This window comes from Streptomyces sp. 8N706 (assembly GCF_052245415.1).
Taxonomy (GTDB): Bacteria; Actinomycetota; Actinomycetes; order Streptomycetales; family Streptomycetaceae; genus Streptomyces.
Window position 1 is genome coordinate 1 of the sequence record NZ_JBQQBW010000008.1, and the last position, 57,671, is coordinate 57,671.

The following is a 57,671-nucleotide window of genomic DNA, read 5'->3' on the forward strand; positions in this document are numbered from 1 at the left end:
CGTCGCGGATCAGGACAGCCCCGGCGTCAGCGCGCTGAGCAGCGCCAGAGGAGTCGCCGCCGCCCACGCCTGGGGCGAGCACGAGTGCGGATACGGCACGGGCACCGGGTGCTCGTCCCGGCCGTATCCCGCCATGGCCTCCGGCAGCCTCCAGTCGTGCACCGCCGCGGCCTCCACCAGCCCTCGGACGACGGCCAGCGCCTGCTCGGTCAGCCCGTACCGGGCCAGCCCCAGCACGATCAGGGCATTGTCATGCGGCCAGACCGACCCCTTGTGCCAGGAGAGCGGGTGGTACGGGGCCTGGCCCGCGGCGAGCGTACGGATGCCCCAGCCGGAGAAGAAGTCGGCTCCCAGCAGCCGGCGTCCGACCGACTCGCCTCGCGCGGGGTCCAGAATCCCGGACCACAGCAGATGCCCGGCGTTCGAGGCGAGCACATCGGCCTGGCGGCCCTCACCGTCCAGGGCCAGTGCCGGAAATCCGTGTTCCGCCATCCAGAACTCCCGGTGGAAGCGGCTCCGCAGCGTGGCGGCGGCTCCCTCCAGCCGGTCCGCGAACGCCGTGTCGTCCCAGGTCTTGCGGGCCAGCCCGGCGGTGCGGACCAGGGCGTCGTACGCGTACCCCTGCGCCTCCGCGACAGCGATGGGCCCCTCGGCCGGAGTCCCGTCGCTGAAGCAGATCGCGCCCGGGGAGTCCTTCCAGGTCTGGTGGCACGGCCCGCCGCTCTCGGCGTTCCCGGGGAAGACCAGCCAGCCGTGCTCCGCCAGGCCGCCGTCCCGGAACATCCACTCGACCGCGGCGCGCGCCTGCGGTGCCAGACGGCGGGCGAGCACGTCGTCGGCGGTCCGCTCGGTGTACGCGTGCAGCAGCGTGAGGAAGAGCGGGGTGGAGTCGACGGCGCCGTAGTAGCGCCCGTACGGCACCTGCCGGAAGTGCGCCAACTCGCCGTACCTGATCTCGTGTGCGATCCGGCCCGGCTGCTCCTGCCGGGGCGCGCCTCCGCCGAACGCGGGGGGAGGGTCGTACGCCGTGCCCTGGGCCGCGGCGAGTGCCGCCAGCGTCGCGGCCGCCAGCTCCGGGCGGTACGGCAGCGTGAACAGCGAGGTCAGCAGGGAGTCGCGGCCGAAGAGCGCGAGAAACCAGGGGATTCCGGCCGCAGGCACGCGCAGCCGCTCCCCGTCCGGTCCGCTCGCCGGGACCCGCAGCCCCGCGAGGTCGGCCAGCCCCTGCTCACAGGCGCGGGCCAGCTCGGCCCAGCCGATCAGGTCGCGGGGGCGGGGGTGTGCGCCGGTGAACGTGGCGTTCTCCCGCGCGGGGCCGGCGACCGCCATGGCCGGAGGCTGGATCGGTGGTGCCTCCGGCTCGGCCTCGGCCCCGGCGCCGGAGGGCAGGGCCAGGGCCTGCAGCGTGATCTCCCCGGCGCCGTGCGGGGCCAGCTCCACGCGCCACTCCAGGGTGTGCGCGGTGCCCCCGGCCATACGGGACACCGCGTCGGGGGCCGGGACGGCGGTGACCACCGTGCGGGAGTGCCACGGGGACTGCCCGGAGGCGGCGGCGCGCTCGTAGGCGAACTCGACGCCGTCCGCCAGCGCGGAGGCTGAGCGTACGGCGTCGGCCTTGTCGTAGCTGTGCTGGTCGGAGCGCAGCTCGAACTGGTCGGCGAAGTCGGCGTCCACGGTCAGGGTGATACGGGCGGACGTCGGCTCCGGGCGGTTGCTCGTCAGCCGGACGCGCTCGGCCAGCGAGCGGCCGGCGACCGCCTGTTCGCGCCAGACCGTGTACGCGGGGGGCTCCTGGTCGCTGCCGGGAGGGGTCAGTACCGCGGCCAGTGGCCGGTCGGGCCCCGCCTGCCCTGCCGCGACGAGGAGTTCGGGCGGTGCGCCGTCCACGGTCAGCTGCCATCGGCTGAGGTGGCGGGCGTCCCGCGAGAACAGCCCGTCGGGAGAGGCGCCCCGCGCCTCGCTGATGTCGCCGGAGTCCGTCACCACGGCGAAGGTGCCGTCGTGGACCAGGAGGTGGTGTCCTGTCATTCGGCCAGGCCTTCCCTTCGTCGTGCCCCGCGGGCGGATCACAGTGCGCGGAGCGGTGATCACTCCGTGTGTCCGTATCACAGAAGACGGGACGAAGTGGACGCGCCACACGGGCGCTCATCTGAGCGAAAGAGGCTCCGAATGTGTCCACGAGGTGAGATCCAGTCGACAGAGCGGCGTGATTCTCGCCACCCCTGATAGGGGTGCCGCTCAGATGAGCGCTGGAAAGCAGGGTGCACCTTTCCAAGGTGTGGCACTGGGTGCCACCCGCAGGAGCTTCGGCTCATTGATCATTTGTTGCTCTCCGTGTGGGATCCTCGGTGGTCTTTTGTACGGAGCGTAGTTCTGGCTTCATTACTTGAATGTGTTGAGCAGCGTGCTCGTAGGGCTCCCCACTTTGGATCTGCTGGCGGACGAGTGGTTACAGCCGTATGACGGCCAAGTGGACGTACTCACGCGCCTTTGATCTGGGTACGCTCCCGGCCGTCAGGGCAGCCGTCCGCGAGGAGTCGAGTCCCGTGTCGGAAACAGAAGATCAGCAGAAGTTCGTCTACGACTTCACCGAGGGCAACAAGGACCTCAAGGACCTGCTCGGCGGGAAGGGAGCCAACCTCGCCGAGATGACCAACCTCGGTCTCCCGGTGCCCCCGGGCTTCACCATCACCACCGAGGCCTGCAAGGTCTACCTGGACAGCGGTAACGAGCCCCCCGCGCTGCGCGACGAGGTGAGCTCCCACCTCGAGGCCCTCGAGCGGAAGATGGGCAAGAAGCTCGGGCAGCCGGACAATCCGCTGCTGGTGTCCGTGCGTTCCGGTGCCAAGTTCTCCATGCCCGGCATGATGGACACCGTCCTCAACATCGGCCTCTCCGACGAGTCCGTCGGCGGTCTCGCCGCGCAGGCCGGGGACGAGCGCTTCGCCTGGGACTCCTACCGTCGCCTCATCCAGATGTTCGGCAAGACCGTGCTCGGCGTCGACGGCGACCTCTTCGAGGAGGCCCTCGAGGAGGCCAAGCGTGCCAAGGGCGTGACGGTCGACGTGGACCTCGACGCCGGTGATCTCCAGCGGCTCGTCGAGCAGTTCAAGGGCATCGTCCTCAAGGAGACCGGCCGCGAGTTCCCGCAGGAGCCGCGCGAGCAGATGGACCTCGCCGTACGGGCCGTCTTCGACTCGTGGAACGGCGACCGCGCCAAGCTCTACCGCCGCCAGGAGCGCATCCCCGGCGACCTGGGCACCGCGGTCAACATCTGTTCCATGGTCTTCGGCAACCTCGGGCCCGACTCCGGCACCGGTGTCGCCTTCACGCGCGACCCCGCCAGCGGCCACCAGGGCGTCTACGGCGACTACTTGCAGAACGCGCAGGGCGAGGACGTCGTCGCCGGTATCCGCAACACCGTGCCGCTGGCCGATCTCGAGCGGATCGACAAGGCGTCGTACGACCAGCTGATGCAGATCATGGAAACCCTCGAGACGCACTACAAGGACCTGTGCGACATCGAGTTCACCATTGAGCGCGGCCAGCTGTGGATGCTCCAGACCCGTGTCGGCAAGCGTACGGCGGGCGCCGCCTTCCGGATCGCCACCCAGCTCGTGGACCAGGGCCTGATCGACGAGGCCGAGGCGCTCCAGCGGGTCAACGGCGCCCAGCTCGCCCAGCTGATGTTCCCGCGCTTCGAAGATGATGGAGCCCGCGGCGGGAAGGGGCCGGAGAAGATCGGCCGGGGCATCGCCGCCTCCCCGGGCGCGGCCGTCGGCAAGGCGGTCTTCGACTCCTACACCGCGGTCAAGTGGTCCCGGTCCGGCGAGAAGGTCATCCTCATCCGCCGGGAGACCAACCCCGACGACCTCAACGGCATGATCGCGGCCGAGGGCATCCTCACCTCGCGCGGCGGCAAGACCTCGCACGCCGCGGTCGTGGCGCGTGGCATGGGCAAGACCTGTGTCTGCGGCGCCGAGGAGCTCGAAGTCGACACCAAGCGGCGGCGGATGACGGCACCGGGTGACATCGTCATCGAGGAGGGTGACGTCGTCTCCATCGACGGCTCCTCCGGCAAGGTCTACCTGGGCGAGGTACCCGTCGTACCGTCCCCGGTCGTCGAGTACTTCGAGGGCCGGATGCACGCCGGCGCCGAGGATGCCGACGAGCTGGTCAAGGCCGTGCACCGGATCATGGCGTACGCGGACCGGGTGCGCCGGCTGCGCGTACGGGCCAACGCCGACAACGCCGAGGACGCCGCCCGCGCCCGCCGGTTCGGCGCCCAGGGCATCGGGCTGTGCCGCACCGAGCACATGTTCCTCGGCGAGCGCCGCGAGCTGGTCGAGCGGCTGATCCTCGCCGACACCGACGACGAGCGCGAGGAGGCGCTCGGCGCCCTGCTGCCGCTGCAGAAGGCCGACTTCGTCGAGCTGTTCGAGTCGATGGACGGTCTGCCGGTCACCGTACGGCTGCTCGACCCGCCGTTGCACGAGTTCCTGCCGGACATCACCGAGCTGTCCGTACGCGTCGCCCTCGCCGAGTCCCGCAAGGACCCCAACGAGAACGACCTGCGGCTGCTGCAGGCCGTGCACAAGCTGCACGAGCAGAACCCGATGCTCGGGCTGCGCGGTGTGCGTCTCGGCCTGGTCATCCCGGGTCTGTTCGCCATGCAGGTACGGGCCATCGCCGAGGCCGCCGCCCAGCGCAGGAACGCCAAGGGCGACCCGCGGGCCGAGATCATGATTCCGCTGGTGGGCACCGTCCAGGAGCTGGAGATCGTCCGCGACGAGGCCGAGAAGGTCATCGCCGAGGTCGAGGCCGCGACGGGCACCGAGCTCAAGCTGACCCTCGGCACGATGATCGAGCTGCCGCGGGCTGCTCTGACGGCAGGTCAGATCGCGGAGGCGGCCGAGTTCTTCTCCTTCGGCACCAACGACCTCACCCAGACCGTGTGGGGCTTCTCCCGCGACGACGTCGAGGCGAGCTTCTTCACCGCGTACCTGGAGAAGGGCATCTTCGGGGTCAGCCCGTTCGAGACCATCGACCGGGACGGCGTCGGCTCCCTCGTACGGAACGCCGTCGAGGCCGGGCGGGCCACCCGCCCCGACCTCAAGCTCGGCGTCTGCGGTGAGCACGGCGGCGATCCGGAGTCCGTCCACTTCTTCCATGAGGTGGGCCTGGACTACGTCTCCTGCTCGCCGTTCCGGATCCCGGTGGCGCGCCTGGAGGCGGGCCGCGCCGCGGCGGAGAGCGAGGGCAGCGACCACCGCTGACCGACGCGTGAGCCCCCGCCCCGGGGGCATGTCCCCCGGGCGGAGCGAGCGTTGGAGCGGAAGAACCACCGGGGCAGTCGCCGGATTCCGACCCTCGACCGGCGGCGGCTCCGGCACCCTGAAAGGGGCGGCACCTGTGCGGAGGTGCCGCCCCTGCTTTTGTGAACCGCGTACCACCCATGGCTTTCGCAGGTGTCCAGGGAAGCGTGGAAGAGCCGGGACAAGCGGACAGGAATATGCGCGTCCGGTGAATCGCCGCCCGTTTACAGGCGGTCGGCCCGCGGTCCGAGCGGGCTCGTGTGCACCGGACCGCGGGCCGTAACCCCTGCCGGACGCGAGGCGGTACCCAAAGCCGCCCGGAAGTAAACCGCCGCACTGCCCCCACAACAGTCTTATCGGCGACTTCCGTGTGCCCGACGGGGTCCAGCATTTCGGTACACCCCGTATGCCCGCGACCCGTTTCAACTGTGGCCAAAAGGGCGTGGTGACCGACAGTGCCGGAGTGCATACTCGGTGACCGGGACAAAGGCGGGGGGCCACTTGTGGGGGTTTGGTGCTACGCATCCATTTCACCGGGCTTGACCTCGCCCGGGTCCGGATAGCCGCTCGTCCGGACGCTCTCTGGGAATCCATCCTGAGCTTTCACCGACTACGGGACAAACAGGGGCCATCGGTCTACGGGCCGTGGCGCTGCGAAGCACGAACACGGTTGAGCGGTGAAACACGCCTGCTCGCTTCGCTGGTGCCGGTCCGAGGTTACTTCCCCGACTTCCTGACACCGCCGGAAGGCGTCCTCGGCGTGGAGCCGGCGATCGAGGCGCTGCGCGAGACCCCGGCCCACCGTCTCCAGCATGATCTGTCGCTGCTCGGGACGGTGCGTTCACGGCCGGGCTGGGTCCATGACCTCGCGGAGGGCCACACCGGGTCGCTGCGCCGGCTGCTCGGCGCCCTGCGCAGCTACCACCGGGCCGCCATAGCCCCGTACTGGCCGCATATCCGGGCCCGGATCGAGGCCGACCGGGCGGCTCGCGGCCGGGCGCTGCTGGACGGTGGCGCGGACCGTCTGCTGGCCTCGCTGCCGGCGATGATGCGCTGGCGCTCGCCGGTGCTGGAGGCGGACTACCCGGTGGACCGGGACCTGTATCTGGGCGGGCGGGGGCTGTTGCTCCTGCCGTCGTTCTTCTGCCGCCGGACGCCGGTGACGTTCCACGACCGGGATCTGACCCCGGTGCTGGTCTATCCGGTGGAGCACACCGAGCCGTCGGCCCCTGCGGCCCCGGTGCGCTCGTACGCCGGGGACGTCGGCTCGGGGTCGCTCGGCAAGCTGGTCGGCCACACCCGCTCCGCAGTGCTGCGGACCATCGGCCACGGCTGTACGACCGGCGAACTCGCCCGCAGGGTCGGTGTGTCCGCGGCCTCGGCCAGCCAGCATGCGAGCGTGCTGCGCGAAGCCGGACTCGTCGTCACCCTGCGGCACGGGGGCGCCGTGCTGCACACGCTGACACCGCTGGGCGCCGCCCTGTTGCGTGGCGGCGCCGCAGCGGTACCGACCCTGCCCGAGACGTCGGAGATGCCGCAGGTGTCCCAGGTGCCGCAGGTCTCAGCGGCCGCGAGCGGGTCGGGACGGTGAGGGGTTGGGTGGTGCCATCCGGTGAACGGGTGGGGGCGCCGACGCAGGCCCGCCCGAGCGCACCGGTCGGGGAACGGGGGCTGTGCGGTGGGGTGTTACGAGCGGAACGGCCCGGTCACCTCGTAGGTGATGCCGCCCGACGAACTGCCGGTCGTGCCGCGCTGGCTGGAGAAGTAGAGCCGCCGGCCGTCGGGGGAGAACGCCGGCCCGGTGACCTCGGAAGAGGACTGGCCGTTGATGCGCAGGAACGGGGCGACGACGTCGTCGGGGGTGATGATGCAGATCTCCATGTTCCCCCCGTCCTCGGCGACGAACAGATCGCCGGAGGAGGAGCCGGTGACGTTGTCCACGCCGGTCAGCGGAGCGCCGCCGCCCACCACCAGCGAGTCGTCGTAGGCGAGTTCATAGGTGCTGCTCGCCAGGTTGAGCTGCCAGACCCGGTTGTCGCCCTTGGTGGTGAACCAGACGGTGTCGTTGGCGTAGTGACACCCCTCGCCGCCGTTGAATCTCTTCGCGCCCGAGACCTGGTCGCGGGTCAGGGTGGGGGAGCCGTCGGGGTCGGGCACGGTCGCCCAGGTGAACGAGCCGGACGTGGCGGTGCCCGCCTTGAGCACCTGCAGGGTGCCGGAGGACAGGTTGCCCCAGGTGGCCGGGACGAACCGGTAGAGGCAGCCGTTGCTCTCGTCCTCGGTCAGGTAGACCACCTTGCGCACCGGGTCGGCCGCGGCGGCCTCGTGCTTGAAGCGGCCCATGGCGTCGCGGCGCGTGGCGGGGTTCACACCCCACGGGTCGGTCTCGTAGACGTAGCCGAGGCTGACCTCCTCGCAGGAGAGCCAGGTGTTCCAGGGCGTCTTGCCGCCGGCGCAGTTCTGCCGGGTCCCGGACAGGATGCGCCGGGCGCCCGTGATGGTGCCCGTGGAGCTGAACGTGATGGAGCCGGCTCCTCCGCTGGGGTTGATCTCGGAGTTGGAGACGTAGATCCAGCCCGTGCCGTTGGCGAAGCAGGCGCCGCCGTCAGGGGCGTTGTGCCAGGTGTACGAGGTACCCGGGACGGTCTGCCCGGACCGGGCGATCACCCGGCTGGTGAATCCGCTGGGCAGCTGGATGCCGTTCGCGTCGGCCGCGCCCAGACTTCCGTAGGGGCCAGGGCCCGGCTGGGCGGGTGCCGCGTAGGCGGCTCCCCGCATCAGTGTGCCGCCGAAGGCCGCGGCTGAGGTTCCGATGACTGCTCCGCGCAGGAAATTGCGACGTTCCACTGTCACTCCACCGAAGTTGTGACTGCCCCGCGGCCGGTCGGCCCGCGGAGTCGCGCGCCAACGGACGATAGAAGTGGGTAGTTGACGGTGGAACAACGACTGGTGAAGCGGCAGTGGTGTTTGCCCAGCGCGCCCGTGCCCTGCCGTCGAGGCCGGTGTCGAGGTCGGCCCGACGTTCGACGACCGGACCTCCGTACGCCATCCCGCCGTGTCCCCTGGGAGGTGTGATGTGAAAGATGGTGCGAGGGGCAGGGCCCCGGCAGGATGCTGCTGTGACGACGACGCACCTTTGTGAGGCATGCGGCACCGAACTGCCCTCCCATGCCCGGCGTGCCCGGGAGGGTGCGGGCCAGGGCGGTCGGCCGGCCCGGTACTGCTCCAGTGCCTGCCGGCAACGCGCCTTCCGGCGGCGTACGGCCCAACACGATCCGGGGCACGCGGAGTCGCACCACGCGGCCCCTCCGCCCGGTCCGCTTCCACGGGGCCGCGGGCTGCCCCGGCCGCTCGACGCCTTCGTCGGTCGCGAGCGCGAACTCTCCCGGCTGCGCACCCTGCTGAGGTCCTCGCGTCTGCTCACCCTGGTCGGCCCGGGCGGGGTGGGCAAGACACGTCTGGCGCTGGAGCTCGCGGCCGGCGTGCGGGCCGGCCGCGAGAACCGCGCTCAGCTGGTGGAACTCGACTCGCTCGCGGACGGCGAACTGCTGCCGCAGACCGTCGCCGCCGCCCTCGGGGTGGGTGAGCGGGGCGGCCGGACGGGTGTCGAGGCACTCGTCCACGCGCTCGGCGACCGCACGGTGCTGATCGTCCTGGACAACTGCGAGCACTTGGTCGAAGCATGCGCGCGGCTGGCCGCCACCCTGCTGGGGCGCTGCCGCGGGCTGCGCATCCTCGCGACCAGCCGGGAGACCCTGCGCGTACCCGGCGAGATGGTCTTCCGCGTCGGCGAGCTGTCGCTCTCGCCGGCCGACGAGGACCACGATACGGTCGCGCTGCTGCGGTCGGACGCCGTTCGGCTCTTCGTGGAGCGGGCCCGGACGTGTGAACCGGACTTCGAACTCCGCCTCGGCAACGCCCGTACGGTGGCCGAGATCTGCCGACGGCTGGACGGACTGCCGCTGGCCATCGAGCTGGCCGCGCGCCGGACCGGCTCCCTCCCGCTGGGCGACATCCTGGCCGGGCTGGGCGACCAGCTCTCCCTTCTCACCGACGGCAGCAGGACGGGGCCGGGCCGCCACCGCGAGCTGGCAGCCGCGATCGACTGGAGCCATCGATTATTGGACCCCGTCGAGAAGGCGGTGTTCCGGCGTCTCTCCGTCCTCGGAGGCGGTTTCGATGCCGCCGGAGCGGCCAGGATCTGTGCCGATGCGGCAGACGGCCCCGGGGCGGCGGCCGTGGGTCCGCACGGGGCGACAGGTGCGTACGGGGCCGTTGTTCCGCCCCCGGGTGCGTACCGGCCCAGTCGCGATGGGGCGGCCGCAGCCGGGCCGGGGTCCGATACGGCGGACGGGCCCGGGCCGGGGCGGGCCGAAAGTACCGACCGGGCGGACAGGGACGGTGGCGCCGACAGGGGTGATGGCGCGGGCAGGGGCGGCGCCGGGAGGGACGGTGGCGCCGGGAGGGAAGGTGGCGCCGGCAGGGAGACCGGTGCCGTGGTCCCGCCGGAGCAGGTGCTGCGCGTGATCTGCGCCCTGGAGACCAAGTCCCTGCTCGTACGCGTACGGGGCGACGACCACGACACGGCCAGGTTCCGGCAGCTGAGCGCGATCCGCGCCTACGGGATGGAGCGGCTCGCCGAGTCCGGTGAACTGCACTCCACCTGGCACCGGGCCCTCGACTGGCTGGCCGGGCAGACGGAGAGCGCCTCCCCACCGGTGTTCGCCGATTCCGCCGCGCAACCGCTGAGCGAGGAGCGGGAGAACCTCACGGCGGCCGTCGCGTACACCGCCGCCCGGCCCGACAGCCGGCACGTTCCGCTCGCCATCGTGCTGGCGCGGCTGCGGTACCAGCAGGAGCAGGTGACGGCCGCCCGCGTCCTGTTGTCCGGGGTGCTGGACCGGGCGCGGGGCTCGCGGCACCGGGGTGCGGCGCTGGCCCTGGCCGCACGGTCGGCCTGTATGCAGGCGGATCACGCGGCCGCGCTGGACTACGCCGAGGAGGCCGTCGCCGTCGAGCGGGCCGGGAACCGCCCCGCGGGACTGGCCAATGCCCTGGACGCGCTGGCGGCCGCCCGGCTCTGCCGCAGCGAGTTCCCCGAAGCGGTCGCCGTCTTCGCGGAGGTCCTCGACCTGGTCCGTACGCTCGACCGCCCGCTGGACACCGCGCTGTGTCTGCACCACCTCGCCTGGGCCCTGCTGCAGACGGGCAGAGCCGACGAGGCCGATGACCTGATGCCGGAGTGCCTGCCCGCACTGCGGTCGGGTGCGCCGTCGGGCCAGTTGACGGCGGCGCTGCACACGGCCGGCGCGATCCGGCTGGCGCTGGGGGACGTCGATACCGCCGAGGAGTTGTTCGCGGAGGTGCTCCGCAACGCGCCCACGGAGAGCTTCCACTCGCTGTATCCCCTGGAAGGGCTCGCCATCGTGGCGGCCGAGCGGGGTGAGATGCCGCGGTCGCTGCGGCTGTACGCGGCCGCCGCCGAGACCCGCAGACGGATCGACAGCGAGCCCGAGGCCCAGTGGCAGCGGCAGGTGGAGGCGGCGGCGGCGCGGGCGAAGGAGCGGCTCAGCCCGTCCGGGGCCGACGCGGCACTGGGCGCCGGGCGCAGGCTGCGCGGTGACCGGCTGACGGCGTACGCGCTGCGCGGCGCATACCCCGCCGCCGGGACCTCCGGCGATTCCGGGCGCACCGGTGCCACCGTCGGCGGATCGCAGCTGACCGGGCGGGAGATGTCGGTCGCGACGCTGGTCGCCGAAGGGCTGACGAACCGACAGATCGCTTCGCATCTGAACCTGTCGAAGAGCACGGTGGCCACGCACCTCGACAGCATCCGTGACAAACTGGGCGTGCGCTCCCGTACGCAGATCGCCCTCTGGGCCGCCGGACGTCCCCGCTCCGGCCCGGGATCGCATCCCGAGCCCGAATCCTGAGCCCGAACGCAGCCGGGTGCCATGGGGTTTCGTAACGCCCGTAAGTCGTCGGTCATCTGGTCGATGCTGTGATCCCGGTGTACCGCCGAGGCTGTGCGGAACAGGGCATTCCAAGGGCCGCCGGCCGGCTGTCGCTCTCGCAATCCGGCTGCCGGCCGGTCCTTTCCCCCCACGGAATGCCCTGGCGAGCGAGTCGATTCCGGCAAGGAGACGCGATGCGGTACGACCACGATGCGGGCTCGGATGCAGTGACCGGCCCGGGCTCCCCGGCGCAGGCGGGCGACGCGGAGAAGAGCTCGAGAAGGGCCTTCATCCGGTCCGGTTCCGTGGGCGTGACCACGGTCGCTCTGGCGGCAACTGTCGCCGCCTCGACCGCTCCGGCCGCCTCCGCGCCCCGTCCGCCGGAGCTGCGTCGCGCCGGCCTTCCGCTGGCCATCACGCCGTCCTGCTCCGGTCAGGAGACCCCGGAGGCGACGGAGGGCCCGCTGTTCAAACCCACCTCCCCGGAGCGGGGCAACTTCATCACCCCCGCCATCAACGGTGTGCGGCTGGATCTCGGCGGAGTCGTCTATGACACGGCCTGCAAGCCGCTTGCGGAGACGCTCATCGAGTTCTGGCACTGCGACCAGAACGGCGACTACGACACCACGGGATACTCCCTCCGCGGGCATCAGTACACCAACAGCAGGGGTGCGTTCCGGCTCAGGACGATCATTCCCCGGGACTACTGGGGCCGTTGGGGACAGCGGGCACCGCACATCCACACGAGGGTGCAGGTGTCCGGCAGTCCCCTGCTCGTCACCCAGCTGTACTTCCCGGACGACACCCAGGCGTACGGCCGTGACTTCGCGGCGCTCAACGCCCAGGACCGGCTCTTCAACCGCGCCTGCACCATCGGGCTCACGGGCCCGTCGAACGGCTCCTACACCGGCACGTTCGACTTCGTCCTCAAGACCACGGTGTAGGCGATGCACCGGGCCCTCGGGACCACGACCTGGTCAAGACACCTGGTTCTCGAAACCACGCCATGGCCCGCAGGACCGCGGTCCAGCAGGAGCTGTCGCCGTATCCGCGTGGCAGGCCGCCGGCCGGCGTCGAGTGACCGATCCACCGGTCCTCCGTCCGGTGCCCTGTCCGGCATCAGCACGACCCCCCACACCTCCCCCCCACCACACAAGGAAACCGTGATGCCATCGAGCACGTCATCCCCGGCGCCGAAGGCTCGCCGGACGCCCCTCCTGGCGGCGGTCGCCATTGCCGTCGCGGCCGGGTCCCTGGCCGTCTTCGGCCTGAGCGGTGATCCGACCGCACCGGCCGCGTCCTCCGCGCCCACGTCCTCCGCGCCGCGGGCCGGGGCGTGGCAGGAGACCCCGGTACCGGTGAAGAAGGGCGACCTCACCGCCGTCGCCGCGCTGAACGACAAGCAGGCCTGGGCCGTGGGTTACCGGCTGAAGAGCGCGACTTCGCTCGAAGCCGTCGCACTCCGCTGGAACGGTACCTCCTGGGCCCAGGAGTCGACCCTCCCGGACAACAGCTTCCCGCAGGCCCTCGCGGTCCGGTCGGCCACCGACATCTGGGTCGTCGGCACCGCGACCGAGCACTGGGACGGAAAGACCTGGACCACGCACCGACCGGCCCGCGACCCGGACGGCCGGCTCGTCCCCGACGCCGTGGCGACGACATCCGACGGCAAGGCCTGGACGGTGGGCCGCGCGGTTCCCGGGTCCATCAAGGAGGGGGTGCCCGCCATCCAGGTCTGGGACGGCAAGAACTGGACCAAGCAGTCGCTTCCCGACGTCGGCAAGGGTGAACTCACCAGCGTGGCGGCCATCGCGCCGGACGACGTATGGGCCGCGGGCACCGCGTTCGCGGCCGACGACACCTCCCGGCAGTCGGCTCTTCTGCTGCACTGGGACGGCTCCGACTGGAAGCGGGTCGCCGCTCCCGGCGTCGAGGGGGCCCACAGCTGGGCCGGCGGTATCACCGCGCTTGCCGCCGACGACATCTGGGCGGTGGGCGGCAGCACCACGGGAAGCTCCGAGCGGCCCTATGCGGTGCACTGGGACGGCAAGAAGTGGACCGCCGCGAAGACCCCGGCGGTCGCCGACGGCCGGCTGCGCGCCGTGGGCCGGGCCGGGGACGGCCGGCTCTGGGCGGTCGGCGGCAAGGGTTCCGCCCCCGTCGCCCTGCGCTGGGACAGCCAGGGCGAGCGGTGGACGGAAACCGCGGACCCGGGCGTGGTCGTACGGGGCTTCGCCACGGTGCCGAAGAGCGCCGACCTCTGGGTCGCCGGAATCGCCGAGGAAGGAGACCTGGTGCCCGCGATCACCCGCCTCAAGGGTTGAGGCGTGGTGTCCGGGGCGCTGCGCTGGGTGGTGGCCGAACCGGGGGGGCTGGTCCCGGCCACTACCCGCCTCGAGGGTGAGCCGCGTTCTTGGGCGTTGTGTCGGGTGGTGGCCGGACCGAGGGACCCCGGGTCCGGCCGCCGCTCGTCCCGAGGGCTGACGCGCACCCGAGGCAGCCGGTGCGGGGCGGGAAAGGTGCGCTGACCGCCCCGCACCGGCCCCGGTACGCCCCGACCCGACCGGCGTAAGTCCCGACCCGACCGGCCGCTGAGCCCCGCCCCCGGGGCACCCCCCGCACCGGCCCGTACGTTCCGCACCGGGCAGACACGCCGCGCTCGGCAGGTATGCCCGCGGGCTCCGGACGACGAGGACGAGTGGTGACCGGCGGAACGGAGCGGAGTTGCCGGGCGGCTCAGCCGTCCCCGAACAAGTCGCGACCTGGCCCCCGTGCTGTCCCCGGGACGATGCCCGGGCAGAGGCCGGGTCGCCTGGTCAGCAAGTCCCCGGTGGGGCGTAGGGGCGAGTTGCCACGGCTGCCGTACGAGTCGGTGGTACCGGTGAGCTACCGGGGCTGCTGCTCCTGCCGCTCCAGCGCCTCGTACGTCACACCCGTCAGCCGTTCCGACGCTCCCCACAGCTGCTCGCCCGCCGTGTCATTGCGTGTCCACGGGGCCCGGCGGGCAGGGCCCGGCGCGCCGCGGAAGTGGAGGCGCGGGCCGGTGTAGGAGCCCTGGCGCACACCGGGCGCGGTGGCGGCGTACAGCGTCGGCAGCGCCCCCGCCTCGGCGGACTGCGCGAGGACACGGTTTCCCACTTCCATGACGCGCTCGGCCGCGCGGCGCTCCTCCATCCGTACGCCCGCCGTCTGGAGGTTGGTGGAGGCGTAGCCCGGGTGCGCGGCCGCGGCCACCACATCCGCCCCCGCCCGTACCAGCCGCCGTGACAGCTCGTGGACGAAGAGCAGATTCGCGCTCTTGGAACGGGCGTACACCAGCCAGCGCCGGTAGCCGCGCTCGCTGTTGAGATCCCGCAGATCGATGTTGGCCAGCACGTGCAGGCCGCTGGAGACGCCGACCACCCGCGCACCGGGCGCGAGGAGCAGCTTCGGCAGCAGCAGGCCGGCCAGCGCGAAGTGCCCCAGATGGTTCACCCCGAACTGCATCTCGAAGCCGTCCACGGTCCGCCGGTGCGGCAACGCCATCACGCCCGCGTTGTTGACCAGCAGATCCAGCCGTTCGCGGCCGAAGGACCGGGCGAAGTCCCGTACGGAGGAGAGGTCCGCCAGGTCGAGCCGGGCGAACTCCACGTCCGCCCGGGGGACTTCCCTCCTGATGAGGGCCTCGGCCTCCTTGCCGCGCGTCTCGTCCCGGCACGCGAGAACCACATGCGCACCGTGCCGGGCGAGCTCGCGCGCGGTCACCCGGCCGAGGCCGCTGTTGGCTCCGGTCACCACCGCCGTGCGCCCGCTCTGGTCGGGGATGTCGCTCGCGGTCCAGCCCGTCATGACTGCCGGTCTCCTCGCGTCGTCGCAGGAAGTGCGCACATCGTGTTACCCGCGAGTCAGCCTAGTACCGCACTGCGCTCCTACGCCCGCCGTCCCCGCCATCGTCACGGCCGGGGGGCCTGCCGCCGCTCCCTCACTGGACCCGGACGGCGAAGGCGGGCACCGACACCGACTCGTCGTCCAGGCACTGCCCGGTGGTGAGATCGAAGCGCTGCTTGAGCAGGGGCGAGGCCACGAACGGCCGTCCGTCGTCCGCCGTGCGTCCGACGAGCCCGCGCGACAGGACGTACGCGCCGGTGAAGGGGTCCTGGTTGCCGATGGCGTACGCGACGCCCGCGCGGTCCAGGAACACCGCCACCTGCCGTCCGTCCGGCAGCAGTGCTGCCACCCCGCGCCCGGGGGTGAGGGCGGAGAGATCGCAGACGGCGAACCATTGCTGGTCGACGAGCAGCTCGACTCGTACCGTGATCCGTTCGGGTGCGAGCGTCATCAGACAGTGCTCCCTTCAAGGGTGCGGATGGGAAGGACGGGGCCGGCCAGCACGGTCAGATCCGGCTTGACCTGGTCGCGCTCGGGCACGAACCGGACCGAGGGGTCCGGGGTGCCCGGCGCGTTGACGAAGGAGACGAAGCGCTGCAGCCGCTCGGGGTCGTCGAGGGTGGCGGCCCACTCGTCGCGGTAGCCGGCGACATGGTCGGCCATGAGCTGCTCCAGCTCGTCGCAGAGGCCCAGCGAGTCGTGCACCACCACGTCCCGGACATGCTCCAGACCGCCCTCGATCCGCTCAAGCCAGGCCGAGGTGCGCTCCAGCCGGTCGGCGGTGCGGATGTAGAACATCAGGAACCGGTCGATCAGCCGGATCAGTTCCGCGTCGGACAGGTCCTGGGCCAGCAGGTCGGCATGGCGCGGATCGGCGCCGCCGTTGCCGCCGACGTAGAGGTTCCAGCCGTTGGACGTCGCGATGACCCCGAAGTCCTTGCCGCGCGCCTCGGCGCACTCGCGTGCGCAGCCGGAGACCGCCGACTTGAGCTTGTGCGGGCTGCGGAGCCCCCGGTAGCGCAGCTCCAGGTCGATCGCCATCCGGACCGAGTCCTGCACGCCGTAGCGGCACCAGGTCTGCCCCACACACGACTTCACGGTGCGCAGCGCCTTGCCGTAGGCGTGACCGGACTCGAAGCCCGCGTCGACCAGCCGGGCCCAGATACGCGGCAGCTGGTCGACGCTCGCCCCGAACAGGTCGATCCGCTGGCCACCGGTGATCTTCGTGTAGAGCCCGAAGTCGCGGGCGACCTCACCGATCACGATCAGCTTCTCGGGTGTGATCTCACCGCCGGGGATGCGAGGCACGACCGAGTACGAGCCGTTGCGCTGCAGATTGGCGAGAAAGTGGTCGTTGGTGTCCTGCAGGGCGGCCTGTTCACCGTCCAGGACGTAGCCGTCCGCGCCGATGGACGGCGCGAGCGAGGCGATGATCGAACCGACGGTCGGCTTGCAGACCTCACAGCCGTCGCCGCCGCGGGCCGACTCCCGGCCGTGCTCGTCGAGCACCTGGGCGAACGTCGTGAGGCTGCGCACCCGCACGATCTCGTACAGCTCGGCCCGGGTCTGGGCGAAGCAGCCGCACAGCCCCTTGTCCACGGTCACACCGCTCGCCTCCAGCTCGTCGTTGACGAGCGTGGTGAGCACCTTCACACAACTGCCGCAGCCCGTGCCCGCCTTGGTGCACTTCTTCACGGCCGGGACGTCGGTGCAGCTGTGTTCGGTGACGGCGGAGCGGATGGCGCCCTTGGTGACGTTGTGGCAGTTGCAGATGACCGCCTCGTCGGGCAGGGCGGACGGGCCGAGCGCGGCGGGCGCGCCGACACCGGCGGGCATCACCAGCTGCTCGGGCGACAGCGGAGGTACGGACCCGGTGAGCGGCCGCAGCATTCCGTACGCCTCGGCGTCTCCCACCAGGACCCCGCCCAGGAGGGTGCCGTCCGCGCCGACGACCAGCTTCTTGTAGACACCGGCCCGGGAGTCGGCGTAGACGACGTCGAGGCAGCCGGGGGCCGAGCCGTGCGCGTCGCCGAAGGAGGCGACGTCCACGCCCAGGAGCTTGAGCTTGGTGGAGAGGTCGGCGCCGGTGAAGGCCGTCGACGTCTCGCCGGCGATGGCGTCCGCGGCGGTCTCGGCCATCTCGTAGCCGGGCGCCACGAGACCGTAGACACGGCCGTCGGCGGCCAGCGCGCACTCGCCGATCGCGTAGACGGCCGGGTCGGAGGTGGCGCACTGCTCGTCGACCTTGATGCCGCCGCGCTCGCCGACCTCCAGACCGCAGTCGCGGGCGAGCTGGTCGCGGGGGCGCACCCCCGCGGAGAAGACGACCAGGTCGGTGGCGAGCGTCGAGCCGTCGGACAGGGACATGCCCGCGACCGTCCCGCTGTCGTCCGTGGTGACCTCCTGCGTGCCGACGCCCGTGTGGACCGTCAGCCCCATGTCCTCGATGGTGCGCAGCAGCGCGGCGCCGCCGCCGTCGTCCACCTGCACGGGCATCAGCCGCGGTGCGAACTCCACGATGTGCGTGTCGAGCCCGAGCCCCTTCAGGGCGCCGGCCGCCTCCAGTCCGAGCAGTCCGCCACCGACGACGGCGCCGGTCGTGGCCCCCTTCGCGTACTCCTCGATCGCGAGCAGGTCCTCGATCGTCCGGTAGACGAAGCAACCGGTGGAGTCCTTGCCGGGCACCGGCGGCACGAAGGGGTACGAGCCGGTCGCCAGGACGAGCGTGTCGTAGGTGACGGTCAGCCCCGAGCGCGAGGTGACCGTGCGCGCCGTACGGTCGATCGTCTGCACCGGGTCGTCGAGGTGCAGCTCGATCCCGTGCCGCTCCATGAAGTCCGGTTCCACGAGGGAGAGTTCGTCGGGGGTTTTACCGGAGAAGTACGAGGTCAGCTGCACGCGGTCGTAGGCGGCGCGCGGCTCCTCGCACAGGACGACGACGCGCGCCCGCTCGGTGACCCCGCGGTCGGCGAGGGCCTCCAGGAACCGCTGGCCGACCATCCCGTGGCCGACGAGCACAATCGTGGGGTGAGACGCGATCGGCATGGTCAGGAGCCTCCATCGTTGGTGAGCAGGTGGAGCAGTGGAGCGGAGGGGAGCGGCTCGTCGCCCTCCCACGTCCTGGCGAGCACGCCGACGCTGCCGAGATCGCCGAGCAGAATTCCTCCAATGAGCCGGTCGCCGCGGACGACGACCTTGCGGTACGCGCCGCGGGTGGCATCGGAGAGGTGGATGACGTCGTCGCCGGGCGCGGGCTCGGTCTCACCGAAGGCGGCGAGATCGAACGGGCCGGGCGGAAGCATGTCCGGGAGGGAGCCGGTCGCCTGGTCGGCCGGGGAAGCTGCGGAGACGGCCGTGGGAGCCGCGGCGTCGGCCGGGGAGGCCGGCGTGGCCGCCGTCGGGGCCGGTACCGCCGGGCCGCCCGGCCGGGTGGGACCGGCGGGCAGCGTCAGCCGGGTGAGCGCCCGGGTGCCGGTGTAGCGCGGGGGCGCGGACGCCGTGGTGTCCGCCAGGAGCACGCGGGCCAGGACGTCGGCCTGCTCCTGCGCGGGCCCTGCCAGGCCGTAGAGGACGCCGCCGTGCTCGGAGCAGTCACCGATCGCGTGGATCCGGGGGTCGGAGGTGCGCAGCTCGTCGTCGACGACGATGCCGCGCCGCGTCCGCAGGCCGGCGGCCTGGGCGAGGCCGATACGGGGGCGGACCCCGCAGGCCAGGACGACGATCTCGGCGTCCAGCCGGAATCCGTCGGCCATCTCGACCGCGGTGACCGTCCGGGCCGGGCGCGCCTGTGTCTGCGCGCGACCCTGTGACGGTGCCTCTGCCGGCGCCGGTGTCTGCGCCGTGGCCGGGCCGGGCTCCCGTCCGGGCAGCACGTGCAGACCCCGCACCCGGCACTCCGTGTGGACCTCGACGCCCAGCTCCTCCACATGCGAGCGCAGCAGCCGTGACGCGCCCGCGTCGAGCTGTCGCTCCATGAGGTGTTCGCCCTGGTGGGCGAGGACGACCTGGGCGCCGCGACGGGCCAGCGCACGCGCCGCCGACACCCCCAGCAGCCCGCCGCCGATCACCACGGCCCGGACACCCGGGCGTACGGACTCGGCGAGCGAGAGGCAGTCGTCCATGGTGCGGAAGGACTGCACACCCTGGGGAAGGTCGTGGCCGTCCGGCTCGAACAGGCCGCGCAGCGGCGGGAGTACCGGGTTGGAGCCGGTGGCCAGCACCAGCGAGTCGTAGGGCACACGCTGTCCGTCGTCGCACAGCACCTCGCCCGCCTCGCGGTCCAGCCGTACCGCGCGGACACCGGGCAGCCAGCGCGCCGCGGACGGCGGCGCGGGCAGCTCGATCACCTCCGGTGCGTACCGCCCGGCCAGGACCTCGGCGAGCAGCACCCTGTTGTACGGCGTGTGGGGTTCCTCGCCGATGACGGTGACGGTGAGTTCCGGGCTGCCGTCCCGGCCGCCGTGCGCGGCGAGCTGCTGCACCAGCCGGGCAGCGGCCATGCCGCCGCCGACCACCGTGACACGGTGGCCGGCCGGGCGTGTGGGAGCGAGCTGTGCGGATGCCATGTTCGAAGACTGCGTGGCGCTCGTTTCCCGCCCGCATCACCACTGTTTCCCGTGCGCAACGCTGCCCTCAGCGATCGCTTGCCCCGGCTGTGAGCACCGACCGTCCTCACGTGCGAACAGCGCGTTTCTGCCGGTCCTTCCCACCGTTCGCGGCCCGTGCACTGCTGGATCCCGGCGGGAGTACGCCCTGGCCGAGGGGCGAAGATCGGCGGGGCATAAGGTGCGGCGGTGCCCGATATATCCCTGACGGCATGGGTTCTGCTGTGCCTCGCGGCAGCCGGGGCCGGCTGGATCGACGCGGTGGTGGGCGGTGGGGGGCAGCTCCGACTCCCGGCGGGCCTGGGAGCGGGCGCGGCGGCCCGCGGCGCGTACCGCCTTTTCCGTGGGCCGGGTGTTGAAGTGATCTTCGAAAAGGATTATGCATGAGTTATGCATGATGCCAGGATTGGAAATCTGCTGGGAGCCGCGGCGCTCACCGTCTCCGACCGGCTGGCCCGGGCAGCGGCGGAATCGGCGGGTACCAGCGTCAGCGGAGCGGCGGCGCTCGTCACGCTGCTGACCTCGCCCGGCATCGGCGTCACGGGGCTGGGTGCCCGCATCGGGCTGAGCCAGCCCGCCTGCGCCCGGATGCTCGATCAGCTGGCGGTCCGCGGGCTGGTGACACGCCGGCCCGCGGGCGGTCGTACGGTCGCCGTGGAGCCGACCGAGGAGGGCCGGGAGGCCGCCCGGCGGGCGCTGTCCGCACGGCAGCGGGAGTTGGACGCCCTGACCGGCCGACTCACCGCCGTACAGCGCGAGGCGCTGGAGACGGCTCTGGAACCGCTGCTGGACACGCTGTTCGACGAGGTCGGCTCGGAGTATGTGCTCTGCCGTCTGTGCGACCGCGCGGCGTGTGTGCGCGGCGGGCGGCGGTGCCCGGTCGGATCGGCGGCCCGCGCTCGCGGGGGCGGCGGTACGGGTGGGTGAACTGCTCGCTCTGGCCTCGGCGGTGTGCTTCGGCTCGACGCATTTCGTCAACGGGCTGGTGGCGCGTCGTATACATGGCATGACGGTCGCGCTGTACGCGCAGACGGGCGGGACCGCCCTGTCGGTGGTCGCGGCGGCCTTCGCGGGCGGCACCCCCACGGCGCAGTCGATGGGCTGGGGCGCGCTGTCCGGGCTCGGTACCGGAGTGGGCGTGGCGTTCCTCTACCGGGGGATGAGCCGCGGCGCGATGAGCGTGGTCGTCCCGGTCAGCGACGTCGGGGCGGTGGCGTTGCCGGTACTGGTGGGCTTGGCGGTGCTCGGCGAAAGGCCGTCGGCACTTGCGCTGGCGGGAATCGTCGTGGCGCTCCCCGCGATCTGGCTGGCCGCGGGCGGCGAGCGGCCGGGTGGTGAGGGGCCGGATGGTGATTGGCCGGGCGGTGATCGGCCGGGTGGTGAGCGCTCGGGTGCTGAGCGGCCGGGCGCTGATCGGCCGCGCGGCGCGCGCTCGGACGGGGAGCGGCCGGGGCTGTGGGCCTCCGGCAACGCCGACGCACTGCTGGCCGGCATCGGGTTCGCGGTGCAGTATCTGGCCATCGCCCGGGTTCCCGCGGGGACAGGACTCTGGCCGGTCGTCGCCGGCCGTGTGGCGTCCGTCGCGGTGGTCGCCGCGCTGCTGTGGCGCGTACGGGGTCCCTGGCGGCTCCCCGTACGGCTAGGGGCTCCGGCCGCGGCGGCCGGAGCGTGCGGCACGCTCGCCCTGGTCCTGTATCTGGAGGCCACACGGCAGCAGCTCCTGGCCGTGGCGACCGTGCTCTCCGCGCTCTACCCGGTCATCCCGGTGGTGCTGGCCCTGGCGCTGCTGCACGAACGAGTCCGGCGGGGACAGGCCGCGGGACTGATCGGCGCGGGCGCGGCCATCGGCCTGATCGCGCTGCGGTGAGCGGTACGTCCCCGGGCCCGGCGGTTCCGCGACGAAGCCCGCACGGTGAGCGGTACGTCCCCGGGCCCGGAGGTTCCGCGACGAAGCCCGCACGCGGTCAGCGGTCGTGCCGTCCAACGCACCGGGGGGGGGGGCGGGGGCCGGTGCTGTGTCGGTCGGTCGGGCGCCCTGAGCCCGGTCCGACACATCCCGCCCGGCCGGCGGGCGTTGTGCCTCGTGCCCGACGCCGTCGGACCGGAGCGGGCGCCGTCGGATCAGGGCGGGGACCCGTCCGGAGCCGGGCTCTCGGGCGTGGGCTGTTCGGGCGTCGGCGCCTGCGGCGACTCGGACGTCGGGGTGTCCGGCGGCTCGGACGGTGTCGAGGTGCCGGGGGAGCGGGTCGTGGGCGAGGAGTCGGGGGAGGGGGACGAGGGACTCTCCGAGGGAATGTTCTCCGGGCGCGTCGTCGTCCGGTCGTTCCTGGCCTCCTCGTCGCCCCGGCGCCGTTCGATCCACGTCCCCGTTTCCGGGTCGTAGAGGACGAAGACGTCGATCACCCGGGGTGCGGGATCGACGACGACAACCTCCGACGACCGGTAGCCGGGCCAGGCCCGGCCGACCTGCTGGGGATTCCCCGTGACGGGCACCGGCGGTTGCAGCGGGTTTCCGCAGGCGCAGCGTACCCGGGGCACCCCGTGCGGGCCGGCCAGGACGGCCGTACCGGCCTGGAGCACCGACTGGTAGCTGGTGGCCTTGCCGTCCTTGTAGCCGTGGTTGGTGACCCGGGTGTCCATGCGCAGCTGTACGGGGGTGAGCGAGCGCAGATACGAGGGGATCCGGCTCCGTTCGATGCCCACGACCCCGGCGAAGGCGCTGCCTTTGGCCCGGTCACGCGTGAGATAGGCGATCTGCTTCTCGACATCGCAGCTCGCGACGTTGCGGGTGCCGCCGTACAGGCCCGGCGACGAACCCCGGACGCTCGGCGTACCGTCGCCGGTGCCGGCCGGGGCACTGGGCGTCGCGGTGGGGGAGGCGGGAGCCGAGGAGTCCTCCGCCGTCGAGGTGGTGTACGGGTCGCGGCCCGGCTCGGCGGCGGCCTGGAGGAACACCTCACCCGAGGCCGACTCATCGGCCGAACGCGTGAGGAAGAGGATCACCGCCGTGGCCGCCACCAGGATGGCGGCCACGGCCGCCACTCGCGGTACGGACCGCCACCAGGGCCCGGGCGGGCCTTCGCCGGACGGCCCGCCTCGCCCCCCGGGGCCTCCCGGGCCACCCCCGCCGCCGGGACCCCACGGTCCGCCGGGCGTGCTCGGCGGCTCCGGCGGACCGGGCAGCAGCGGCTCCGGAGGGCCCTCGGCCGGACCCGTCGGGCGGTCCGGCGAGGGACCCGAAAGAGGGCCCGACGGCGGACCCGTCGGATGGCTGTCGGGAGGCGGTGAGGACGTCACAGGCTCTTCTCCGAGGCGTAGGGCTTCGGGGAAATGCGCGCTTCACCCTTTTTCCCCTGGTGATCCCGTCCTCGTTCATTGTGTGCTCCCCGTCCTCACCGTCCGCAAGCGGGGCCTCGCCCCCTTGCTTACGGTGGGACCGGAAACCGGGTCACCCGGCACCTCCCCCACGCCCCCCACGCCCGGCAGGAGACAGCGTGAGCCAGACGCGACGCAGCGCCCCAGGAGGCACCGAGGGCACCGGCAGCGCGGGAGGTCCGCTCACCCCGGTGCGTGCCTGGCTGGAGGCCCTCGCCGCCGTGGTCGCGGGGCTGGTGGTCATGCTGGTCGTCGCCTCGCTCGGCCTCCTGGCGGCAGGCGCCGGCGACCTGCCGGAAGGGGCGTTCCCTCCGGTGCTGGCGGCTGTTGTCGTCATGGCGGTGGGCGGTTCGGTGGAGATCTCGGGCGATGCCGGGTTCCTCGCCCGGACGGACGCCGCCATCGATGTCGTACCGCTCTCGGTGACGCTCGCCGGGGTTCTGGTGACCGCGGCCGTCTTCCGGATGCCGCTGCGGTTCCGGGCCGTGGCCACCGGCCGGGAGATGCTCGGCCGGATCGCCCGTACGGCGGCGCTGTGGTTGCTGATGCTCCTGCTGCTTGCGCTGCTCGCGCGCCACAGCTTCCGTGTCTCCGTGGGCGGCGGGCTCGCCGAGGACATCGGTGAGGCCCTGGACGCGACCCCCACGGTGGGATTCCGCGCCGATGTCCCCGCCACCCTGGGCTTCGGGCTTCTCTGGCTGCTCGCGGTACTGGCGCTCGTCTTCATCGTCTCCAGCAGGGCTCCGCTGCCGTCACGGATGCTGCACTTCCACGCGTCCGTACGACCACCCGCGTTCGCGATGCTGCTGGTGCTGCTGCTCTACGTGGCGATCGGCGTGGTCATCGGGGTGGTCGTCGCCTTCACCCGGGGACACCCCGCCGAGACCCTCGCCGCGATGCTCCTCGGTCTGCCGAACCTGGTGTGGCTGGCCTTCGGCGTCGGCATCGGCGGCTCCTGGGACGGCCATGTGGCCGAAGGCATCGGTCTGCCCATGCCGCCCGTGCTCGACAAGGTGCTCCGCACCAGCTCGGGCGGCGGGGACCGGACCCTCGATCTGGCCTCGGTCGCCGAGCAGGACGACCGGGCGTGGCTGCTGGTGGTCGTCGCCGTGGTCGCGCTGCTCGCGGCGGGGTTCGTCTCCGCGGTCCGCTCCCCGGCCCGTACGCGGCCGTGGCAGCACGCGTGGCACATGGGGCTGGCCCTGGCGCTCACCATGCTCGTGATCGGGCTGCTCACCCGTATCTCGGCGCACTACGGGCTGTCGCTGATCGGCGTCGGTGATCTCGGCGGCGGGCTCGGTGGCGAGGTCTTCCTCCGGCCCAACCTGCTTGCGCTGGTGGGGTTCGGCGCCCTGTGGGGCCTGGTCGCGGGCTTCCTCGGCAGTGTGCTCGCCACCCGGGTGCGCCACCACGGCGAGGTCGAGGCCGGAGGCTGAGATCCTTCAGCCGGCCCGGCCCGGATCTCTCAGCCGGGCCGGGCGGGGAACACCGGTGCGGCGCAGCGCGGCGGTGGAGGCGGCGCCGCGGCGTACGCTCCGAGCTGGTCGAGCTGTACGTCCACCTGGGTCGGCGGGTGGCCCTCCGGCGTACGGCCGGCGGTCTCTTCCGGCTCCACCGTCCGGCCGGCGGAGCCCCAGCTCTGCGCCTTGGGCGGCGCCACCGGGCCCCGCGCCGGCTAGCCCTCGGAGGGCCTCAGTGCCGCGTGGTGCCAGGAGACCCTGGCATCGTTCAGCACGATGTCGCTCGAGGGATCGCGCCCCACGTGGTACGACCGGGTGGGACTCATCACCTGAGAGTCGCCGTCGGCTTCGAGGACGAGTTCCGGTGCGGTGGGCGCGACCGGCCGCTCTTCCATGTCCTGGATTTCAGGGCCAGGGGCGAGGGGGCGCCCGGAGGAACCGGCCGGCACAACCGCGGAGCGGAGAGGAGCTGTTCGATGACGGTGGAGTCCGGCGGGCCCGCGGCGGAGGGGTTCGCACGGCTGCCGTTCTTCGCGTACGGCACGCTGCGCCCGGGGCAGGTCAACCACGACCGCTTTCTGCGCGGCCGTACCGCGGCCGAGGAACCGGCGCGGATGCGCGGAGCGGTGCTGTACGAGGGGCCCGGATACCCGTACGCCGTGGCCGATCCGCGCGGGGAGATCCACGGCGAGCTCATCACTCCCCTCGCCGCGCGGTACGACGCCCTGCTCGCGGAGCTGGACGAGCTGGAGGACCACGTCCCCGGCGACCCGGACAACCTCTACGAGCGCGTCGCCCGCGACGTGCTGCTCCCCGGCGGGCGGACCGCCCGCGCCTGGGTCTATCTCGCCGCGGAGCCGGTCGCCCGGCGACTGAGGCTCTCGGGCACGCCCCTGCGCGGCGGCGACTGGCCGCGCGGGAACGCCCGTTACGCTGAATGACTCCCTCCGCCACCCAGAGCAGGTGTTGGTCCCCGTGCCCCCGGTCACCCCCGATGTCGTCGCCAAAGCAGAGCTGCACCTCCATATCGAAGGCACCCTCGAGCCCGAGCTGGCCTTCGCGCTCGCCGAACGCAACGGCGTACCGCTCCCTGCCGCCACCCAGGACGAGCTGCGCGCCGCGTACTCCTTCTCCGGCCTGCAGTCCTTCCTGGACCTGTACTACGCGCTGATGACGGTGCTGCGCACCGAGCAGGACTTCGCGGACCTGGCGGACGCGTATCTCTTCCGGGCGCGGGGGCAGGGGGTGCGGCACGCCGAGATCTTCTTCGACCCGCAGGCCCACACCGCCCGCGGAGTGCCCATCGGCACGGTGATCGACGGCCTGTGCCGGGCCCTGGACGCCGCCCCCGGCACCCATGGGATCACCACCCGGCTGATCATGTGCTTCCTGCGGGACGAGAGCCCGGAGTCAGCCGTGGCGACCTTCGAGTCCGCCCGCCCGTACCTCGACCGCATCACGGCGGTCGGCCTGGACTCCGCCGAGGTGGGCAACCCGCCGTCCCTCTTCCGGGAGGTCTACGCCCTCGCCCGCGAGGCCGGGCTGAAATGCGTGGCGCACGCGGGTGAGGAGGGCCCGCCCTCGTACGTGTGGGAGGCCCTGGACGTCCTCGGTGTGGACCGGGTCGATCACGGGGTGCGCTCCCTGGAGGACCCGGCGCTCGTCGACCGGCTGGTCGCCGACCAGGTGCCGCTGACGGTCTGTCCGCTGTCCAACGTCCGGCTGCGCGTCTACGACCAGCTGGAGGACCACCCGCTGCGCAGGATGCTCGACGCCGGACTGCTGGTGACGGTCAACTCCGACGATCCCGCCTACTTCGGCGGTTACGTGCACGACAACTTCACCGCCGTACGGGACGCGCTGGACCTGGACGACGAGACGTTGCGCGTGCTGGCGCGTAACTCCTTCCGGGCGTCCTTCCTCGACGCCCGGACCCGTGAGGCCTATCTGGCCGAGGTCGACGCCTGCTGAGCCCGGACACGCCCTACGCCGCTGCCTCCACGCGGACCGCGCAGACCTTGAACTCCGGCATGCGGGAGGTGGGGTCGAGCGCCGGGTTGGTGAGGGTGTTGGCGCGGCCCTCGCCCGGCCAGTGGAAGGGCATGAAGACGGTGTCGGGGCGGATCGTACGGGTGATCCGCGCCGGTGCGACGGCCCGGCCGCGGCGGGAGACCACGCTCACCGGGTCGCCCTCGGCCACGCCCACCCGCTCGGCGAGGTGGGGGTGCAGCTCCACGAACGGCCCGGGCGCGGCCGCGTTGAGCTCGTCGACGCGCCGGGTCTGCGCCCCGGACTGGTACTGGGAGACGACCCGCCCCGTCGTCAGCAGCACGGGGTAGTCGGCGTCCGGCTCCTCCGCGGCGGGCCGGTGCTCCACGGGTACGAAGCGGGCCCGGCCGTCGTCGGTCGCGAACCGGTCGAGGAAGAGCCGGGGCGTGCCGGGATGGCGCTCGCCGGGGCCGTCCGGCCGGGCAGCGGCCTCCGGCTGGGCGGGCGGCGCGGCAGCGGTTTCCGGCAGGGCACCGGCCGGGGCGGGCGGAACGTCCGGGCAGGGCCAGAACACGCCGTCCTCCTCGGCGATCCGGCGGTAGGTGATGCCGGAGTAGTCGGCAGGGCCGCCCGCCGAGGCGCGGCGCAGCTCGTCGAAGACCTCCTCCGGGTCGGTGGGGAAGCCCTTCTCCCAGCCCAGGCGGTCCGCGAGGCCGCTCAGCACGTCCAGGTCGGAACGGACGCCGGGCGGCGGGTCGAGCGCCTTGCGGCGCAGCAGCACCCGGCCCTCCAGATTGGTGGTGGTGCCGGTCTCCTCGGCCCACTGCGTCACGGGCAGCACCACATCGGCGAGTTGAGCGGTCTCCGAGAGCACGACGTCGGCGACGGCGAGGAAGTCCAGGGAGCGCAGCCGCTCCTCGATGTGGGCCGCGCGGGGGGCGGACACCACCGGGTTGGAGCCCATCAGCAGCAGCGACTTCACGTCGGTGCCGAGCGCGTCCAGCAGCTCGTAGGCGCTGCGGCCCGGGCCCGGCAGATCGTCGGGGTCCACGCCCCAGACCGCGGCGACATGGGCGCGCGCGGCGGGGTCGGCGAGCTTGCGGTAGCCGGGCAGCTGGTCGGCCTTCTGGCCGTGCTCGCGGCCGCCCTGGCCGTTGCCCTGGCCGGTGAGACAGCCGTATCCGGCCAGCGGACGCCCGGCGTGGCCGGTGGCCAGGCACAGGTTGATCCAGGCGCCGACGGTGTCCGTGCCCTTGGACTGCTGCTCGGGGCCCCGGGCGGTCAGCACCATCGAGGCGGGGGAGTCGCAGAACAGGGCGACGGTCTCGCGGAGTTGGGGGAGCGGTACGCCGGTGATGCGCTCCACCAGCTCGGGCCAGTGCGCCATGGCCCCGGCGCGGGCCTCGGCCCAGCCGCTCGTACGGGTGTCGATGAACTCCTCGTCCAGCCTGCCCTCGGCGATCACCAGGTGCAGCAGGCCGAGGGCGAGCGCGAGGTCCGTACCGGGGCGGGGTGCCAGATGGAGATCGGCCTGCTCGGCGGTGCGGGTCCGGCGCGGGTCGACGACGATCAGCTTGCCGCCGTTCTCCTTCAGCTCGGCGAGGTAGCGGAGGGCCGGAGGCATCGTCTCGGCGAGATTGGAGCCGACGAGGATGACGCAGCCGGCGCGGGGAATGTCCTCCAGCGGAAACGGCAGCCCGCGGTCCAGACCGAAGGCGCGCTGGTGCGCGGCGGCGGCCGAGGACATGCAGAACCGGCCGTTGTAGTCGATCTGGGAGGTGCCCAGCACCACGCGGGCGAATTTCCCGAGGGCGTACGCCTTCTCGTTGGTCAGCCCGCCGCCGCCGAAGACCCCGACCGCATCCTTGCCGTGCTGGGCGCGCGTGCCCTCCAGGTTCGCGGCGATCCGGTCCAGGGCCTCGTCCCAGCCGGCCGGCTCGAGACGGCCGGAGCCGGGGCGCCGTACCAGCGGCTCGGTCAGGCGCACCCGGGTGGAGAGCACGGCGGGCGCGGTCCGGCCCTTTCCGCAGAGTGCTCCCTGGTTGACGGGGAAGGCGGTGCGCTCCACCACCTCCACGCCGTCCGCCGCGGGCTGCAGGCCCATGCCGCACTGCAGTGCGCAGTAGGGGCAGTGGGTGTCGACGGGGGCGGCTGCGTCGGTGTGCATGGTGTCAGCATGCTTCTGTGGTGTTACGGGACGCGGCTGTCCGCGTTACGCCTGCCGCACGGTCACCTCAGCGGCTGCTCGGCCGGGCCGTGAGGATTCCACGGGGATGTGCCGGACGTATGTGCGCATCAGCCGGCCAGCGCCTGGGCGACCCCCGGCTCCCGGGGGCCGAGGAAGTGCGGTTCGGGCCGTACGACCGTGTCGAGGGCGGCCTTGCCCGCCGCGGCGATCTCCCGCACGCCGCCGTACCACCAGGTCACGTCCTGCGGTTCGGCCACGCCCACGCCGTAGGCGTCGATCCCAGCGGCCTCGCACAGCGCCAGCGCCCGGCGGATGTGGAACCCCTGGCTGACCAGCACCGCCCGGTCCACCCCGAAGATCCGCTCGGCGCGTGCACACGAGTCCCAGTGTCGAACCCGGCGTAGTCGCTGACGATCCGGCCGCCCGGCACCCCGCGCCGGGTGAGATAGGCCCGCATCGCGTCCGGCTCGTCGTAGTCCGTGCGGCTGTTGTCGCCGGTGACCAGGACGACCCGGACCCTCCCCGCCCGGTACAGCTCGGCCGCCGCCTCCAACCGGTGCGCGAGATACGGGGTCGGCCGGCCGTCGAGGAGCCCGGCGCCGAAGACGACGGCCACCGGGGCGGACGGCACGTCCGCCAGGTCCCGGACCCGCGCGGAGGCCGTCGTGTGCATCCAGGTCATCGGCGTCAGCGCCAGGACACACCCCAGTACGGCCGCCCGGACGGCCCGCCGCTTCCCGAGCCGCGTCCGAGGCAGCCGTGGCAGCTGTGGCAGGCGAGGTGACCGGGGCCTTCGCATCCGACGCTCCCCCTGATTTCCGTCTGATCGTTTCCGTTCCCCCGGGGGGAGGACGACGGGGAGGCGGAAACGGTTCACCCGGCCGGCTCGTGCGGTACGGACCGCATCCCACATCCCAGCCGCGGCGTCCGACCGGTGAGGGCCCGGAAACCCGGTGTTATCCGGGGGCCAATCGCGCGGCAACTCCCGGTGGCCAGAATCCTGGCATGACGGCGTCGACACCCCTTCCAGGCTCTGACCGCCCCGGCCTCGACCGCCCCGACTCTGTCCACCTCGACAACACGTTCGAAAGCACGGCGCAGCTCATGACCCGGATCACCGCACAGCTCAGCAGTCGGCTCCCTGACGCCGGCGCCCGCAGCCTGCGACACCCGCAGTCCCGGGCCGGGCAGCGTCCCCCGACTCTCGTCGCCGTCGCCCACGGCAGCCGCGACCCGCGGGCGCTGCGCACCGTGAACGCCCTCCTGGACCGCGTCCGGGCCATGCGCCCGGAGCTGCCGGTCCGGCTCGGGCACATCGAACTCAACGCGCCGCTGCTGTCCGACACCCTCGCGGCCCTGCGCGGCGACGCCGTGCTCGTACCGCTGCTCCTCAGCCGCGGCTACCACGTGAAACAGGACATCCCGGACGCCCTCTCGGCGGCTCCCCATCTCCGGGCCCGCGTCGCCGCCCCGCTCGGGCCGCATCCGCTGCTCGCCGAGGCCCTGCACGCCCGGCTCGTCGAAGCGGGCCGGCGCACCGCGGGGACGGCGGAGGAAGGACGCGGCGGTGTCGTGCTGGCCGCGGCCGGTTCCCGAGATCCCGACTCCGCCGCCGACACCTCCCGTACGGCCGAGCTGCTCAGCGCCCGGCTCGGCGGGGTGCCGGTGCTGCCTGCCTATGCCTCGGCCGCCGCCCCCACCGTGCCCGAGGCGGTGGCGGCGCTCCGGGCGCGCGGCCACCACCGGATCGCCGTCGCCTCGTACTTCGCCGCGCCCGGCCGGTTCGCCACCCAGAGTGCCGCCGCGGCTCCCGGAGTCGCGGCCGCCCCGTTGGGGGCCCACCCGGCCCTCGCACGGCTCGTGCTGCACCGTTACGACGAGGCGCTCGCCGCTCCCGGTACCGCCCTGGCCGGGGAGCGCCATCTGGCCACGGCGTGAGCGGCGGCAGGGCCCGCGGCGTGACAGGGGTGGCACGGCGTGAGAGGGAGCAGGACGGCGGCGCGCGGCATGCGGCTGTGACCACGGCGTGACGGGTGGTTGTGACCACGGCGCGACATGTGGTCGCGACGACGGCGTGACGGGTGGTGTGACGGGCAGGGTGAGGGGCGGGGTGCTCCGACTGTCGGCCGCGCCCGTTACCGTCCATGTATGGCAGGTCATGACCGGGCAGGCGCCTTCTCCGCTCAGTACACCGCACAGGACCAGTACGGCCCCTACGGCGGGGACGACATCGAGCGCCGCGCACCCGAGCCCGACAAGCGCCCCTGCCGTACCGCCTTCCAGCGCGACCGGGCCCGTGTGCTGCACTCCGCCGCGCTGCGCCGCCTCGCCGGGAAGACCCAGGTCGTCACCCCGGGGATCGCCCCCCAGGAGACCGCTTCCGGCAGGGCGCCCCTCGCCTGGGACGCCAGCCCGCGCACCCGGCTGACCCACTCCCTCGAATGCGCCCAGGTCGGGCGGGAGCTCGGCGCGGCCCTCGGCTGTGACCCCGATCTCGTGGAGACCGCCTGCCTCGCCCACGACCTCGGCCACCCGCCCTTCGGGCACAACGGCGAGCAGGTCCTCAACGACGTCGCCAAGGACTGCGGGGGATTCGAGGGCAACGCCCAGTCGCTGCGGCTCCTCGCCCGCCTCGAACCCAAGCGGTTCGTGCACGGCCCCTCGGGCGAGCCGGCCAGCGTCGGCCTCAACCTCACCCGTGCCGCTCTGGACGCGGCCACCAAGTACCCCTGGCCGCGCGGCGGCCACCCCACCGACCCGGACTCCCCGAAGTTCGGTGTCTACGAGGACGACCTCCCCCTGTTCGCCTGGCTGCGGCAGGGCGCCCCGGACCACCGTCAGTGTTTCGAGGCCCAGGTGATGGACTGGTCCGACGACGTGGCGTACTCCGTCCACGATGTCGAGGACGGCCTGCACGCCGGACATCTCGACCCCGGCATGCTGCTCGCCGAGCCCGAGCGCCGGGACGTCTTCGCCTGCGCCGTCGGCCGCTACGCTCCGCCCGGCACCGAGCCGGACGAGCTCGCCGAAGCGCTCGACCGCCTCACCGGCCAGGAGTGGTGGCCGCGCGGCTACGACGGATCGGCCATCGCCCAGGCCCGCTTGAAGGACGCCACCAGCCAGCTCATCGGCCGCTTCTGCCTCGCCGCGGAGGCCGCCACGCGGGAGGCGTACGGCGCCGGGCGGCTCACCCGCTACGCCGCCGAGTTCGTCGTACCGCGCGCCGTACGTCTGGAGTGCGCCGTGCTCAAGGCGGTCGCCGACCTCTATGTGATGCAGCGCGACGAGCAGGAGCGGGTCCGCGCCGACCAGCGCGTGGTCCTGGGCGAACTGGCCGAAGCGCTCAGCGCCCGCGCCCCCGAGGGTCTGGACCCGCAGTTCCGCGCCCTGTACGCGGCGGCCGGAGACGACCGGGAGCGACAGCGGGTGATCGTCGACCAGATCGCCGCGCTCACCGACGGCTCCGCCCGCGGTCTGCACGCACGGCTCACCTGACCCCGCACGGCTCACCCGACGCGGCGCGAGGTACCCCGCGGCCCTGACGCGGGCGGGCTCGCCGGCCCGCGACACGCACGGCCCCTTCCCCCTTCACGCTCCGTGCGGGAGGCTCGCCTGAGGCGAGCAGAGCGGGGGACCATGGAGACTGGCTCAATGCCCGGCAGCGAGGAGGCACCAAGTGGTCGACGCACATCAGACGTTCGTCATCGTCGGAGGAGGGCTGGCAGGGGCGAAGGCCGCCGAGACCCTGCGCTCGGAGGGCTTCACCGGGCGCGTCATCCTCATCTGCGACGAGCGCGACCACCCGTATGAGCGTCCGCCACTGTCCAAGGGCTATCTCACCGGCGCCGCCGAGCGTGACAGCGTCTTCGTCCACGAGCCCGCCTGGTACGCGCAGGCCGACATCGAACTCCACCTCGGCCAGCCCGCGGTCCACCTCGACCGAGCCGCCAAGGCCGTCACCCTCGGCGACGGCACCCGCATCCACTACGACAAGCTGCTGCTCGCCACCGGCGCCGAGCCCCGCCGCCTCGACATCCCCGGCACCGGCCTCGCCGGCGTCCACCATCTGCGCCGGCTCGCCCACGCCGACCGGCTGCGCGGAGTCCTCGCCGGCCTCGGCCGGGACAACGGCCACCTAGTCATCGCCGGTGCCGGCTGGATCGGTCTCGAAGTCGCGGCCGCCGCCCGCGGCTACGGCGCGGAAGTCACCGTCGTCGAACCCGAACCGACCCCGCTGCACACCGTCGTCGGCCCCGAACTGGGCTCGCTCTTCACCGATCTGCACAGCGACCACGGCGTACGCTTCCACTTCGGCACCCGGCTGACCGAGATCGTCGGCCAGGACGGCATGGTGCTCGCCGCCCGTACCGCGGACGGCGAGGAGCACCCGGCCCACGGCGTCCTCGCCGCGATCGGCGCGGCCCCGCGCACCGCGCTCGCCGAGTACGCCGGACTGGCGCTCGTCGACCGCGCCGACGGCGGAGGCATCGCCGTCGACGCCTCGCTGCGCACCTCCGACCCGGACATCTACGCGGCCGGGGACGTCGCCGCCGCCGAGCATCCGCTGCTCGACTCCCGCCTCCGTGTCGAACACTGGGCCAACGCCCTCAACAGCGGCCCGGCCGCCGCCCGCGCCATGCTCGGGCGGCAGGTGGCGTACGACCGGGTGCCGTACTTCTTCTCCGACCAGTACGAGGTGGGGCTGGAGTACTCCGGTTACGCCCCGCCCGGCAGCTACGACCAGGTGCTTCTGCGGGGCGATGTCGGCAAGCGGGAGTTCATCGCGTTCTGGCTCCGGGAGGGACGGCTGCTCGCGGGGATGAACGTCAACGTCTGGGATGTGACCGAGCCGATCCAGCGGCTGATCCGCTCCGGCGAGCGGCTGGATCCGGAGGCGCTCGCGGACCCCGCGGTGGCGCTGGCGTCGCTCGTGCCGTAGCAGCCCTCGTAGGGGTGCCCGGGCCGCGGGCTCATTCCGCGGGCGCTCATGGTCTGAACTCATGGCCGGTGCTCGGGGTGTGCGCTCGCGGCGCGGGCTGGTGGCGCGTATGCGTGGCGTCCGCGCTCGGAGCGCACGCTCGCGGTGCGGGCTGCTCAGGGCGGGGCGCTCGAGGCGTTCGAGCTCAGCGCGTGCCGTCAGGGTGGGTGCCCTCAGGGCGAGTGCTCGCGGTGAGTGCAGCGATTGCGTGCGGCCGCGGCGTGCGGGCTCGTAGGGTGGGCGGCATGGCGATCCCCACAGCCGTCGTGCCGGTGTCGGACATCTTCGAGCTGCGGTGGGCGGTGCTGCGCGCGGGCCTTCCGAAGGAGACGGCCGTCTTCCCCGAGGACTCCGCCCCGGACGTCTTCCATGTCGCCGCTTACGACGCGACCGGCGCCACGAGGGCCTGCGGCACGTTCTTCCCGGACCCGCTTCCCGGCTCCCACGGCCGGAAGCCCGCCTACCGCTTCCGTGGCCTGGCCAGCGCTGCCGAGGTCCGCGGCCAGGGCTTCGGCCAGGCCGTGCTGGAGGCGGGGATCGCGGAGATCCGGGCGCGTGGGGTCGAGTTCGTCTGGTGCAACGGCCGGACCCCGGCCACCGGCTTCTACGAGCGCCAGGGCTTCACCCGGGTGGGGGAGGAGTTCGTCCTCGACCCGGGTGGAGCTCACTATGTCTTCGTGAAGCAGCTCACCACGGCTCCGTGACGACGACCGCGGTATCCGCGCACGGCGACCGGGTCTCCGCGTGACGGTGACCGTGGTGTCCGCGCACGGCGACCTGGTTCTCCGCGCACGGGGACGGGTTTGCGCGTGACGGCGACCGTGGCGTCCGCGCACGGCGACCGGGTTCTGCGCACGGCGACCGGGTTCTGCGCACGGCGACCTGGTTCTCCGCGCACGGGGACGGGTTCTCCGGGACCGCGACCGTGGTGTTCGCGTGAAGGCGCCCAGTACAGCGCCCCAATACAGCCTCAGTACAGGGCCCCGGGGCAGCGCACGGCACGGCCCGGGAGAGCTCTCGGCAGGTGAGGCCGTCCGGACGGGGCCATGGACCGTCCGACCCCGGCCGTAGAATTCACGCGTGGCAGGCAGGATCAACGATGACGACGTGAAGGCGGTCCGGGACGCGGTCCCGATCGACGCCGTCGTGTCCGAGTACCTCCAGCTGCGCAATGCCGGGGGCGGCAACCTCAAGGGCCTCTGCCCGTTCCATGATGAGAAGTCCCCCTCCTTCCAGGTGAGTCCCAGTAAGGGGCTTTTCTACTGCTTCGGTTGCCAGGAGGGCGGCGACACCCTCGACTTCGTGATGAAGGTCGACCACCTCTCCTTCTCCGAGTCCGTCGAGCGGCTCGCCTCCCAGGCGGGCATCACCCTCCGCTACGAGGAGGGCGGCTACACTCCCGGACGCCAGCAGGGCGAGCGGATCCGGCTGGTCGAGGCCCACAAGATCGCCGCACAGTTCTATGTGGAGCAGTTGGACAGTGCCGAGGCCGAGATCGGCCGGACGTTCCTCGCGAGCCGCGGCTTCGACCAGGCGGCGGCACAGCACTTCGGAGTCGGCTACTCCCCGGCGGGCTGGGACCATCTCGTCCGCTTCCTGCGCGGGCGGGGCTTCAGTGACAAGGAGCTGATCCTCTCCGGTCTCGCCCAGGACGGCCGCCGCGGCCCCATCGACCGCTTCCGCGGCCGTCTGATGTGGCCGATCCGCGACATCACCGGTGAGGTGATCGGCTTCGGGGCCCGCAAGCTCCGCGACGACGACAACGGCCCCAAGTACCTCAACACCCCCGAGACTCCGCTCTACCGGAAGTCGCACGTCCTGTACGGCATCGACCTCGCCAAGAAGGACATCGCCAAGACGAGCCGCGCGGTCGTCGTCGAGGGCTACACCGACGTCATGGCCTGCCACCTCGCCGGGGTCACCACCGCCATCGCCACCTGCGGCACCGCCTTCGCCGGTGACCACATCAAGATCCTTCGCCGTCTGCTGATGGACAACTCCGGCGCCGAGGTCGTCTTCACCTTCGACGGCGACGCGGCGGGCCAGAAGGCCGCGCTGCGGGCCTTCGAGGACGACCAGAAGTTCGCCGCCGAGACGTCCATCGCCATCACCCCCGGCGGTATGGACCCCTGCGAACTCCGGCTCGCCGAGGGCGACGAGGCCGTCCAGGCCCTGGTCGAGCGCCGTACCCCGCTCTTCGCCTTCGCCATCCGCCATATCGTCGAACGGCACAATCTCGACGCCGCGGAAGGCCGTGCCGCCGCGCTCGAAGCCGCGGCGCCGATCGTCGCCGGGATCAAGAACAGCTCCATCCAGCACGAGTACGCGGTCCAGCTGGCCGGCATGCTCGGCATTCTCGATGTGCAGTTCGTCGTCCGCCGCGTCGGCCAACTCGCCCGCTGGGCACGGGAGAACGGCCGGCGGGGCATCCCGGCGGCCGACACCCGTACGAGCCACCGCGCCGGCCGGCAGCAACCGGTCGCTCCTCCGCCGCCGCGCGGTCCCGCCCTGAATCTGCGGAGTCCCGCCCACCGCGTCGAGCGGGAACTGCTCAAGCTCGCCCTCCAGCGCCCCGAGCTGGTCTCCCCGGCCTTCGACGCGTACGGCGCGGACGAGTTCACGGCCCCGCCGTACGCCACTGTGCGTCAGATCATCGAGGCGGCCGGGGGAGCGGCGGCGGCGGACGGCGACTATCTGGCGCGGGTCCGCGAGGCGGCGCCCGACGACTCGGTACGCGCCCTGGTCACCGAGCTCGCCGTCGAGCCGCTGCACACCCGGCGCGAAGCGGACGAGGTGTACGCGGGCGTCCAGTTGGTCGCCGTACGCCTCGCCGCAGTGAACCAGCGCATCACCGATATCCGCGGCACCCTCCAGCGCCTCGGCTCCCACGCCGACCCGGACCATCTGGCCGCCGTGCAGAACGAGTTGTGGGTCCTTCAGCAGTACGGCCAGTCCCTGCGTGAGCGCGGAGCCGCCGCGTTGTAGAGGCTTGGGGCCGACCGGCGCCGGAAGCACCCCCGCGTAGCCGTCCGGTCACGGAACGGGCTCAGAAAGTGCTCGCACGCCCCTCGTAGCAGGCGCGTGTCGTACTCCACACTGGTGGACGGTGCCTGAGCGCTCGGAGCGCGGCGGTCCGGCCGGTTGGGGCCTGGATCTCCTGCGGATCCGTATCCGACGTACGGGACGGAGGGCGGCGCAGCCGCAACCGTTCCGCTGCCGCACGCCCCCCATCCGGCAGTGATCAGCCTGGAGGTCGCCCCCGTGCAGACCCGGACTCTCACCGGTGCGGTCACCAAGGTGCCGCCGCAGTCACTCACCCCGCACCATCCGGAGGCGGGCCCGCCGGATCCCGAGCCGGAGTCCGCGGCCGCCGAGACACCCACACCTCCCGGGGCACCCACGCCTCCCGGGCCCGTGCCCGGCAGACCCGGGGAGTCCGGGCACGGGCCGGCCGGCCCCGGACCGTCCGGGTCCGGGTCTCCGGAGTCCGTGCCGCCCGAGCCGGGGAGCGTGCCGACCGAGCCGGGGAGCGTGCCGACCGAGCCGGGGAGCGAGCCGGCCGAGCCTCGCCGGGTGGAGTCCGGAGGGCCATCCTCCGATCTGTTCCGCCAGTACCTCCGGGAGATCGGCCGGATCCCCCTGCTCTCCGCCGCCGAGGAGGTCGAACTCGCCCGCCGCGTCGAGGCCGGGCTCTTCGCGGAGGAGAAGCTGGGCAGCACCCCGGCCGAACAGCTCGCCTCGCAACTCGCCGTGGACCTCGACACCTTGGTCGTCCGCGGCAGGATGGCCAAGCGCCGCCTCATCGAGGCCAACCTCCGCCTCGTCGTGTCCGTCGCCAAACGCTATGTCGGCCGGGGCCTGACGATGCTCGACCTCGTGCAGGAGGGAAACCTCGGTCTGATCCGGGCCGTCGAGAAGTTCGACTACGCCCGCGGCTACAAGTTCTCCACCTACGCGACCTGGTGGATCCGCCAGGCCATGTCCCGGGCGCTCGCCGACCAGGCCCGTACGATCCGGGTCCCGGTCCATGTCGTCGAGCTGATCAACCGGGTCGTCCGGGTCCAGCGCCGGATGCTCCAGGAGCGCGGCTACGAACCGACCCCGGCGGAGGTCGCCGACCATCTCGACCTCTCGCCGGAGCGGGTGGGCGAAGTGCTCCGGCTCGCCCAGGAGCCGGTGTCGCTGCACGCGCCCGTCGGGGAGGAGGACGACGTCGCCTTCGGTGACCTCATCGAGGACGGCGACGCCGCCTCACCCGTCGAGTCCGCCGCCTTCCTCCTCCTGCGCGAACATCTCGACGCCGTGCTGTCCACGCTCGGTGAGCGCGAACGCAAGGTCGTGCAGCTGCGCTACGGGCTGGTCGACGGCCGGCCCCGCACCCTGGAAGAGATCGGCCGGATCTTCGGGGTGACCCGGGAACGCATCCGCCAGATCGAGTCCAAGACCCTCAACAAGCTCCGCGACCACGCCTTCGCCGACCAGCTCCGCGGCTATCTGGACTGATCCGCGCGTTCGGCCGCCGCCTGGCTGTGAAGCCCGTGATCGGCCGTCAGCCGTTGACCACCAGCACTCCCTGGGAACTGCTTCCGGGAGCGGCCACAGGCCGGGTCGGGGGGAGAGGACCGTCTACTCCACCTCCGCGACGGCCTGCGCGAACTGTGCCGCGTACAGACGGGCGTACGCGCCCCCGGACGCCAGCAGGACATCGTGACTGCCCTGTTCGACGATCGAGCCGTTCTCCATCACCAGGATCACATCGGCGTCGCGGATCGTGGACAGCCGGTGCGCGATGACGAAGCTGGTCCGGCCGTGGCTGAGCGTCGCCATGGCCCGCTGGATCAGCACCTCGGTACGGGTGTCGACCGAGCTGGTCGCCTCGTCCAGCACCAGGATCACCGGGTCCGACAGGAACGCGCGGGCGATGGTGACGAGTTGCTTCTCGCCCGCGCTCACCCCGGTGCCCTCGTCGTCGATCACCGTGTCGTAGCCGTCGGGCAGCGTACGGATGAAGCGGTCGGCGTGCGCGGCCCGGGCGGCCTCCTCGACCTGCTCACGGGTCGCCCCCTCCGCCCCGTACGCGATGTTCTCCGCGATCGTGCCGCCGAACAGCCAGGTGTCCTGGAGGACCATCCCGATCGCGGAGCGCAGCTCCTCCCGTGACATGTCCGCCACATTCACCCCGTCGAGGGCGATCCGGCCGCCGCTCACCTCGTAGAACCGCATCAGCAGATTCACCAGGGTGGTCTTTCCCGCACCGGTCGGTCCGACGATGGCCACCGTCTGGCCCGGCTCCACGGTCAGCGACAGATCCTCGATCAGCGGCTTGTCCGGCTCGTAGCGGAAGGACACCCGCTCGAGGGCGACCTTGCCGCGCAGATCCGCGGGCCGGGCCGGGCTCACCGGCTCCGGACCCTGCTCGCGGGCGTCCAGCAGCTCGAAGACACGCTCCGCCGACGCCACTCCGGACTGTACGAGATTGGCCATGCTGGCGACCTGGGTCAGCGGCTGGCTGAACTGCCGCGAGTACTGGACGAAAGCCTGGACGTCCCCGATCGACAGGGCGCCGGACGCCACCCGCAGCCCGCCGACGACCGCCACCAGGACGTAGTTGAGGTTGCCGATGAACATCATCGCCGGCTGGATGATCCCGCTGATGAACTGGGCCCGGAAGCCCGACCGGAACAGCGCCTCGTTCTGCTCCCGGAACGCCTCCGCGGACTCCGCCTGCCGCCCGAAGACCTTGACCACCGCGTGACCGGTGTACATCTCCTCGATATGCGCGTTCAGCTTGCCGGTGGTCTTCCACTGGGCCACGAACTGCGGCTGGGCCCGCTTGCCGACGGCCGTCGCGACGACCACCGAGACCGGCACGGTGAGGAGCGCCACCAGGGCCAGGAGCGGCGAGATCCAGAACATCATCACCAGCACACCGACGATCGTGAGCAGCGAGTTCACGATCTGGCCCATGGTCTGCTGGAGGGTCTGGGCGATGTTGTCGATGTCGTTGGTGGCCCGGCTGAGGACCTCGCCGCGCGGCTGCCGGTCGAAGTGCGACAGCGGGAGCCGGGACAGCTTCGTCTCGACGTCCGCACGCAGCCGGAAGACGGTGCGGTTGATGACCCTGGTCGCGAGTCGGCCCTGGACGACGCCGAAGAGTCCGGAGGCCGCGTACGCCCCCAGCGCCCAGAGCAGTACGGCGCCGACAGCCGCGAAGTCCACGCCGTGGCGGGGTGGCAGGACCGCTCCGTCGACGACGAGGTCGGTGGCATCGCCCAGGATCTTCGGCCCGAGCACCGACAGGGTGACGCCCGCGACGCCCATCGCCAGCACCCCGTAAAGCGCGCCCCGGTCGGGCCGCAGCCGACGCAGCAGCCGCTTCCCCGAGCCCTTGAAGTCCATGGAGCGTTCGGTCGGCTGGCCGCCCATGAAGCGGGCGGGTCCCACGGCGGGCGCGGGGCCGCGGCGCGGTGCGGGGGCCTGGGTGGTCATGCCGCCTCCTGCTCGGTGAGCTGGGAGAGCACGATCTCCCGGTAGGTTTCGTTGCCGGCCATCAGCTCGTGGTGCGTACCGGTGCCGACGACCCGGCCCTCGTCGAGGACCAGGATCCGGTCGGCGTCGCGGATGGTGCTCACCCGCTGCGCCACGATCACCACGGTCGCCTCGGCGGTCTCCCGGGCCAGCGCCGCCCGCAGGGCCGCGTCGGTGGCGTAGTCCAGTGCCGAGAAGGAGTCGTCGAAGAGATAGATCTCCGGCCGCCGTACCAGGGCCCGTGCGATCGCCAGCCGCTGCCGCTGACCGCCCGACACATTGCTGCCGCCCTGCGCGATCGTCGCGTCGAGACCGCCCTCCAGCCGCTCCACGAAGTCCCTGGCCTGCGCGACCTCCAGGGCGTGCCAGAGCTCGTCATCGGTGGCGTCCGGCCGCCCGTAGCGCAGATTGGAGGCGACGGTCCCGGAGAAGAGATACGGCTTCTGCGGTACGAGCCCGACCGTTTCGGCCAGCAGCGCCGGGTCCAGCTGCCGTACGTCGACCCCGTCGACGAGCACCTCGCCGCCGGTCGTGTCGAACAGCCGCGGTACCAGTCCGAGCAGGGTGCTCTTGCCGCTGCCCGTGGACCCGATCACCGCCGTCGTCTCGCCGGGCCGTGCCACGAGGTCGACTCCGCGCAGCACCTTGGCCTCCGCGCCCGGGTAGCTGAAGTCGGCGCCGCGCAGCTCCAGATGCCCGTGGCGGCTGAGCGACCGGACGGGCGCCGGGGGCGGTACGACGCTCGAGCCGGTCGACAGCACCTCCTCGATGCGCTCGGCGCAGACCTCGGCGCGCGGCACCATCATGAACATGAAGGTGGCCATCATCACGGACATCAGAATCTGCATCAGATAGCTGAGGAACGCGGTCAGGGCACCGATCTGCATGCTGCCGCTGTCGATCCGGTACGCCCCGAACCACAGCACGGCCACACCGGCGATGTTCACCACCGTCATCACGAGGGGGAACATCAGGGTCATCAGCCGCCCGGTGCGCAGCGACACCTCCGTCAGCTCGGCGTTGGCACGGTCGAAGCGCCGCCGCTCGTAGTCGTCCTTGACGAAGGCACGGATGACCCGGATGCCGGTGATCTGCTCGCGGAGCACCCGGTTCACGGTGTCGATCCGCGCCTGCATGGTGCGGAACAGCGGGCCGAGACGGCGCACGATCAGCCCGATGAGAACGCCGAGCGCCGGTACGACGCCGAGCAGCAGCAAGGACAGCGGTACGTCCTGCCCGAGCGCCATGACGATCCCGCCGAAGCACATGATGGGCGCGGAGACCATCAGGGTGAAGGTCATCATCAGCAGCATCTGGACCTGCTGGACGTCATTGGTGGTACGCGTGATCAGGGACGGCGCGCCGAACTGGCCGACCTCGCGGGCGGAGAAGCTCTGCACCCGGTCGAAGACGGAAGCCCGGATATCCCGGCCGACGGCCATGGCGGTCCGGGCTCCGAAGAAGACGGCGCCTATCGCGCAGGCCACCTGGAGCAGTGTGACCACGATCATCACGCCGCCGACTTCCAGGATGTAGCCGGTGTCCCCCTTCACGACACCGTCGTCGATGATGTCGGCGTTGAGGGATGGCAGATAGAGCGTGGCGATGGTCTGTACGAGCTGGAGCAGCACCAGCAGGGTCACGGGTCGCCTGTACGGTCCCAGATGGGATCTGAGAAGTCGGATCAGCACAAGGAGCTCTCTTCGATCATGGCATGGGCACGGCGCGGCTGTCGGGGAACACCTTGCTGTCTCAACTGCGGTTGAGGTCAAACGATTTGCCACGGCGTGTCGTGTACGGCGTGCGGTGCGGCGCGGCGTGGCGCGGACGGCGGGTGAGGCGTTCGAGGCGGCGAGCCGTGGTGTGAAGGGGGTGCGTCGGGTCGAGGCGTGAGGCGGCGAGCTGTGGTGCGACGGGAGGTGCGCCGGGTCGGGCATGGTGGCCGGTCGGGCCTGGGCCTGAGGTATCCGGCACATTGGGCCCGAGGCATCGGGCCGGGGTCTGCCAGCGCTGGTCGGGACCTGAGACGGCGGCCGGTGGTGTGCCGGGCGGGTCGGGCCCGAGCTGCCGGGCCGGGAACGGGCGGAAGCTATCCGGTCTGGAACGCGCCGGGGTGAGTCTGCTCCCGTACCGCTGTGAACTGCTGCCGTACCGCCTGTCCCACCGGCAGCTCCTCGCCCGGGTCGAACACCTGGGCCGTCGGGCCCTGCCAGATCGGCGGCTGCTGCGGCGAGAGGACACGCTGTGCGACACCGAGCGCCCACGCCGCCTGCCGGGCCGCGCCCAGTGCCGCGTAGTCCGCCGCCTGCGGCACGATCACCGGGGCCCCGAAGAGCGCGGGCGCCGCGGCCTGCACGGCGGGCAGCTCGGCCGCCGCCCCCAGCAGGAACACCCGGTTCACCGCGACCCCGCGTCCCCGCAGCACGTCCAGCGCGTCCGCGAGCCCGCACAGCATCCCTTCGAACGCGGCGCGCGCCAGATGCTCCGGCTTCATGCTCTCCCGGCGCAGCCCTGCCAGGGTGCCGGCGGTATGCGGCAGATACGGCGTCCGCTCGCCCTCCAGGTAGGGCAGCAGTACGAGCCCGTGCGATCCGGGCGTCGACTTCAGAGCCAGCGCCGACAGCCCCTCCAGGTCCGTACCGAGGAGCTCCGCGGTGCCGCGCAGGGTGCGTACGGCGTTCAGCGTGTACACCACCGGCAGGTGCATACCGGTCGCGTCGGCGAACGAGGTGATGGTGCCGGTGGGGTCGGCGAGGGCCTCATAGTGCACGGCGAAGATCGACCCGGAGGCGCCGAGCGACACCACCGCGTCCCCGAGGCCCACGCCCAGCCCGAAGGACGCCGCCATCGTCTCACCGGTGCCCGCCGAGATCAGCAGCCCCTCGGGGGTCGTACCGGCGGGCTCGGCCGGTCCGAGGACGTCCGGCAGCGCCACCTGCCGGCCCAGCGCCAGCTCGACGAGATCGGGGCGATAGGCGCCGGTGGCCGCCGACCAGTAGCCGGTGGCGGAGGCCCCGCCCCGGTCGGTGGTGCGTCGCGGCGGCCGCCCGAGCAGCTGCCAGACCAGCCAGTCGTGCGGCTGCAGCACGGCGGCGGTCCGCAGGGCCGCCTCCGGCTCGTTCCGCGCCAGCCAGCGCAGCTTGGCCACGGGGTGCGCGGCCTGCGGTACGGCCCCCACGGCCTCGGCCCACGCCGTACGCCCGCCGAGGGCGTCGATGAGATCCGCGGCCGCGGACTGCGAGCGCCGATCGTTGCCGAGCAGCGCGGGCCGTACGAGGGAGCCCTCGGCGTCCAGCGTGAGCAGCCCGTGCTGCTGGGCGGAGACTCCGATGGCCTGGACACCTTCGAGCACTCCGCCGTTCGCGGCCTCGCCGAGCGAGATGAGCCATGCCTGGGGGTCGATCTCGGTGCGCTTGCCGCCGGGCTCGCTGTCGCTGTCGGCGGGGTGCGGGGCATACCCCTGCCTCAGTACGGCACCGGTGTCGGTGTCGCAGACGACGATACGTGTGTAGTCGGAAGAACTGTCCAACCCGGCGACTATCCCCATGCCGCCCGATGATGCCCTACCGGTCGGGTTCAGCGGTCATCCGGACCCGGCCGGACGGGAGGGACCGCCGCGGCCGGGGCGGGCCCGCGCGTCACGGCGGGCGCGGGAGCGGCCTGCGCGGACCGCGGGCCCGGCGGCCCCGCGGTCATGTGTTGCTGGTGCCCCAGTCGTCCGCCCCGTTCCGGCGCTGATCACGGACTGCGCGAACACGCTCCGTCACCGACTCGGGCAGCCGGTGACCGACTTTGGAGGAGACCGTGCCGGCGGCCTTCGAGGCGGCGGCCCGGCCGTTCTGGGCCGCGGACTCGGCGGCATTGCGGACGGCAGGGTTCTCCGCGATCTGCCGTGCGGCCTTGCGCAGCTGTTCGTAGCGCTCCCGCCCGGCGCGCGCACCCAGCACGTAACCGACGGCCAGACCGGAGATGAACGTGAGCCGGTGCAGCATGGCTTCCACCCTTCAATCGACGCGTACTGAGCGCATGCCCCGCCTGAGGGGTGCCGATGCGGTTACCGATTTCGAGGCACCCCCTGGCATGCGCTAATGTATTGCTCGCAGCGAGGGAACGCCCCCGGGGAACCGGCCAGGCGGGTCCGAGCGGAGCAGTCCCCTGTAGCTCAATTGGCAGAGCAGCCGGCTGTTAACCGGCAGGTTACTGGTTCGAGTCCAGTCGGGGGAGCTCATGACGAAGGCCCCGGTCGCGGGGCCTTTTTTCATGGCGTCACGGACCTGGGAACCGCGGGCACCGTGATCGATGTCCTCCATGCGAGGCAATGCGGCCCACACGGGCGGCAGATCCTATGAGCAGCTATGCTGCGGCAGACGGCGCGCACGATGTGTGCGGCGCGCCGTTACGGGGCGGTAGCTCAGCCGGTTAGAGCAGCGGACTCATAATCCGTCGGCCGTGGGTTCGAGTCCCACCCGCCCCACCTTTAACGTGCCCTGACCTGCGGAAACGTCTCTTCGGTGGCTTTGAGTCACAAACTCGGGTCCAACGGAGAGAATCCGCTGCTCACGAGTACCGCTTGAGGTGTTACGGCGGGCGCGCGGGTGCTCCTGCCGAGGCCCTGACCTGCGACGATGCAGAACAGGCTCGGCCGCGGGAAGGTACGCAGCGGAGCCGAAGAGCAAGATCCAGTGGACGCTCAGGGGACACGAGGACGTGAAAGGTCGCGGGAGGCTGGGCCGGCCTGGCCGAAGGCGCCGTCGGCGCACACGTACCAGCGATCGTCATGATGCCCCGGCCTCGGTCCGAAGGCCGGGGCATCATGACGGTCGGCACCCAACGACATTGAGGAGGTGCAGCGCAGTGACGGAAGGCTTGAAGTGGATTGGGCAGCACACATTCGATAAACCTTCGGCTCACGGGATGCTCGGCGGGATCTCCATGACCGCGATGCGTGGGGTCCCTGTCCGTGACCTGCTGCTCAGGCTGGGCGCGGATGAGGAGGAGATAGCGCGCGGTATGCCGTACCGGGACTTCCACCCGACCCGGGACGCACCCTGCATGTACGGCACGTCCGGTGAGTGGGCGTACGTTCTGGAGGACCGGGGGTCGTGCACCTGGTGCGAATGGTTCTTCGAGGACGAGGACAAGATGACCCCCGCGGCCGGGGTCGAGCTGATCTGCCTGAATGCGAACGTAGCGGTCAATCCGAGCTATCTCGTCTACGCGCCCGGTGACGGGAACGTGTACCTGAACAACTTCGGCGACGATCTGACGGACCGCCCGCAGGCGGTAGAAGGCAGCAAGCTGGCCGCCCTGGGCGAGGTCCTGAAAGCCGCCGGGGCCACCTGCCCGGAGGGTTACACCATCCCCCAGTGGCATGCCCTTCTCGACGCGCAGCAGGGGGGTCTGCATGGCGTCGTGTGGCAGGCCGTCGGCGACATCCTGGGCATCGGCATCCCCCGGGCAGAGGTGGAGCAGGGCCGCTTGCCCGCAGCCAGGCTGACCGGCCCCTATACGTAACACTGTGGGGCGGCGCGGATGGGTTCCGTGCCGCCCCGCAGTCGTGGGTGTGCGGGTTACTTGAGGGTCATCGTGCAGCGCCAGGCGTCACTGTTCGCGCTGGTGCAGCTGCCGGTGATGTTGGTTTCCAGCCAGTAGGCATCCTTGTCCATCAGCCGCATGTTGTTCACGAAGCCGGCGGAGAACGCGCCCATAGATCCCCGGTTCTGGCTGCCGGACATAGCGGACCGGCCGCAGACTTCCTTGAAGGTTGTCAGGGCGCCGGGCAGGTTGCGTAGGTGGATCTTTCCGTCGACCTTGGTCGCGTAGGACTGGATGCACTTCGCTCCGGACGACACCGGGTTCAGGCCTCCTAGGTTGGCGGGCATGCCGCCGCTGTTGTACGTCGCGTTGAAGGTGAACTCGTCGCAGTCCGGGGTGTCGGTGCTGCTGTTCATCGCGTCCGGGTCGTGGTTGTTCTTCGCCCAGCCATCCTCGTCGCAGATGACGGCGCGGTTCTTGCCGTCCCGGCCGCCGGGCAGGTAGTACAGCGGCGTGCCCGCGCTCTGCACGCCGGGGGTCTTGGGCGTGGCCTGCTGGATCAGCCAGGCGTGTGCCGCCGCCTGCGGGTTCTTGCCTGCATTGAACGTGTACGTCGGCGCGTAGGCGGGGATCACGCAGCCCGCCTTGGTGGACTGCGCCTTGGTGTCGCAGCGCACTTCGTCGAAGTCGCTGACACCGCCCAGGCTCCACTGGTATCCGATGGTCTGGATGGTCTCCTCACCGACCGGGTCGATGATGCCGTTGATCTGCACGTCCGGCTTGAACGTGTACTGCTTGTCGGCGGTGGAGTCGTCCCACAGGTAGCTGGAGGTGATGTAGGCGATGTGGGTGTCCCCAGCGGTCCAGTCGGGTTTGCCCTTCCAGGCGGAGGGATCGGCTTCGACGGGGTCACAGCCGTCTTCGCATAGGTGCTGGTAGATGCCGAGCTGGATCCTGTAGAAGTCGGCGGGGATGCTGATCGGCTTGACGGTCAGCGTCTCGCTGAAGCTGTTGACCCCGTCCAGGCTGATCAGCCGCTGGAACAGGAACCAGGCGGTGGCCTGGACCTGGCCGTCCTTGCGGTAGTAGGCGGGTACCTTGCGGTTCTCACAGACCAGGGTTCGGGTGGCGCGGACCAGTGTCAGATCGTCGTCGCACCAGTCGGCCACCCCGGCAGCGCCACCGGGTTGCGGCGGGGCAAGGGTCGACGGCATCTTGGGGCCCTTGTCCGCAGGCACCGGCTTACCGAAGCAAACCTGTGCCCCGTCCTTGCCGACCGGTCCGCACTGTTCCTTGCCGCTGTCGCTGTCGCTGTCGCTGTCGGGCTGAGCCGACAGCGACGAGGTGTTCACGACCAGCGGCTTCTCCGGGGAACTGCTTGGTTTCTGGATGGTCTGGTTGGGGTTGGGGCTGGTGGAGTCCAGTGCGGGCAGGGTCAGGTCGATCCCGGCCCGCACCGTGAACGTCGCCCACGGCGACCAGGTGGTCTCGTACAGGGACCCGTCGTAGGCGTTGGTGTGGAACATGTAGGTCGTGTTGTTCTTCAGACGGCCGGCCGGGACCTTGACCTGGGCTTTCTGCCCCGAGTTCACGTAGGGGGAGACCAGCACCCCGTACTCGTTGTCGTCGGTCAGCTTGACCTTGGTGCCGGGAGTGCCGTCGGCTTTGGCCGTCCACACCTCGAACGTCAGGTTGACCTTGTCGCCGTCCGCGTCCGTCACCGTGTTGCGCAGCGTCGGCGTGATGGTGTTGACCTGCCACTTGCCGCTCGCACTCTTGAACGGCAGCCCCGCCTCGGGGGTACGGCCGGACACCGGCCGTGACCCTGCCGCGGCCAGACCCTTTTCTTCTGGGCCGTGGACCTGGGGCGGCGCAGCCAATGGATCAGGTGCCTTCGGTAAGTCAGCTGCGGAAGCCGTTCCCGGCCCGGCCAAAACTGTGAGGACGGCACCGGCTGCCATGCAGCGCAGCGCCGTCCCTATGCGTGTGCGTCTCAACGATCCCCCTTTAAGGGTACGTATGTTCGACACAACCCCATCACGGTCAACTCCCGTGGCACAGAGGAGAATTCGCCACTCCGCACACGCTGTACTCATGCAGTCGCACACCGAGAATGGTCCGAGTCGACCTGACTGCTGTTCACGCTGCGAGGGCGGCGGCGGAGCAAGGCCGAGGTGGCGACGACCTTCCGTGAGGCGACCGGAGGGCGCACCGTCTACGCCCTGCGGTTCACACGGCAAAGGAAGAAGCGGGGCGCCACCGGGCTCAGTTCCGCCGCCTACCAGTCCGAGGGGAAGACCGCCTGGAGTGCATGATTTGCGCGGCGGTTGTTGCGTCGTTGATCGGCTTGCCGGTGCGCAGGTCCTGTAGGGCCGTGTCGATGAGGCTGAGGGCTCGGCGGGACGTTCGCCGCGCTGGCCGACGCCCAGGCTGGCGCCTTGGTCGAGTTCTCCCGCCAGAACGGCCCTGCTGGTCGCCTACCGAGGGCTGACCGAGCATCGTCTGACTGATCGCCGCTTCTGGCCAGGGAACTGATCGAACGCTACTGGGCAGGCACCTGCGAGCTCGATTGGTATGTGATCAGCCATCTCGTGACGGCCAAGTCCGGCACCGTGCTCCTCGGGTGAGAAGGGTGCCCTGGCCGAGATGCGCGCGCGGGCCACCCTTGGCGAGCCCCCGGCTGTGCTGGCCAACCTCGCGGCCGGTGTTCGCGGCGCCCGTTCCTCCGGACTGGAATTGGAGCTGCTCGGCAAGCAGGTGACGCCGTTCTACCGCGTGCTGCGTAGGTTCATCCGGGGGATCGAAGGCGTGTACGGCGACGTGCGGACTCTGCGTACCTCGGCGAACCGGCCGCCCGACGTGCCAGCGGACGTCCTAGACGAAATCAGAGAAAGCTCTGACGTGGCCCTAGAGTTCCCCGAGCAGCCGGCTCCCGTCTCTGGCGAAGGAATCGCCTAGTGCTGGATTCCGCTTTTGCTGGGCATATGTGTTGGTGGCGGGGTGGTTCGGGTGCTCGGGGGCGGGTGCTGGTTGATGGTGTTACGGGCACGGCCACGCCGTGATGAGTATGAGCAGGCGGTCGTTCATCTACTGGCGCGAGCGCGCAAGGCTCCGCGGGATCTGGTGATGCGGACCCGGATGATCGAGCTGCGCTGGGCAGGGCATCGGGTGCCGGCGATCGCGGACGAGCTCAGTTGCAGCCAGAAGACGGTGCGGCGCTGGCTGCACCGCTTCAACCGCGCCGGTCGCGACGGCCAGGAGATCACCATGACCGCGTCCTCCCGCAACAGCGTCTTCTACCAGCAGTTCTTGCAACAGGTCGAGGACGCCAACCCGGACCGGAGAGATCTGGATCGTCACCGACAACCTCTCCTCCCACAACAGCAAGTCCACCCGGGAGTGGCTGGAGGACCATCCGCGGATTCGGCAGGCGTTCATCCCGGTCGGCGCGTGCTGGCTGAATCTGCAGGAGGGATGGTGGCGGATCTTCCGCAAGACCGCCCTGGCCGGGCGGTCCTTCGCCAACCCCGACGACATCACCCAGGCCACGGCCCTGGCCACCCGGCAACTCAACGCCCGCGCCAGACCATGGACCTGGGGCCGACCAGCCCCGCCCACCCGCCACCTACGACGCCGATATGTGTACTGCCTTTGAGGAACCCAGCACTAGGAGAACTCGCCCGACGCGCTCCTGCATCGCCTCCGGCGTGATGTGCTCGACCATGTCGGCGGACGGCTGGGGAGACGACGCCTCCTTGATCGCGATCCAGCGGCCACCTACGTGACGTCCTTGGGTGACGGGTCAGGGTGGATTGCGCGGTCAGGTTCCAGCGACCTCGCGGGTCTCGGCGGCTGCAAATGTCACACCCATGCCACAGAGCCCCATCCGACCTCAGCGACGGCCATGGCAGCGATAGCTTGCCGCCGTTCGTCGCGCGGTCAGATCCCGAACCCAGGGGAACCACGTGACCAAGCCGCAAGCGAGACCTGTGAGAGGTCGGAGATGACGCTGCTCAAGGACGATCCCACCGAGGTGGGGGGCTACCGGCTGGAGGGTCGGTTAGGCGCAGGTGGGATGGGCGTGGTCTACATGGCGCGCTCCCCTGGCGGAGGCACAGTCGCGTTGAAGGTGATCCGCCGACAATGGGCTGAAGACCCGGAGTTCCGGGCGCGTTTCGAGTTAGAGGCGGCAGCGGCACGGATGGTACACAGCCGCTTCACCGCCCCGGTGGTCGATGCCGACCCATACGCGTCGGAACCCTGGATGGCCACCGCGTACGTACCAGGCGAGTGCCTCGCCACACACATGGCCCGGCACAGTCCGCTGGGAGTAGAGGAGTTGCTCCGATTAGCCGCGGCGCTGGCCCGTGCGCTGCGTGACATTCATCGCGCAGGCGTGGTCCACCGCGATCTCAAGCCCGGAAATGTCCTTCTGACCGACGATGGCCCACGGGTCATCGATTTCGGCATTGCACGGGCCATGGATGGCCATCCGCTTACCGATACCGGACGAGTCGTCGGAACGCCGGCGTTCATGGCACCCGAGCAACTTCAGTCCTCCGACAAGATCGGGCCGGAGGCAGACGTGTTCTCCCTCGGATGCGTGCTGGCCTTCGCCGCCACCGGGCGCAGCCCGTTCGAAGCAGGCAGCCCCTACGCCGCGGCCTACCAGGTCGTCCACGAGGAGCCCGACCTCGCCGACGTTCCGGACAGTGTCCGTGCGCTTGTGGCAGGCTGCCTGGCCAAGGACCCGGCCGACCGCCCCAGTCCCGAGGAGATGTTGGAGCGATTGGGCGCCACCTCGGCGCTACCACGGGCAAGTTTCCGGACGGCAGCGCGCAGAGCAGGTGCGGCGGTGCTGCGGCGTGTGACCTGTCCAGTGCCTACCTGGGTGGCCGGGGTGACCGCGCTGGCGGCCATCGCGGCAGGTGCGGCCATCGCAGTGAACGGCGGGATGCAGACCTACCCGCAGCCCGCCGGATGGAGACCTTGGGAAACCAGGATCCGCGACGACTCAGGCCCCGGTGAACGGTGCACACCCGCTCAGGACGCTATTTACTGCCAGGCTGGGAACCGGACGGTGATGCGTGTCAATACTGCCGACGGCACGATCGCATGGAAGCACACAATTCCCGTCGGCGAGCTTGAGGGCGACGCAGACGGCGACGGTCAGCAGGAGGGGCCGGACGCCAATGTGGAACTCCTGGGTGTCTCCGGCGGACGGCTCTGGTACGCCCAACACGACACCGACTACAGACGTCTCCGAGTCCTGGACACTCGGAGCGGACAGACGCTGTGGACCAGGAAGTTCAGCGAACGCCCCTTGGAGATCCGCCTCACCGGGCCAACGTTCTTTCTCGTCTTCAGCCGCCGGGTCGAGGCCATCGACGTCAGCACGAAAGCTATTCGGTGGACGCGCCACTTCCCCCGCTTGACGTACATGATCGCCGACGCTCACGGGCTGTACCTTGAGTCGTACCGGGCCGCCGCAGAAGGGCGACGACACACTACAGTCGCCGCCCTGCACGAGCTCACCGGCACGTCACGGTGGGCCGTGACCATGGATGAAGAGATGCATTACCAGACGTCGGTGCCCGGCGTCCTCTATTTTCGGAGCGAACGCGGTGATGCTCTCGTTCGCCTTGATACCCGTACCCGCAAGATCACCCGTACCAGGCTCCCGGTCGACAGAGGCGACTTGGAGCACAAGCTTGTCGCCCACGGCGACCTCGTCTGCTGGGGTTATCACGACGGAACCGTCATCTTGGCCGACAGCAAGGCCGGCATCTGGCGGTGGCGCACCAACGTCGGCGTAAGAATCTCTGCCACTCCGACCCTCGTGGGCCAACAGATCTACCTCGCCGCCGCAGACGGCAGCGCAATTGCCCTTGATACCCGCAGCGGCGAGCAGATCTGGAAGCACTACCCCCGCCATTCAGAAAGAGGAAGCACCGGCCCCTGGTCCCGACCACCAGTTATGGCCATCATGGACCGTCTCTACGCGGTTTCCTCGCAGGGCGATGTGTACACAGTCAGATAGCGCGTCGAACCGCCAGGGCATGGCCCCGCTGGAGACGGTATTCGGCGTACGGGAGAACCCAGTCGAGACGGCGGGCCGCAGTGCGCGCGGTGATCGACCGCATGGTGTTGGACGGCAGCGTGCCGGAGGCCGAGCCGTGGCGCGCCCTGGAAATCCTCGCTGCACGTGAGCACTAGACACGGTGGTGGCGGGCACAGGGCTCGCCACGGCGGGACGTCACCGCCGCGGGGGCCAACGCGTACCCGGCCTGCCATGTGCCCCAGCAGGTCTGGGGCCTTCCGGTCCGTATCGCCGACGTTGGCGCGGATCGGCTGCCGCTGGTGCTGGCCGGGATGGACGCCTGACGGCCTGCGCGGTGCCTGCGGGAGCCCGCCGAGCCTGAACCAGTGCCCGCACGGCGCCGAAGTTGGCTCAAGTAGGTGGCTTGGAAAAGCAGTTGCCGGGGTATCGCATTGCCGCCGTGGCTCCGGAGAGCTCACGCTGGATCACACCATGACGTGATGTGGCTCATTCGGAGGTGGTTGTGGCTGTGGGCAGTGGTGGCAGTGCGCACCCGTCGGACCCGTCGGACCCCTCCGGCCCTTCGCACCCCTCGCACCCGCCTGACCTGCCGCTCCCCAGTCCGTCCCCGTCCCCCGGGGCATCCGGTCCGGGCGGCGCGCAGCGCCTCCTCGGCTGGGTTCGCGGCCACGGGCCGCAGACACTCCTGGGCGCCATTGTTGTGGCCGCGGTCACGGCGGCCGTGAGCGCGCTGGTGGCCGGGCTCTTCAACGCAGAGGGCGGGGGCACGGGTGGCGCGCGGGGCGAGTCGGTCACCGGCGGGCCCGCGGGCCCGGGCGGGGACGGTGCGTCGCCGGAATGCCTCGGAGGCGGCTGTCAGGGGCGGGACGGCGACGAGTTCGGGTGCGGTCCCGATGCGCAGGTGCTCGCGGAGAGGGCCGAGCCCATTCGCCTCCAGCTCAAGTACAGCCCCACATGCCAAGCTGCCTGGGCGAAGATCCTGGACGGCGAGAAGGGGGACCGGGTCACCGTGTCCTCCGCCGGCGGCAAGAGCGTCGAGGCCGTCATCGCGTACGGACACGACAACTACACGAAGATGGTCTCCGCCGAGGGGCAGTTCGCGCTGACGGCCTGTGCGGAGTCCGACGACGCCGACGGAGCACCGCGCTGGAAGCGGTTCTGCGTCGATGCCACCGTCAAGGACGTGAAGTAGGGCAGCAGCGGATGCCGGAAACTCAGCCCTGGCGTGCGCTGGAAGTCCTGGCCCCGAATCCCGCAGTCGCGGAATTTCAGAACCCGGGCGCGTCCAACCGGGAGCAGTCTTGACGATGCCGACACACAGAGTGGCAGCCGTGGGCGATATCACCTCACCTCACCTCCGCTCGCGCGGAGAGGACAGCGGTGAGCTGGCCGAGGTTCCGACCAGGGACGGCTCACCTCCGCTCGCGCGGAGAGGACACGCCTCCCTTGCCGTTGGCGACGACCATGACAGGTCTGCGATCTTCGCGTCGATCTCGGCGATCTTCTGCTGCGCCCGATGCTGCAGCCCGGCATTGGCCCGGCCGTGCCGGTGAGTGCCGGCCTCCAGCAGCTCGGCGGGAACAGCACGAGAGGTCAGTCATCCGCAGATCCGCATCTCCTTATTCACCCGTTGGATCCATTGTGTGGCGTTGAGCTCCTGGAAGAGGGAGAGGGAGGCTTTGAACTGCCTTTGCGCCGGATCTTGGTGCCCTGCGCGGCGCAGTCGCTGTCCAAGAGCGAGTCGAGTCCGCGCCAGCCCGTATCGGTCGGAGGCGCGCGAGTACAGGTCCAGTGCGGTTGTGAAGTGTCGCAGCGCGCTATTCGCATCCTTGGCGAGCAAACCTCGAGATCGCGCCAGTGCCGCTCGGACCGCGGCGGGTGCTGAAGGGCCGATGTTGTTCGTAAGCAGCACCAAAACGGACACCGCCGCCTCCTGCCAGTGCGACAGCAGACAGGCTTCCACCATATCGGCGTGGAACGGATATACGGCTGGGTTGCGCACCCCGAGACTCTCTATGCGCTCGTGCAGCGTGACGAAGCGGGTGGCGGCCGCGAGGTGCTCGCCCTGATTCAGGCACAGTTGGGCTAGGGCGAGATGTGCGTAAGGTGCGACCAAGTCGTAGCCTCCGGGTTCAAGATAGGACAGGGCCTGTGAGGCATAGTCCCTACACCTTTCCGGTTCTCCTTGAGCGGCTTGTATCTGAGCCAGAGTGCTGGCGCTGTATCCGAGGAGCGCCGGTTGGCGGAGCTTGTCGGCGAGGGCAAGGCATTCGGCAGCGGCCGCATGTGCTTCCTTCCACCGACCCTGTCGAAACTCAAGGTCGGCCAGCACGCTGGTGAGGATAGGTACACGCTCTAGAGCGTTGGCGCTTCGGATGTGTCGCAGTCCGTGGTCGATGAGACGACGCGCTGCGGTGTGCTCGTCCAGCCACGTCAGGTCCGTGCAAGCGAAGCCGAAGACTTCCGCTCCGTGGATGAGCGGATCCGTGTTGAGCAGTTGGTCGAATCGCTGGTGCAGGAGGACGGAGGCAGGCTCGGTCTGGCCGTCCAGCAACAACGTGTGGGCACGAAGGACGGTCGTTGCGAGAGTGCCAGATTCCTTCACCCTCTGGGCCAGTTGATGGCCCTTCGTCGCGGCCGCGAGTGCCGTGGGGACGGGCCCGCCCATCGCTCCTGCGCTGGCCGCCGTAGCCAGCAGGTTCGCCGCGGTTATAGGGGCGCTGTCACTCAGGGACGCGGCAGCTTCACTCAGTTGTGCGAAGACCTCGTGTGGGGTTGCACGAACCTGCTGGATCTGCTGGTAAACCTGTTCGATTTCGCCGAGCAACTCGGAGTCGACGACGAGTCTCCGGGCCTCCGAAAGTAGAGGAAGTGCCTTGTCCGGGAGGCCAGCGAGGTGGGCGCAGGTCGCCGCGGCCAATAGACGGCGACCACGCGCTACGGCCGACGGAGTCAACCTAGCCGCACGTAGGTAGGCGGCGTGTGCGGCTCCAAGTCCGCCACGCTGACGCGCCTGCACAGCACGGTCTGCCAGGGCGTGGGCCACCTGCTCGTTGGGGCCGAGCGTCGCGTCGGCCAGATGCCATGCTCGCTGGTCCGCGTCGAAGGGATTGTTTAAGGGCAGCGATCGAGCCAGCAGCGCATGGGCATCACGCCTTCGGGCTGCCGACGCGTGGTGGTAGACGACGGAGCGGATAACGGGATGCGCAAACTCCACGCCTTGAGGTGTGAGCGCGATAAGTTCCGCGGATTCGGCCGGTTCCAAGTGGGCCACCCCCGTGAAGCCCAGAGCCGCGGTGATCTGGCCGAGGTCCGTTGTGTAGTTGGCGGCACAGACCAGGAGCGCCCACTGTGCAAGTTCAGGCAGCAGCTTGAGGCGTTTCCGGTAGGCAGCTTCCAGCACCTGGGGCAGCCGCAGGGGCGCTTCGGTCTGGCTTGCACCGCCGACCGGGAGTTCGGATTTGCTCAGCTCCACAAGAGCGAGTGGATTACCTCCAGTGTGGCGCACCAGTCGCTCCAGCTCATCCGTGTCGATGGTGTCACCGCGTACGGTGCTGGCGAGCTCCCGGACGGATTCGCGGCTGAGAGTAGTCAGTTCCATGACAGAGTGACCGGTCAAATCCATCGGGCAGTCCCCACCTGTTCGAAGCCCGATGATGACAGCGACTCCCGCCTCGGGGAGCTGCCGTACGGCGTATGAGAGAGCCGCAGCTGACGCTTCGTCCATCCACTGCACATCGTCGAGCAGGACGAGCACCGGAGCCGCCTTCGCGAGCAGATCCAAGGTGCCGAGCCCGATCACGACCCGGCTGGGAGCGGACTCGCCCGGGTCAGGCTCGGACAGGGCCAGCGAGACAGAGAGTGCTCGGCTTCGAGGCTGTGAGAGATGGGGAACGAGGTGGGTCAAGGGACGCAGTACACCGTTCAAGGCGGCGAAGGCCAGCTCTGCTTCGCTCTCCACACACCGGAACGCAAGAAGCCGACTGCCCCACAGACTCCCTGCTTCGGCGAGCAACGAGGTCTTCCCGATTCCAGGCTGCCCTCGTATCACCAGAATGCCACTGCGCCGAGTCAATGCCCTCGCTAGTAACTCCCGCACCTGACGAGCCTCATTGGCCCGGCCGATCAAATGGCCGGCAGGTGGACGCCATCGGCAATCTCCCCAGCTCCGCCGCTTGGTTTCCGGTTCCGCCGGTTCGAGGAGCCTTCCCGTAGAAAGGGTATCCCCCTCCTTCCAGGAGTCACCGGTATCAAGCGCATTCGCAGACTTGGCGGCATGGTCCCCTTCCAGCTGGCCTGAATCCGCGACCACGGCACCGGGCAGTTGCCGTAGCAACTCCGCCGCCTGCGCCCGCCGCTCCAACCAGCCGCTCGGATCCTCCCCTAGGGCGACGACCAATGCCCTCAGTATGTTCTCTGTCGGGAGCACGTTCCCGGCCAGTGCCTTGCTGACGGTGCCCGTCGCGCACCCGCTGAGCCGGGCGAGTCCGCCATGAGTGACTGGTGGGTCCTGCTGTTCTAACAGTGCTCTCAGGTCTCGGGCCAGGTTCTCGACCGGGCCCTTTCCCGTGATCTCCTTGGGTCGCCGACCCGGAGCACGTTTTTCCCTTTTCCCCGTGGCCATTCTTCACCTTCCCCATCCATTCACTCACACCTCAGTGGGCCTTGCGGCTCATTCTTCAGCAGATTGTTCAGGGAGGTCTGCCACTTGTGGCGAAGAATGTCGGCGGTGGGAGAAAGTGATCGTGACTGACCGGGACGGCAAGCCCTACTCCGCACACCCACCCATCTTCCGACCGCCGCCGTACCCACGGCTGCCGCCCTCGGGTCGGCGTTCCAGGTCACTCATCCGAGCCCATGAACTGCCAAGGGGATACGATCAACATGCGTCGCAGGTACCCGATAAACCCGACCCCACCAAGCCTCCCCCCGCCGCTGCCTTCACCGCTTACGCAGCCCAGCTCTTATGCCGGTCCGATACTCCTCGTCGCGATCACAACAGCCGGGGTATGCGCGGTCCTGTTCACGTTGCTCATCGTGTTGGAGGCTGTCACCGCTGCGGCTGCCGCCCTGGCCGCGGCCGCCCCGGCTGCTGGCGGTCTGGCCCTAAGCCTCGTCCTGCGCAAGAACTCCTAACGAAATGATCTTCAAGGTGGTTGGATCACTCCGGGACTGATGATCCGGGGTGCTGGATGGCCGGCCGAAGCCGTGGGAAGTCGACGACGAGCTGGGGGCGGTGATCGAGCCGCTGCTGCCCAAGGTCGAGCGCCGGGCCCGGCGCCCCGGGCGCAGGGCGGCATTCTGACCGGCTGGTGTAGGGCATCCTGTTCGTACTGCACACCGGGATCCCCTGGGAACACCTGCCGCAGGAACTCGGCTTCGGCTCGGGCATGACCTGCTGGCGCCACCTGGCCGAGTGGACCGAAGCCGGTGTGTGGCCCCGGCTGCACGGGTTCCTCCTCGCCAAGCTTCGCAGCGCGAATGGTGTGGATTTTCTCTGGGGCGGCGGTCGACGGCTCCCACATCCGGGCGCTAAAGGGGGGAGACCGGACGAACCCTGTCGACCGGGGCAGGACGGGCAGTAAGCATCACCTGATCATCGACGCCACCCTGACCGGCGGCAACCGCAATGGCGTCACCCAGCTGATCCCACTGCTTCAGGCGGTACCGCCGGTGCGGGGCAAGCGAGGCCGACCCCGGCGCCGCCCGAACGTGGTGCTGGGCGACCGCGGTTACGACTAGGACAAGTACCGCCGTGTGGTCTGGGATCTCGGCGTGAAGCCACTGTTCGCCCGACGGGGCACCGAGCACGGCTCC

37 protein-coding genes, 2 tRNA genes and 4 pseudogenes (1 of these 43 running past the window's edge) are annotated in these 57,671 nt (G+C 71.0%); 26 read left to right on the forward strand and 17 right to left on the reverse strand.

The genetic code is table 11. The annotated features are described in order from the left end of the window. Positions 1 to 9: 9 nt before the first annotated feature. Positions 10 to 2,028: an amylo-alpha-1,6-glucosidase gene (locus ACTWQE_RS05240; RefSeq protein ID WP_443327623.1), complete on the reverse strand. Its 2,019-nt coding sequence runs from the start codon at positions 2,026 to 2,028 to the stop codon at positions 10 to 12. Positions 2,029 to 2,546: 518 nt separating this feature from the next. Here ACTWQE_RS05240 and ppdK point away from each other — a divergent pair. After that, positions 2,547 to 5,276, forward strand: coding sequence for a pyruvate, phosphate dikinase (ppdK, locus tag ACTWQE_RS05245; protein WP_443327624.1), 2,730 nt, complete (start codon positions 2,547 to 2,549; stop codon positions 5,274 to 5,276). Between the two features lie 553 nt (positions 5,277 to 5,829). Beyond that, entirely contained in the window at positions 5,830 to 6,906 is a 1,077-nt protein-coding gene (locus ACTWQE_RS05250) for a helix-turn-helix domain-containing protein (RefSeq protein WP_443327625.1), read from the forward strand. 95 nt (positions 6,907 to 7,001) lie between these two features. Here the strand turns inward: ACTWQE_RS05250 and ACTWQE_RS05255 are convergent, their stop codons facing one another. Then, complete coding sequence (locus ACTWQE_RS05255) at positions 7,002 to 8,162, reverse strand: PhoX family protein (protein WP_443327709.1); 1,161 nt, start codon at positions 8,160 to 8,162, stop codon at positions 7,002 to 7,004. A 272-nt stretch (positions 8,163 to 8,434) separates the two neighbouring features. On the opposite strand from ACTWQE_RS05255, the gene ACTWQE_RS05260 reads away from it, so the two are divergent. The 3 genes from ACTWQE_RS05260 (at position 8,435) to ACTWQE_RS05270 (ending at position 13,593) form a co-directional block, all read left to right on the forward strand. Next, positions 8,435 to 11,248 carry an ATP-binding protein gene (locus ACTWQE_RS05260; protein ID WP_443327626.1) on the forward strand — a complete coding sequence of 938 codons (2,814 nt, stop codon included), beginning with the start codon at positions 8,435 to 8,437 and terminating at the stop codon, positions 11,246 to 11,248. Between the two features lie 215 nt (positions 11,249 to 11,463). Next, positions 11,464 to 12,213 (forward strand): dioxygenase family protein, encoded by a 750-nt coding sequence (locus ACTWQE_RS05265; RefSeq protein WP_443327627.1) that lies wholly within the window; start codon positions 11,464 to 11,466, stop codon positions 12,211 to 12,213. Between the two features lie 222 nt (positions 12,214 to 12,435). Then, positions 12,436 to 13,593: a hypothetical protein gene (locus tag ACTWQE_RS05270; RefSeq protein WP_443327628.1), complete on the forward strand. Its 1,158-nt coding sequence runs from the start codon at positions 12,436 to 12,438 to the stop codon at positions 13,591 to 13,593. Positions 13,594 to 14,155: 562 nt separating this feature from the next. Here ACTWQE_RS05270 and ACTWQE_RS05275 read toward each other — a convergent pair. The 4 genes from ACTWQE_RS05275 to ACTWQE_RS05290 form a co-directional block, all read right to left on the reverse strand. Next, a complete protein-coding gene (locus ACTWQE_RS05275) occupies positions 14,156 to 15,097 on the reverse strand; it encodes an oxidoreductase (protein WP_443327629.1) in 942 nt (313 codons plus the stop codon). A 133-nt stretch (positions 15,098 to 15,230) separates the two neighbouring features. Then, positions 15,231 to 15,587, reverse strand: a complete 357-nt coding sequence (gene nirD, locus ACTWQE_RS05280) for a nitrite reductase small subunit NirD (protein WP_443327630.1) — start codon at positions 15,585 to 15,587, stop codon at positions 15,231 to 15,233. Continuing rightward, the gene (gene nirB / locus ACTWQE_RS05285) at positions 15,587 to 18,181 is read right to left on the reverse strand and encodes a nitrite reductase large subunit NirB (RefSeq protein WP_443327631.1); all 2,595 of its coding nucleotides are present in this window, start codon (positions 18,179 to 18,181) and stop codon (positions 15,587 to 15,589) included. The genes nirD and nirB overlap by 1 nt, the downstream gene beginning before the upstream one ends. A gap of 2 nt (positions 18,182 to 18,183) precedes the next feature. Beyond that, positions 18,184 to 19,701, reverse strand: a complete 1,518-nt coding sequence (locus tag ACTWQE_RS05290) for an NAD(P)/FAD-dependent oxidoreductase (RefSeq protein ID WP_443327632.1) — start codon at positions 19,699 to 19,701, stop codon at positions 18,184 to 18,186. A gap of 228 nt (positions 19,702 to 19,929) precedes the next feature. On the opposite strand from ACTWQE_RS05290, the gene ACTWQE_RS05295 reads away from it, so the two are divergent. Genes ACTWQE_RS05295 through ACTWQE_RS05305 form a run of 3 tightly spaced genes read left to right on the forward strand, consistent with a single transcriptional unit; the run spans position 19,930 to position 21,607 of the window. Next, positions 19,930 to 20,127 (forward strand): hypothetical protein, encoded by a 198-nt coding sequence (locus ACTWQE_RS05295; protein ID WP_443327633.1) that lies wholly within the window; start codon positions 19,930 to 19,932, stop codon positions 20,125 to 20,127. Positions 20,128 to 20,130: 3 nt separating this feature from the next. Continuing rightward, positions 20,131 to 20,667, forward strand: coding sequence for a MarR family winged helix-turn-helix transcriptional regulator (locus ACTWQE_RS05300; RefSeq protein ID WP_443327634.1), 537 nt, complete (start codon positions 20,131 to 20,133; stop codon positions 20,665 to 20,667). Next, on the forward strand, positions 20,660 to 21,607 hold the full coding sequence (locus ACTWQE_RS05305; RefSeq protein ID WP_443327635.1) for an EamA family transporter: 948 nt from the start codon (positions 20,660 to 20,662) through the stop codon (positions 21,605 to 21,607). Before ACTWQE_RS05300 ends, ACTWQE_RS05305 begins: the two co-directional genes overlap by 8 nt. 254 nt (positions 21,608 to 21,861) lie before the next feature. On the opposite strand, the gene ACTWQE_RS05310 is transcribed toward ACTWQE_RS05305, so the two are convergent. After that, complete coding sequence (locus tag ACTWQE_RS05310; protein WP_443327636.1) at positions 21,862 to 22,773, reverse strand: DUF6777 domain-containing protein; 912 nt, start codon at positions 22,771 to 22,773, stop codon at positions 21,862 to 21,864. Positions 22,774 to 23,234: 461 nt separating this feature from the next. Between ACTWQE_RS05310 and ACTWQE_RS05315 the strand changes: the two genes are divergently transcribed. Continuing rightward, positions 23,235 to 24,551, forward strand: a complete 1,317-nt coding sequence (locus ACTWQE_RS05315; protein ID WP_443327637.1) for a streptophobe family protein — start codon at positions 23,235 to 23,237, stop codon at positions 24,549 to 24,551. Positions 24,552 to 24,580: 29 nt separating this feature from the next. On the opposite strand, the gene ACTWQE_RS05320 is transcribed toward ACTWQE_RS05315, so the two are convergent. Together ACTWQE_RS05320 and ACTWQE_RS05325 are read right to left on the reverse strand one after the other, a co-directional pair. After that, positions 24,581 to 24,775: a hypothetical protein gene (locus tag ACTWQE_RS05320; protein ID WP_443327638.1), complete on the reverse strand. Its 195-nt coding sequence runs from the start codon at positions 24,773 to 24,775 to the stop codon at positions 24,581 to 24,583. A gap of 27 nt (positions 24,776 to 24,802) precedes the next feature. Beyond that, positions 24,803 to 24,970, reverse strand: a pseudogene (locus tag ACTWQE_RS05325) (FHA domain-containing protein); the annotation flags it as partial. Positions 24,971 to 25,051: 81 nt separating this feature from the next. Between ACTWQE_RS05325 and ACTWQE_RS05330 the strand changes: the two are divergent. Together ACTWQE_RS05330 and ACTWQE_RS05335 are read left to right on the forward strand one after the other, a co-directional pair. Further along, positions 25,052 to 25,516, forward strand: coding sequence for a gamma-glutamylcyclotransferase family protein (locus ACTWQE_RS05330; RefSeq protein WP_443327639.1), 465 nt, complete (start codon positions 25,052 to 25,054; stop codon positions 25,514 to 25,516). A 34-nt stretch (positions 25,517 to 25,550) separates the two neighbouring features. Continuing rightward, a complete protein-coding gene (locus tag ACTWQE_RS05335) occupies positions 25,551 to 26,546 on the forward strand; it encodes an adenosine deaminase (RefSeq protein ID WP_443327640.1) in 996 nt (331 codons plus the stop codon). Positions 26,547 to 26,559: 13 nt separating this feature from the next. On the opposite strand, the gene ACTWQE_RS05340 is transcribed toward ACTWQE_RS05335, so the two are convergent. Together ACTWQE_RS05340 and ACTWQE_RS05345 are read right to left on the reverse strand one after the other, a co-directional pair. Then, entirely contained in the window at positions 26,560 to 28,731 is a 2,172-nt protein-coding gene (locus ACTWQE_RS05340) for a molybdopterin oxidoreductase family protein (protein ID WP_443327641.1), read from the reverse strand. Between the two features lie 128 nt (positions 28,732 to 28,859). Beyond that, positions 28,860 to 29,551, reverse strand: a pseudogene (locus tag ACTWQE_RS05345) (SanA/YdcF family protein). A gap of 206 nt (positions 29,552 to 29,757) precedes the next feature. On the opposite strand from ACTWQE_RS05345, the gene ACTWQE_RS05350 reads away from it, so the two are divergent. From ACTWQE_RS05350 to ACTWQE_RS05375, 6 genes are all read left to right on the forward strand, one after another. After that, complete coding sequence (locus tag ACTWQE_RS05350; RefSeq protein ID WP_443327642.1) at positions 29,758 to 30,690, forward strand: sirohydrochlorin chelatase; 933 nt, start codon at positions 29,758 to 29,760, stop codon at positions 30,688 to 30,690. Between the two features lie 210 nt (positions 30,691 to 30,900). Next, positions 30,901 to 32,247: a deoxyguanosinetriphosphate triphosphohydrolase gene (locus ACTWQE_RS05355; RefSeq protein ID WP_443327643.1), complete on the forward strand. Its 1,347-nt coding sequence runs from the start codon at positions 30,901 to 30,903 to the stop codon at positions 32,245 to 32,247. Positions 32,248 to 32,428: 181 nt separating this feature from the next. Next, the gene (locus tag ACTWQE_RS05360) at positions 32,429 to 33,691 is read left to right on the forward strand and encodes an NAD(P)/FAD-dependent oxidoreductase (RefSeq protein WP_443327644.1); all 1,263 of its coding nucleotides are present in this window, start codon (positions 32,429 to 32,431) and stop codon (positions 33,689 to 33,691) included. Between the two features lie 284 nt (positions 33,692 to 33,975). Continuing rightward, positions 33,976 to 34,434: a GNAT family N-acetyltransferase gene (locus tag ACTWQE_RS05365; RefSeq protein WP_443327646.1), complete on the forward strand. Its 459-nt coding sequence runs from the start codon at positions 33,976 to 33,978 to the stop codon at positions 34,432 to 34,434. A gap of 376 nt (positions 34,435 to 34,810) precedes the next feature. Continuing rightward, positions 34,811 to 36,715 (forward strand): DNA primase, encoded by a 1,905-nt coding sequence (dnaG, locus tag ACTWQE_RS05370; RefSeq protein ID WP_443327647.1) that lies wholly within the window; start codon positions 34,811 to 34,813, stop codon positions 36,713 to 36,715. A 276-nt stretch (positions 36,716 to 36,991) separates the two neighbouring features. Then, positions 36,992 to 38,233 carry an RNA polymerase sigma factor gene (locus ACTWQE_RS05375; protein ID WP_443327648.1) on the forward strand — a complete coding sequence of 414 codons (1,242 nt, stop codon included), beginning with the start codon at positions 36,992 to 36,994 and terminating at the stop codon, positions 38,231 to 38,233. Between the two features lie 123 nt (positions 38,234 to 38,356). On the opposite strand, the gene ACTWQE_RS05380 is transcribed toward ACTWQE_RS05375, so the two are convergent. From ACTWQE_RS05380 to ACTWQE_RS05395, 4 genes are all read right to left on the reverse strand, one after another. Beyond that, complete coding sequence (locus ACTWQE_RS05380; RefSeq protein ID WP_443327649.1) at positions 38,357 to 40,219, reverse strand: ABC transporter ATP-binding protein; 1,863 nt, start codon at positions 40,217 to 40,219, stop codon at positions 38,357 to 38,359. Further along, positions 40,216 to 41,949, reverse strand: coding sequence for an ABC transporter ATP-binding protein (locus ACTWQE_RS05385; protein WP_443327650.1), 1,734 nt, complete (start codon positions 41,947 to 41,949; stop codon positions 40,216 to 40,218). Before ACTWQE_RS05385 ends, ACTWQE_RS05380 begins: the two co-directional genes overlap by 4 nt. Positions 41,950 to 42,347: 398 nt before the next feature. Further along, complete coding sequence (locus tag ACTWQE_RS05390; protein ID WP_443327651.1) at positions 42,348 to 43,805, reverse strand: FGGY family carbohydrate kinase; 1,458 nt, start codon at positions 43,803 to 43,805, stop codon at positions 42,348 to 42,350. 145 nt (positions 43,806 to 43,950) lie between these two features. Next, positions 43,951 to 44,250: a YtxH domain-containing protein gene (locus ACTWQE_RS05395; protein ID WP_443327652.1), complete on the reverse strand. Its 300-nt coding sequence runs from the start codon at positions 44,248 to 44,250 to the stop codon at positions 43,951 to 43,953. 159 nt (positions 44,251 to 44,409) lie between these two features. On the opposite strand from ACTWQE_RS05395, the gene ACTWQE_RS05400 reads away from it, so the two are divergent. From ACTWQE_RS05400 to ACTWQE_RS05410, 3 genes are all read left to right on the forward strand, one after another. Beyond that, positions 44,410 to 44,482, forward strand: a tRNA-Asn gene (locus tag ACTWQE_RS05400). Between the two features lie 176 nt (positions 44,483 to 44,658). After that, a tRNA-Ile gene (locus ACTWQE_RS05405) sits at positions 44,659 to 44,732 on the forward strand. 458 nt (positions 44,733 to 45,190) lie between these two features. Next, on the forward strand, positions 45,191 to 45,772 hold the full coding sequence (locus tag ACTWQE_RS05410; RefSeq protein WP_443327653.1) for a hypothetical protein: 582 nt from the start codon (positions 45,191 to 45,193) through the stop codon (positions 45,770 to 45,772). 56 nt (positions 45,773 to 45,828) lie between these two features. Here the strand turns inward: ACTWQE_RS05410 and ACTWQE_RS05415 are convergent, their stop codons facing one another. Then, positions 45,829 to 47,607 carry a hypothetical protein gene (locus ACTWQE_RS05415; RefSeq protein WP_443327654.1) on the reverse strand — a complete coding sequence of 593 codons (1,779 nt, stop codon included), beginning with the start codon at positions 47,605 to 47,607 and terminating at the stop codon, positions 45,829 to 45,831. A gap of 832 nt (positions 47,608 to 48,439) precedes the next feature. Between ACTWQE_RS05415 and ACTWQE_RS05420 the strand changes: the two genes are divergently transcribed. From ACTWQE_RS05420 to ACTWQE_RS05440, 5 genes and pseudogenes are all read left to right on the forward strand, one after another. Then, positions 48,440 to 48,751 carry a hypothetical protein gene (locus ACTWQE_RS05420; protein WP_443327655.1) on the forward strand — a complete coding sequence of 104 codons (312 nt, stop codon included), beginning with the start codon at positions 48,440 to 48,442 and terminating at the stop codon, positions 48,749 to 48,751. 180 nt (positions 48,752 to 48,931) lie between these two features. Next, positions 48,932 to 48,988, forward strand: a pseudogene (locus tag ACTWQE_RS05425) (hypothetical protein); the annotation flags it as partial. Between the two features lie 157 nt (positions 48,989 to 49,145). Then, positions 49,146 to 49,448 carry a transposase gene (locus ACTWQE_RS05430; protein ID WP_443327710.1) on the forward strand — a complete coding sequence of 101 codons (303 nt, stop codon included), beginning with the start codon at positions 49,146 to 49,148 and terminating at the stop codon, positions 49,446 to 49,448. Positions 49,449 to 49,796: 348 nt separating this feature from the next. Next, positions 49,797 to 51,833: a protein kinase domain-containing protein gene (locus ACTWQE_RS05435; RefSeq protein ID WP_443327656.1), complete on the forward strand. Its 2,037-nt coding sequence runs from the start codon at positions 49,797 to 49,799 to the stop codon at positions 51,831 to 51,833. Between the two features lie 721 nt (positions 51,834 to 52,554). Further along, the gene (locus tag ACTWQE_RS05440) at positions 52,555 to 53,046 is read left to right on the forward strand and encodes a DUF2690 domain-containing protein (protein ID WP_443327657.1); all 492 of its coding nucleotides are present in this window, start codon (positions 52,555 to 52,557) and stop codon (positions 53,044 to 53,046) included. A 405-nt stretch (positions 53,047 to 53,451) separates the two neighbouring features. Here ACTWQE_RS05440 and ACTWQE_RS05445 read toward each other — a convergent pair whose 3' ends face one another. Continuing rightward, entirely contained in the window at positions 53,452 to 56,478 is a 3,027-nt protein-coding gene (locus ACTWQE_RS05445; RefSeq protein ID WP_443327658.1) for an ATP-binding protein, read from the reverse strand. Positions 56,479 to 57,172: 694 nt separating this feature from the next. Between ACTWQE_RS05445 and ACTWQE_RS05450 the strand changes: the two are divergent. Beyond that, positions 57,173 to 57,671, forward strand: a pseudogene (locus tag ACTWQE_RS05450) (IS5 family transposase); its annotated part runs 42 nt beyond the window's last position; the annotation flags it as partial.

Excerpts from the sequence above, each read along its gene's own strand:
- ACTWQE_RS05355 (WP_443327643.1), top strand. The coding sequence starts at position 30,901 with ATGGCAGGTCATGACCGGGCAGGCGCCTTCTCCGCTCAGTACACCGCA.
- ACTWQE_RS05365 (WP_443327646.1), top strand. The coding sequence starts at position 33,976 with ATGGCGATCCCCACAGCCGTCGTGCCGGTGTCGGACATCTTCGAGCTG.
- ACTWQE_RS05290 (WP_443327632.1), bottom strand. The coding sequence starts at position 19,701 with ATGGCATCCGCACAGCTCGCTCCCACACGCCCGGCCGGCCACCGTGTC.
- nirD (WP_443327630.1), bottom strand. The coding sequence starts at position 15,587 with ATGACGCTCGCACCCGAACGGATCACGGTACGAGTCGAGCTGCTCGTC.
- ACTWQE_RS05240 (WP_443327623.1), bottom strand. The coding sequence starts at position 2,028 with ATGACAGGACACCACCTCCTGGTCCACGACGGCACCTTCGCCGTGGTG.
- nirB (WP_443327631.1), bottom strand. The coding sequence starts at position 18,181 with ATGCCGATCGCGTCTCACCCCACGATTGTGCTCGTCGGCCACGGGATG.
- ACTWQE_RS05270 (WP_443327628.1), top strand. The coding sequence starts at position 12,436 with ATGCCATCGAGCACGTCATCCCCGGCGCCGAAGGCTCGCCGGACGCCC.
- ACTWQE_RS05275 (WP_443327629.1), bottom strand. The coding sequence starts at position 15,097 with ATGACGGGCTGGACCGCGAGCGACATCCCCGACCAGAGCGGGCGCACG.
- ACTWQE_RS05350 (WP_443327642.1), top strand. The coding sequence starts at position 29,758 with ATGACGGCGTCGACACCCCTTCCAGGCTCTGACCGCCCCGGCCTCGAC.
- ACTWQE_RS05340 (WP_443327641.1), bottom strand. The coding sequence starts at position 28,731 with ATGCACACCGACGCAGCCGCCCCCGTCGACACCCACTGCCCCTACTGC.
- ACTWQE_RS05445 (WP_443327658.1), bottom strand. The coding sequence starts at position 56,478 with ATGGCCACGGGGAAAAGGGAAAAACGTGCTCCGGGTCGGCGACCCAAG.
- ACTWQE_RS05410 (WP_443327653.1), top strand. The coding sequence starts at position 45,191 with ATGACCGCGATGCGTGGGGTCCCTGTCCGTGACCTGCTGCTCAGGCTG.
- ACTWQE_RS05330 (WP_443327639.1), top strand. The coding sequence starts at position 25,052 with ATGACGGTGGAGTCCGGCGGGCCCGCGGCGGAGGGGTTCGCACGGCTG.
- ACTWQE_RS05265 (WP_443327627.1), top strand. The coding sequence starts at position 11,464 with ATGCGGTACGACCACGATGCGGGCTCGGATGCAGTGACCGGCCCGGGC.
- ACTWQE_RS05435 (WP_443327656.1), top strand. The coding sequence starts at position 49,797 with ATGACGCTGCTCAAGGACGATCCCACCGAGGTGGGGGGCTACCGGCTG.
- ACTWQE_RS05420 (WP_443327655.1), top strand. The coding sequence starts at position 48,440 with ATGCGCGCGCGGGCCACCCTTGGCGAGCCCCCGGCTGTGCTGGCCAAC.
- ACTWQE_RS05395 (WP_443327652.1), bottom strand. The coding sequence starts at position 44,250 with ATGCTGCACCGGCTCACGTTCATCTCCGGTCTGGCCGTCGGTTACGTG.
- ACTWQE_RS05390 (WP_443327651.1), bottom strand. The coding sequence starts at position 43,805 with ATGGGGATAGTCGCCGGGTTGGACAGTTCTTCCGACTACACACGTATC.
- ACTWQE_RS05300 (WP_443327634.1), top strand. The coding sequence starts at position 20,131 with ATGCATGATGCCAGGATTGGAAATCTGCTGGGAGCCGCGGCGCTCACC.
- ACTWQE_RS05380 (WP_443327649.1), bottom strand. The coding sequence starts at position 40,219 with ATGACCACCCAGGCCCCCGCACCGCGCCGCGGCCCCGCGCCCGCCGTG.